Annotated in this window: 54 protein-coding genes; 25 read left to right on the plus strand and 29 right to left on the minus strand. The window is 61.2% G+C overall.

The features are described 5' to 3' along the window. The first annotated feature begins 92 nt into the window (after positions 1-92). Positions 93-1,217 carry a methyltransferase gene (locus GIW48_RS03120; RefSeq protein WP_236460083.1) on the plus strand — a complete coding sequence of 375 codons (1,125 nt, stop codon included), beginning with the start codon at positions 93-95 and terminating at the stop codon, positions 1,215-1,217. Between the two features lie 55 nt (positions 1,218-1,272). Here the strand turns inward: GIW48_RS03120 and GIW48_RS03125 are convergent, their stop codons facing one another. The 3 genes from GIW48_RS03125 to GIW48_RS03135 are packed head-to-tail and all read right to left on the minus strand — an operon-like array spanning position 1,273 to position 3,901. Next, positions 1,273-1,440: a DUF2474 domain-containing protein gene (locus tag GIW48_RS03125; RefSeq protein ID WP_010206690.1), complete on the minus strand. Its 168-nt coding sequence runs from the start codon at positions 1,438-1,440 to the stop codon at positions 1,273-1,275. A 12-nt stretch (positions 1,441-1,452) separates the two neighbouring features. After that, positions 1,453-2,460 (minus strand): cytochrome d ubiquinol oxidase subunit II, encoded by a 1,008-nt coding sequence (gene cydB / locus GIW48_RS03130; protein ID WP_138453261.1) that lies wholly within the window; start codon positions 2,458-2,460, stop codon positions 1,453-1,455. A gap of 1 nt (position 2,461) precedes the next feature. Then, a complete protein-coding gene (locus GIW48_RS03135) occupies positions 2,462-3,901 on the minus strand; it encodes a cytochrome ubiquinol oxidase subunit I (protein WP_017139317.1) in 1,440 nt (479 codons plus the stop codon). A gap of 317 nt (positions 3,902-4,218) precedes the next feature. Between GIW48_RS03135 and GIW48_RS03140 the strand changes: the two genes are divergently transcribed. After that, positions 4,219-5,457 carry an MFS transporter gene (locus tag GIW48_RS03140; RefSeq protein WP_236460084.1) on the plus strand — a complete coding sequence of 413 codons (1,239 nt, stop codon included), beginning with the start codon at positions 4,219-4,221 and terminating at the stop codon, positions 5,455-5,457. A gap of 138 nt (positions 5,458-5,595) precedes the next feature. Here GIW48_RS03140 and GIW48_RS03145 read toward each other — a convergent pair whose 3' ends face one another. From GIW48_RS03145 to GIW48_RS03160, 4 genes are all read right to left on the minus strand, one after another. Next, positions 5,596-7,779: a xanthine dehydrogenase family protein molybdopterin-binding subunit gene (locus tag GIW48_RS03145; protein WP_236460085.1), complete on the minus strand. Its 2,184-nt coding sequence runs from the start codon at positions 7,777-7,779 to the stop codon at positions 5,596-5,598. Then, positions 7,776-8,765, minus strand: a complete 990-nt coding sequence (locus GIW48_RS03150; protein ID WP_236460086.1) for an FAD binding domain-containing protein — start codon at positions 8,763-8,765, stop codon at positions 7,776-7,778. Before GIW48_RS03150 ends, GIW48_RS03145 begins: the two co-directional genes overlap by 4 nt. Continuing rightward, on the minus strand, positions 8,762-9,271 hold the full coding sequence (locus GIW48_RS03155) for a (2Fe-2S)-binding protein (protein ID WP_017139321.1): 510 nt from the start codon (positions 9,269-9,271) through the stop codon (positions 8,762-8,764). The genes GIW48_RS03150 and GIW48_RS03155 overlap by 4 nt, the downstream gene beginning before the upstream one ends. A 96-nt stretch (positions 9,272-9,367) precedes the next feature. Continuing rightward, a complete protein-coding gene (locus tag GIW48_RS03160) occupies positions 9,368-9,811 on the minus strand; it encodes a DUF4879 domain-containing protein (protein WP_017139322.1) in 444 nt (147 codons plus the stop codon). 209 nt (positions 9,812-10,020) lie between these two features. On the opposite strand from GIW48_RS03160, the gene GIW48_RS03165 reads away from it, so the two are divergent. Together GIW48_RS03165 and trmA are read left to right on the plus strand one after the other, a co-directional pair. Further along, positions 10,021-11,316: an NCS2 family permease gene (locus GIW48_RS03165; protein ID WP_017139323.1), complete on the plus strand. Its 1,296-nt coding sequence runs from the start codon at positions 10,021-10,023 to the stop codon at positions 11,314-11,316. Then, the gene (trmA, locus tag GIW48_RS03170; RefSeq protein WP_236460087.1) at positions 11,313-12,392 is read left to right on the plus strand and encodes a tRNA (uridine(54)-C5)-methyltransferase TrmA; all 1,080 of its coding nucleotides are present in this window, start codon (positions 11,313-11,315) and stop codon (positions 12,390-12,392) included. Before GIW48_RS03165 ends, trmA begins: the two co-directional genes overlap by 4 nt. A gap of 99 nt (positions 12,393-12,491) precedes the next feature. Here the strand turns inward: trmA and GIW48_RS03175 are convergent, their stop codons facing one another. After that, on the minus strand, positions 12,492-12,956 hold the full coding sequence (locus tag GIW48_RS03175) for a DUF2442 domain-containing protein (protein WP_017139325.1): 465 nt from the start codon (positions 12,954-12,956) through the stop codon (positions 12,492-12,494). Then, positions 12,953-13,381: a DUF4160 domain-containing protein gene (locus GIW48_RS03180; protein WP_236460088.1), complete on the minus strand. Its 429-nt coding sequence runs from the start codon at positions 13,379-13,381 to the stop codon at positions 12,953-12,955. Before GIW48_RS03180 ends, GIW48_RS03175 begins: the two co-directional genes overlap by 4 nt. 417 nt (positions 13,382-13,798) lie before the next feature. Between GIW48_RS03180 and aroQ the strand changes: the two genes are divergently transcribed. After that, positions 13,799-14,248, plus strand: coding sequence for a type II 3-dehydroquinate dehydratase (gene aroQ / locus GIW48_RS03185; protein ID WP_017139328.1), 450 nt, complete (start codon positions 13,799-13,801; stop codon positions 14,246-14,248). Further along, complete coding sequence (locus GIW48_RS03190) at positions 14,245-15,093, plus strand: shikimate dehydrogenase (protein WP_236460089.1); 849 nt, start codon at positions 14,245-14,247, stop codon at positions 15,091-15,093. The genes aroQ and GIW48_RS03190 overlap by 4 nt, the downstream gene beginning before the upstream one ends. 183 nt (positions 15,094-15,276) lie before the next feature. Here the strand turns inward: GIW48_RS03190 and GIW48_RS03195 are convergent, their stop codons facing one another. Both GIW48_RS03195 and quiC read right to left on the minus strand, forming a co-directional pair. After that, positions 15,277-15,942, minus strand: a complete 666-nt coding sequence (locus GIW48_RS03195; protein WP_026013861.1) for a TetR/AcrR family transcriptional regulator — start codon at positions 15,940-15,942, stop codon at positions 15,277-15,279. Between the two features lie 81 nt (positions 15,943-16,023). Beyond that, positions 16,024-17,925: a 3-dehydroshikimate dehydratase QuiC gene (gene quiC, locus GIW48_RS03200; protein ID WP_099547608.1), complete on the minus strand. Its 1,902-nt coding sequence runs from the start codon at positions 17,923-17,925 to the stop codon at positions 16,024-16,026. 210 nt (positions 17,926-18,135) lie between these two features. Here quiC and GIW48_RS03205 point away from each other — a divergent pair, with 210 nt between their 5' ends. Further along, entirely contained in the window at positions 18,136-19,470 is a 1,335-nt protein-coding gene (locus tag GIW48_RS03205) for an MFS transporter (RefSeq protein ID WP_017139332.1), read from the plus strand. 1 nt (position 19,471) lies between these two features. On the opposite strand, the gene GIW48_RS03210 is transcribed toward GIW48_RS03205, so the two are convergent. Beyond that, positions 19,472-20,350 carry a DMT family transporter gene (locus GIW48_RS03210; RefSeq protein ID WP_017139333.1) on the minus strand — a complete coding sequence of 293 codons (879 nt, stop codon included), beginning with the start codon at positions 20,348-20,350 and terminating at the stop codon, positions 19,472-19,474. A gap of 185 nt (positions 20,351-20,535) precedes the next feature. Here GIW48_RS03210 and GIW48_RS03215 point away from each other — a divergent pair, with 185 nt between their 5' ends. The 3 genes from GIW48_RS03215 (at position 20,536) to GIW48_RS03225 (ending at position 23,001) form a co-directional block, all read left to right on the plus strand. After that, positions 20,536-20,952 carry a membrane lipoprotein lipid attachment site-containing protein gene (locus GIW48_RS03215; RefSeq protein ID WP_236460090.1) on the plus strand — a complete coding sequence of 139 codons (417 nt, stop codon included), beginning with the start codon at positions 20,536-20,538 and terminating at the stop codon, positions 20,950-20,952. Between the two features lie 171 nt (positions 20,953-21,123). After that, positions 21,124-22,014, plus strand: a complete 891-nt coding sequence (ypfJ, locus tag GIW48_RS03220) for a KPN_02809 family neutral zinc metallopeptidase (protein WP_176991802.1) — start codon at positions 21,124-21,126, stop codon at positions 22,012-22,014. Further along, positions 22,015-23,001 carry an alpha/beta hydrolase gene (locus GIW48_RS03225; protein WP_236460091.1) on the plus strand — a complete coding sequence of 329 codons (987 nt, stop codon included), beginning with the start codon at positions 22,015-22,017 and terminating at the stop codon, positions 22,999-23,001. Positions 23,002-23,149: 148 nt separating this feature from the next. Here the strand turns inward: GIW48_RS03225 and GIW48_RS03230 are convergent, their stop codons facing one another. The 3 genes from GIW48_RS03230 to GIW48_RS03240 are packed head-to-tail and all read right to left on the minus strand — an operon-like array spanning position 23,150 to position 25,211. Further along, a complete protein-coding gene (locus GIW48_RS03230; RefSeq protein WP_017139337.1) occupies positions 23,150-23,737 on the minus strand; it encodes an HAD family hydrolase in 588 nt (195 codons plus the stop codon). Continuing rightward, entirely contained in the window at positions 23,734-24,603 is an 870-nt protein-coding gene (gene tesB, locus GIW48_RS03235) for an acyl-CoA thioesterase II (RefSeq protein WP_236460092.1), read from the minus strand. The genes GIW48_RS03230 and tesB overlap by 4 nt, the downstream gene beginning before the upstream one ends. Before the next feature lie 38 nt (positions 24,604-24,641). Then, the gene (locus GIW48_RS03240; protein ID WP_017139339.1) at positions 24,642-25,211 is read right to left on the minus strand and encodes a GNAT family N-acetyltransferase; all 570 of its coding nucleotides are present in this window, start codon (positions 25,209-25,211) and stop codon (positions 24,642-24,644) included. Between the two features lie 76 nt (positions 25,212-25,287). Here GIW48_RS03240 and GIW48_RS03245 point away from each other — a divergent pair, with 76 nt between their 5' ends. Then, on the plus strand, positions 25,288-26,208 hold the full coding sequence (locus GIW48_RS03245) for a histone deacetylase family protein (RefSeq protein WP_099547605.1): 921 nt from the start codon (positions 25,288-25,290) through the stop codon (positions 26,206-26,208). A 171-nt stretch (positions 26,209-26,379) separates the two neighbouring features. Next, the gene (locus GIW48_RS03250; protein ID WP_236460094.1) at positions 26,380-27,606 is read left to right on the plus strand and encodes a TIGR03862 family flavoprotein; all 1,227 of its coding nucleotides are present in this window, start codon (positions 26,380-26,382) and stop codon (positions 27,604-27,606) included. Between the two features lie 100 nt (positions 27,607-27,706). Here the strand turns inward: GIW48_RS03250 and GIW48_RS03255 are convergent, their stop codons facing one another. Together GIW48_RS03255 and yedA are read right to left on the minus strand one after the other, a co-directional pair. Further along, the gene (locus tag GIW48_RS03255; protein ID WP_138453398.1) at positions 27,707-29,044 is read right to left on the minus strand and encodes a DEAD/DEAH box helicase; all 1,338 of its coding nucleotides are present in this window, start codon (positions 29,042-29,044) and stop codon (positions 27,707-27,709) included. Positions 29,045-29,107: 63 nt separating this feature from the next. Next, a complete protein-coding gene (gene yedA, locus GIW48_RS03260; RefSeq protein ID WP_236460096.1) occupies positions 29,108-30,004 on the minus strand; it encodes a drug/metabolite exporter YedA in 897 nt (298 codons plus the stop codon). A gap of 160 nt (positions 30,005-30,164) precedes the next feature. Between yedA and GIW48_RS03265 the strand changes: the two genes are divergently transcribed. Continuing rightward, positions 30,165-30,617: an Lrp/AsnC family transcriptional regulator gene (locus GIW48_RS03265; protein ID WP_017139344.1), complete on the plus strand. Its 453-nt coding sequence runs from the start codon at positions 30,165-30,167 to the stop codon at positions 30,615-30,617. A gap of 237 nt (positions 30,618-30,854) precedes the next feature. Here GIW48_RS03265 and GIW48_RS03270 read toward each other — a convergent pair whose 3' ends face one another. Then, the gene (locus tag GIW48_RS03270) at positions 30,855-31,118 is read right to left on the minus strand and encodes a hypothetical protein (protein WP_017139345.1); all 264 of its coding nucleotides are present in this window, start codon (positions 31,116-31,118) and stop codon (positions 30,855-30,857) included. Continuing rightward, on the minus strand, positions 31,108-31,674 hold the full coding sequence (locus GIW48_RS03275) for a hypothetical protein (protein WP_236460097.1): 567 nt from the start codon (positions 31,672-31,674) through the stop codon (positions 31,108-31,110). Before GIW48_RS03275 ends, GIW48_RS03270 begins: the two co-directional genes overlap by 11 nt. 485 nt (positions 31,675-32,159) lie before the next feature. On the opposite strand from GIW48_RS03275, the gene GIW48_RS03280 reads away from it, so the two are divergent. After that, entirely contained in the window at positions 32,160-32,468 is a 309-nt protein-coding gene (locus GIW48_RS03280) for a DUF3077 domain-containing protein (protein ID WP_017139347.1), read from the plus strand. Between the two features lie 122 nt (positions 32,469-32,590). Here the strand turns inward: GIW48_RS03280 and GIW48_RS03285 are convergent, their stop codons facing one another. The 3 genes from GIW48_RS03285 to GIW48_RS03295 form a co-directional block, all read right to left on the minus strand. Next, positions 32,591-33,202, minus strand: a complete 612-nt coding sequence (locus tag GIW48_RS03285) for a 3'-5' exonuclease (RefSeq protein ID WP_099547600.1) — start codon at positions 33,200-33,202, stop codon at positions 32,591-32,593. A 42-nt stretch (positions 33,203-33,244) separates the two neighbouring features. Next, a complete protein-coding gene (locus GIW48_RS03290) occupies positions 33,245-33,721 on the minus strand; it encodes a LabA-like NYN domain-containing protein (protein WP_017139349.1) in 477 nt (158 codons plus the stop codon). Between the two features lie 118 nt (positions 33,722-33,839). Further along, entirely contained in the window at positions 33,840-34,571 is a 732-nt protein-coding gene (locus tag GIW48_RS03295) for a DUF2076 domain-containing protein (protein ID WP_236460099.1), read from the minus strand. Positions 34,572-34,751: 180 nt separating this feature from the next. Between GIW48_RS03295 and GIW48_RS03300 the strand changes: the two genes are divergently transcribed. Both GIW48_RS03300 and GIW48_RS03305 read left to right on the plus strand, forming a co-directional pair. Next, on the plus strand, positions 34,752-35,411 hold the full coding sequence (locus tag GIW48_RS03300; RefSeq protein WP_026013864.1) for a YciC family protein: 660 nt from the start codon (positions 34,752-34,754) through the stop codon (positions 35,409-35,411). 41 nt (positions 35,412-35,452) lie between these two features. Beyond that, complete coding sequence (locus GIW48_RS03305; RefSeq protein WP_017139352.1) at positions 35,453-36,541, plus strand: endonuclease/exonuclease/phosphatase family protein; 1,089 nt, start codon at positions 35,453-35,455, stop codon at positions 36,539-36,541. Positions 36,542-36,675: 134 nt separating this feature from the next. On the opposite strand, the gene hrpB is transcribed toward GIW48_RS03305, so the two are convergent. After that, a complete protein-coding gene (gene hrpB, locus GIW48_RS03310; RefSeq protein ID WP_017139353.1) occupies positions 36,676-39,183 on the minus strand; it encodes an ATP-dependent helicase HrpB in 2,508 nt (835 codons plus the stop codon). Positions 39,184-39,403: 220 nt separating this feature from the next. Here hrpB and GIW48_RS03315 point away from each other — a divergent pair, with 220 nt between their 5' ends. Both GIW48_RS03315 and GIW48_RS03320 read left to right on the plus strand, forming a co-directional pair. After that, positions 39,404-39,823 (plus strand): hypothetical protein, encoded by a 420-nt coding sequence (locus tag GIW48_RS03315; protein ID WP_017139354.1) that lies wholly within the window; start codon positions 39,404-39,406, stop codon positions 39,821-39,823. Between the two features lie 8 nt (positions 39,824-39,831). Next, positions 39,832-40,725 carry a cation diffusion facilitator family transporter gene (locus GIW48_RS03320; RefSeq protein WP_169987363.1) on the plus strand — a complete coding sequence of 298 codons (894 nt, stop codon included), beginning with the start codon at positions 39,832-39,834 and terminating at the stop codon, positions 40,723-40,725. Here the strand turns inward: GIW48_RS03320 and GIW48_RS03325 are convergent. Further along, the gene (locus GIW48_RS03325) at positions 40,722-41,780 is read right to left on the minus strand and encodes a DUF6515 family protein (RefSeq protein WP_169987365.1); all 1,059 of its coding nucleotides are present in this window, start codon (positions 41,778-41,780) and stop codon (positions 40,722-40,724) included. The genes GIW48_RS03320 and GIW48_RS03325 overlap by 4 nt on opposite strands. Positions 41,781-42,223: 443 nt before the next feature. On the opposite strand from GIW48_RS03325, the gene GIW48_RS03330 reads away from it, so the two are divergent. Then, positions 42,224-42,703, plus strand: a complete 480-nt coding sequence (locus GIW48_RS03330; protein WP_003176264.1) for an Lrp/AsnC family transcriptional regulator — start codon at positions 42,224-42,226, stop codon at positions 42,701-42,703. A gap of 202 nt (positions 42,704-42,905) precedes the next feature. Continuing rightward, positions 42,906-43,115 (plus strand): DUF2788 domain-containing protein, encoded by a 210-nt coding sequence (locus GIW48_RS03335; protein ID WP_025999909.1) that lies wholly within the window; start codon positions 42,906-42,908, stop codon positions 43,113-43,115. Here the strand turns inward: GIW48_RS03335 and GIW48_RS03340 are convergent. From GIW48_RS03340 to GIW48_RS03355, 4 genes are all read right to left on the minus strand, one after another. Next, positions 43,110-43,745 carry a pseudouridine synthase gene (locus tag GIW48_RS03340; protein WP_017139357.1) on the minus strand — a complete coding sequence of 212 codons (636 nt, stop codon included), beginning with the start codon at positions 43,743-43,745 and terminating at the stop codon, positions 43,110-43,112. The genes GIW48_RS03335 and GIW48_RS03340 overlap by 6 nt on opposite strands. Positions 43,746-43,816: 71 nt before the next feature. Next, entirely contained in the window at positions 43,817-45,289 is a 1,473-nt protein-coding gene (amn, locus tag GIW48_RS03345) for an AMP nucleosidase (RefSeq protein WP_169987367.1), read from the minus strand. A gap of 183 nt (positions 45,290-45,472) precedes the next feature. Next, positions 45,473-47,125, minus strand: a complete 1,653-nt coding sequence (locus GIW48_RS03350; protein ID WP_169987369.1) for an acyl-CoA dehydrogenase family protein — start codon at positions 47,123-47,125, stop codon at positions 45,473-45,475. 90 nt (positions 47,126-47,215) lie between these two features. After that, positions 47,216-49,594 carry a hybrid sensor histidine kinase/response regulator gene (locus GIW48_RS03355; protein WP_236460100.1) on the minus strand — a complete coding sequence of 793 codons (2,379 nt, stop codon included), beginning with the start codon at positions 49,592-49,594 and terminating at the stop codon, positions 47,216-47,218. Between the two features lie 276 nt (positions 49,595-49,870). Between GIW48_RS03355 and GIW48_RS03360 the strand changes: the two genes are divergently transcribed. The 4 genes from GIW48_RS03360 (at position 49,871) to GIW48_RS03375 (ending at position 53,403) form a co-directional block, all read left to right on the plus strand. Beyond that, the gene (locus GIW48_RS03360) at positions 49,871-50,668 is read left to right on the plus strand and encodes a hydroxymethylpyrimidine/phosphomethylpyrimidine kinase (RefSeq protein WP_056861986.1); all 798 of its coding nucleotides are present in this window, start codon (positions 49,871-49,873) and stop codon (positions 50,666-50,668) included. Between the two features lie 20 nt (positions 50,669-50,688). Further along, positions 50,689-51,312 carry a thiamine phosphate synthase gene (thiE, locus tag GIW48_RS03365; protein ID WP_017136070.1) on the plus strand — a complete coding sequence of 208 codons (624 nt, stop codon included), beginning with the start codon at positions 50,689-50,691 and terminating at the stop codon, positions 51,310-51,312. A 17-nt stretch (positions 51,313-51,329) separates the two neighbouring features. Beyond that, positions 51,330-52,613 (plus strand): glutamate-1-semialdehyde 2,1-aminomutase, encoded by a 1,284-nt coding sequence (hemL, locus tag GIW48_RS03370; protein WP_017136069.1) that lies wholly within the window; start codon positions 51,330-51,332, stop codon positions 52,611-52,613. A gap of 235 nt (positions 52,614-52,848) precedes the next feature. Next, positions 52,849-53,403, plus strand: a complete 555-nt coding sequence (locus GIW48_RS03375) for a tetratricopeptide repeat protein (protein WP_017136068.1) — start codon at positions 52,849-52,851, stop codon at positions 53,401-53,403. Positions 53,404-53,513: 110 nt separating this feature from the next. Here GIW48_RS03375 and GIW48_RS03380 read toward each other — a convergent pair whose 3' ends face one another. Next, positions 53,514-53,840, minus strand: coding sequence for a DUF1820 family protein (locus tag GIW48_RS03380; protein ID WP_003194436.1), 327 nt, complete (start codon positions 53,838-53,840; stop codon positions 53,514-53,516). A 131-nt stretch (positions 53,841-53,971) separates the two neighbouring features. On the opposite strand from GIW48_RS03380, the gene miaB reads away from it, so the two are divergent. Further along, positions 53,972-55,300 (plus strand): tRNA (N6-isopentenyl adenosine(37)-C2)-methylthiotransferase MiaB, encoded by a 1,329-nt coding sequence (gene miaB, locus GIW48_RS03385; protein ID WP_099547593.1) that lies wholly within the window; start codon positions 53,972-53,974, stop codon positions 55,298-55,300. The last annotated feature ends 97 nt before the right edge of the window (positions 55,301-55,397 follow it).

Genomic DNA, 55,397 nt, shown 5'->3' on the forward strand with positions numbered 1-55,397 from the left:
CCGTTTTGCCGCTCCTCCGTTATACTCTCAAATGGTCGCCCCTGTGCCCTACCCCCGCCGCCCCCCCACCGAGCCCCAAGAGCTCCCCCGCCATGCCCCTGCTTGACAGCCCCTTCGCCCAGCTCGACCTGATTCGCCAGCCTGAGCAACACAATGACCCGTTGCAGGCCTTTGATGCTGCCGATGAGTACCTGCTCAGCTATCTGGCCGAGCAGCAGCCCGGCGCTGCTACCCGCGTGCTAGTACTCAACGACAGCTTCGGCGCCTTGGCGGCCAGCCTCGAAGGCCGGGTGCACGTGACGTCCAGCGGTGACTCGTTTCTGGCAGCCCAGGGTCTGGAGAAAAACCTGGTGCGCAATGGCAAAGCTTTTGATGCCGTAGCATTCGTCCCCGCCAGCCAGGTACCGGCCGGGCCGTTCGACCGCGTGCTGATCCGCGTGCCAAAGACCCTGGCCCTTTTGGAGGAGCAGTTGATCCGCCTGCAAGGGCAACTGGCGCCAGGCGCCCAGGTGATTGCCGGCGCGATGGTCAAGCACCTGCCACGGGCGGCGGGCGAGTTGCTGGAGCGCTATATCGGCCCGATGCACGCGTCCCTTGCCCTGAAAAAAGCCCGTTTGCTGATCGCCACGGTGGACGCCCGCCCGGCCGCCGTCTCGCCCTACCCTACCCGCTACACCCTGGACGCACCGGCCATCGAGCTGTTGAACCACGCCAACGTGTTCTGCCGCGAAGGCCTGGACATCGGCACCCGTGCCTTCCTCCCGCACCTGCCAAACAATCTCGGCAGCGCCCGCGTGGCGGACCTGGGCTGCGGAAACGGCGTGTTGGCAATCGCCAGTGCCCTGCAAAACCCCGACGCGCAGTACACCCTGGTGGATGAGTCCTACATGGCCGTGCAGTCGGCGGCCGAAAACTGGCAGGCTGCCTTCGGTACGCGCGATGTAAGCGTACGCGCCGCCGATGGCCTCGCCGGCCAGGAAGCCCAGTCACTGGACGTGGTGCTGTGCAACCCGCCGTTCCACCAGCAACAGGTGGTCGGCGACTTCCTGGCCTGGCGCATGTTCCAGCAGGCGCGCGAAGCCCTGGTAGTGGGCGGTGCCCTTTATATCGTCGGCAACCGCCACCTGGGTTATCACAGCAAATTGGCGCGTTTGTTCCGTGGCGTTGAACAAGTAGCCGCCACGCCGAAGTTCGTCATTCTCAAAGCCCGCAAATAAAAAAGCCCTCGTAGCGAGGGCTGGAAAACCGGGCCGCAAAGCCCGGATCGGGATATCAGTGAGTGGTCAGGCCGGCGGCATTCATGAACATGCGCATCAGGCTGGCCACGACGAACAGGGCCAGCACGCTGCCGGTCCAGATCATCGCCAGCCACCCCAGGCGCCGCCATAACGGCTGTTTCTCGGCCTGTTCAATCTCGTGTAACGAAGGTTTGCCGGACATACAACGACCCTCCTAGTGGTAGCCGTCTTCGTGGGTGACCTTGCCGCGGAACACGTAGTAGCTCCAGAAGGTGTAGCCCAGGATAAACGGGATGATGAACAACGTGCCCACCAGCATGAAGCCCTGGCTCTGCGGTGGAGCAGCGGCGTCCCAGATCGACACGGAAGGCGGAATGATGTTCGGCCACAGGCTGATGCCCAAGCCGCTGTAGCCGAGAAAGATCAGCACCAGCGTCAGCAGGAACGGCGTGTAGTGGGCATTACGCGCCACGGCGCGGATCAACCCGTACATGGTCACCAGCACCAGAATCGGCACCGGCAGGAACCAGAACAGGTTCGGCAGGGTGAACCAGCGTGAAGCGATTTCCGGATGCGCCAGCGGCGTCCACACACTGACGATACCGATCACTGCCAGCACCACAAACGCCAATGGCCGCGCCAGGTTGTGCATCTGCTCCTGCAACTTGCCTTCGGTTTTCATGATCAGCCAGGTGCAGCCGAGCAAGGCATAGGCGACCACCAATGCAACGCCACAGAACAGGGTGAATGGCGTAAGCCAATCCAGCGAGCCGCCGGCAAACTGGCGATTCACCACCGGAATGCCATCGATAAACGCCCCCAGTGCCACCCCCTGGAAGAACGTCGCGGCGATGGAGCCACCGATAAACGCCTTGTCCCAGAGGTGACGCTTGTCGTCCTTGGCCTTAAAGCGGAACTCGAAGGCCACGCCCCGGAAGATCAGCCCGATCAGCATCAGGATCAGCGGCAGGTACAACGCCGACAACACCACCGAATAGGCCAGCGGGAACGCGCCGAACAGCGCCGCGCCGCCGAGTACCAGCCAGGTTTCGTTGCCGTCCCATACCGGCGCGACGGTGTTCATCATCACATCGCGGTCGACTTTGCCGGGGATAAACGGAAAGAGGATGCCGATGCCCAGGTCGAAACCGTCCATCACCACGTACATCATGATGCCGAAGATGATGATCACGGCCCAGATCAGCGGAAGATCAATACCCATCTCAATTCCCCTTGTGCTGGATGTGGGTGTGGTCGTCGTCGCTGCCATCATCGGCGGCGGACAACGGACGGGCCGGTGTACGTTTCTGGCCAGGGCCACCATGGGTTGGCTCGCTGCCTTCGTGAGTCTGCGGGCCTTTGCGCACCAGGCGCATCATGTAGCCCAACCCGGCGCCGAACAGCGCGAAGTACACCACCACAAACAGCACCAGCGTGATGGTCATCTGCGCCAGGCTATGCCCGGAGGAAGCATCCGCCGTGCGCATCAACCCATAGACCACCCACGGCTGTCGGCCGATTTCGGTGGTGAACCAACCGGCAAGAATCGCGATCAGGCCGGACGGGCCCATCCACAACGCCAGGTACAGGAACGGCTTGGACGTGTACATCTTGTCCCCCCGGCGCAGCCACAGGCTGAACAGACCGGTGAAGATCATCAGGAAGCCCAGGCCGACCATGACCCGGAACGACCAGAACACAATGGTCGAATTGGGGCGATCCTCAGGCGGGAACTCCTTGAGCGCCGGCACCTGCTTGTCCAGGGAGTGGGTCAGGATCAGGCTGCCGAGGTACGGAATTTCGACCGCGTATTTGGTTTTCTCGGCCTTCATGTCGGGCCAGCCGAACAGGATCAGCGGCGTCGGCTCATTGCCGATATTTTCCCAGTGGCCTTCAATCGCGGCAATTTTCGCCGGTTGGTGCTTCAAGGTGTTGAGGCCATGGAAGTCACCGATCACCGCCTGGATAGGCGCCACGATCAGGGCCATCCACATCGCCATCGACAGCATGGTGCGGATCGCCGGGTTGTCCTTGCCGCGCAGCAGGTGCCAGGCCGCCGAAGAGCCGACGAAGAACGCCGTGGCCACAAAGGCTGCCGTGGCCATGTGCATCAGGCGATAGGGGAACGAGGGGTTGAAGATCACCGCCAGCCAGTCGGTGGGAATCACACGGCCGTCGATGATTTCAAAGCCTTGTGGTGTCTGCATCCAGCTGTTGGAGGCCAGAATCCAGAAGGTCGAGATCAGCGTACCGACGGCCACCATCACCGTGGCAAAGAAGTGCAGCTTGCGCCCCACTTTGTTCCAGCCGAACAGCATCACCCCGAGGAAACCCGCCTCAAGGAAGAAGGCCGTGAGCACTTCGTAGGTCAGAAGCGGTCCGGTGACGGCGCCGGCGAAGTCCGAGAAACGGCTCCAGTTGGTACCAAACTGGTAAGCCATGACCAAGCCCGAAACCACCCCCATGCCGAAGTTGACGGCAAAGATCTTCGACCAGAAATGGTAGAGGTCACGGTAGGTGTCGTTGTGAGTCTTGAGCCACAAGCCTTCCAGCACCGCAAGATAACTGGCCAGGCCGATGGTGATCGCCGGGAACAGGATGTGAAACGAGATGGTGAACGCGAATTGAATTCGGGCGAGATCTAGCGCCTCCAAACCGAACATAAGTCTTCCTCTGTCAGGTAATACCGGCTGCTGGCGGGAGCCTGCACCCACTGCCCCCACGGATATGGAGTGTGGCGAATTTCAATTCGTTTCTTTTTTTACCCATCACGTAGGGATCCTGGCCTTGCGGCCGCCAGATCAATCCCGGGGCCGGTTTTGATCTGGATCAAGCATTGCTCAAAGAGTAGTCCCATTTTCGGACGAAAGCCGTGTGGTTCATTGACGCGTGACAGGTTGTCTCAGCTCAGTTCTTGCAACTATTTGTTACAGCTTGATGCTAATCTGCCTGCACCCTCTGCTCCAGACCTGACTTCCCGATGCCCAGTGAACCCGCATTGCTGTTGCGCCACCACCGCCCTTTCATCGCGTTCTGGCTGGCCCGGATCTTTACCGCCAGCGGTTTCCAGATGCTTACCGTGGCCATCGGCTGGAACCTCTATCAACTGACTGGCAACGTTCTGGACCTGGGTTTGGTTGGCCTCGTGGAGTTCGTACCACGGGTGCTGTTCATGTTGCACACCGGGCATGTGGCCGATCGCTATGAGCGGCGCAAAGTCGCCGCCATCTGCCAGACCGTGCAGGCATTGATTGCCTTGTCCCTGGCCATCGGCGGCCTGACCGGCAACGTGACCCGCGAGATGATCTTTATCCTCGCGTTCCTGCTCGGCGCCGCACGCTCGTTTGAGATGCCCACCACCCAGGCGCTACTGCCGAGCATCGTGCCGAGCGCGCTGTTCCCGCGTGCCGTGGCCTCGTCGCAATCGGCGCAGCAACTGGCCACCATCGTCGCGCCAGCGTTGGGCGGCTTGCTCTATGCGTTTGGCAGCGTGTGGGTGTATGGCCCAACCGTGGTGCTGTACCTGATAGCCTGCGGGCTGACCCTCAACCTGCCCGCGCGCCAGACACCGCTCAATAAAGCCAAGGCCACGATGGATTCGCTGCTGGCCGGGATCCGCTTTATTCGCAGCCGCCCGGACATTCTCGGCGCCATTTCGCTGGACCTGTTTGCCGTACTGCTGGGCGGCGCCACAGCGTTGCTGCCGGTGTTCGCCAAGGACATCCTGCTGACCGGCGCCTGGGGCCTGGGTCTGTTGCGTTCGGCGCCAGCGGTGGGCGCGTTGTTGATGTCGCTGTGGCTGGCGAGGTTCTCGGTAGACCGGCATGTCGGGCGCGTGATGTTTACCGCCGTCGGTGTGTTTGGCGTGGCAACCATTGCGTTCGGCCTGTCGACGTCGTTCTGGTTCTCTCTGGCGGTGCTGGTGGTGCTGGGCGCGGCGGACATGATCAGCATGGTGATCCGCGCTTCGTTCGTGCAGTTGGAGACCCCGGATGAAATGCGCGGGCGGGTCAGTGCGGTCAACGGCCTGTTTATCGGCGCATCCAATCAACTGGGCGAATTTGAATCGGGGATTACCGCCCACTGGTTCGGCACCGTGCCCGCCGTGGTCATGGGCGGGATTGGTACGCTGTTGGTGACGGGGGTGTGGATAAAGCTGTTTCCGACCCTGGCCAACCGCGATCGGATGCATGTGCCGGTGGAGGAAGCCAAGCTATAAGCCGGTTGAAAAACAGGCAATGTGGGAGCTGGCTTGCCTGCGATGGCGGTGTCTCAGCCAACATATGATTGGCTGACAGATAGCTATCGCAGGCAAGCCAGCTCCCACATTTTGATCTTCTGTGGTTCGAAGACCGGGTTACAGCACCTTATCCAACGTGACAGGAAACTCCCGCACCCGCTTGCCAGTGGCATGGTAGATCGCATTCGCCACCGCCGCCGCCACCCCGACAATACCGATTTCGCCCACACCCTTGGAGCCCAGGGCGTTGACGATTTCGTCGTGTTCGTCGACAAAAATCACCTCTATGTCGCCGATGTCGGCATTCACCGGGATGTGGTACTCGGCCAGGCTGTGGTTCATGTAGCGCCCCAGTTGATGGTCGACCTGGGTTTCTTCATGCAGGGCCATGCCAATGCCCCAGACCACGCCGCCGAGGATCTGGCTGCGGGCCATCTTCGGGTTGACCACCCGCCCGGCCGCAATAGCGCTGACCACCCGACGCACCTTGATGGTGCCCAGGTCTTCATCTACCTGAACCTCGACAAACACTGCCGAATGGGTCGCCGTCGCATAGCCTTCACGCTTTTTGTCCGGTTGGCTGTCAACCTGAACAGCGAGCACTTCTTCGCCACTGTCCTTGACCAGTTGTGCCAAGGACACACTCACATCACCGGTGTGCAACTGGCCGTCTTCAAAGCGCACCGATTCAGCCTCTTTGAACACCGGGTAAGTCTGCCGGGCAACCGCCAGCAGCTTGGCGTTCAGCGCTTCGCAGGCCTGCTGCACGGCAGTGCCGACAGACGACACGGTAAACGAGCCGCCCTGCAACGGTGCCGTGGGTAACGACGAATCGCCGAGCAGAAAACGCACATCGGCCATCGCCACACCGCTGGTTTGCGCGGCAATCTGCGTCATTACCGTATACGTGCCCGTGCCGATATCGGTGGTGGCGCTGCTGACGGTCAATTGGCCTTGGGCATCCAACTGCGCCTTGGCGCTGGCCTTCATCTGCAGGGCCTCCCATACACCACCGGCCATACCCCAGCCGATCAACTGGTTGCCATCACGCATGCTGCGCGGCTCGGGGTTGCGCTGGCTCCAGCCGAAGCGCTCGGCACCTTCGCGGTAACACTCGCGCAGGGCTTTGCTCGACCAGGTTTTGTCTTCGTTCTGGTTGCGCTCGGCGTAGTTGATCAGCCGCAGTTGCACAGGGTCCATCCCCAGGGCGCAGGCCAGTTCATCCATCGCACATTCCAGGCCGATCACGCCCAGCGCGGCGCCCGGCGCGCGCATGTCCATCGGCGTGGACACGTCCAGGGGAACCAGTTTGTAGGTCAATTGCACGTTGTCGCAGTGGTAGAGCATGCCGCTCCACTCCACCACATGTTCGCTGAAATCCTCGAAACGCGAGGTCTGGCCAATCGCTGTATGGCCCAACGCCAACAGGCGGCCATTGGCAGCAGCGCCCAGTTGCAAACGCTGCAGGGTGCGCGGGCGGTAACCAAACGTGAACATCTGTTGACGGGTCAGGGTGACGCGCACCGAACGCTTGAGCGCCAGCGCTGCCATCACCGACAGAGGCAGTTGATACTGCGGGCGCAGGCCCGAGCCAAAGGCACCGCCGACGAACGCAGCGAAGATCCTTACCTGGCTTTTATCCAGGCCGAAGACTTTTTGCACATACGCCTGGCAGTTCTGCGGGCCTTGGGTCTTGTCGTGGATATGCAGGGTGCCGTCCGGCTGATACAGCACGGTGCTGGCGTGGGGTTCCATCGGGTTGTGGTGCTCGATGGGCGTGCTGTAGTGCATATCCAGGCTGACAGCGGCAGCAGCCCACTCGGCCTGGAAGTTACCGCGTGGCTTGGGCGGCGTTTGCGGCGATGGGTGCGCCTGTTCCTGCAGGGCCGCGAGGTCGGTGGCAAAAGCCTCGCTCGCGTATTCGATCTCGACCAGCGAGGCAGCGTGTCGCGCCAGTTCAAGGTTGTCGGCGATTACCAGAGCCAGGGGTTGGCCGTTATAAAGCACGCGGTCGTTATACAGCGGGCGAAACGGCGAGCCGTCGGCTGCATCGGCATCGGCGAAAGCCTCATCGTAGCTGGCGAGTTTGGGCCGGTTCAGATGATCAAGCACCCTGACCACGCCCGGCAGCGCCAGGGCTTTGGACGCGTCGATCCGGATTACCCGGCCCTTGGCAATCGTGCTTGAGACGACACTGCCATGCAGCAGGTCGTTGCCTGGAAACTCACCGGCATAACGCGCCTGGCCGGTGACCTTGAGCAGACCGTCAACACGGTCCAGGGGTTTGCCGACGGCGGTCATGGGCGTTCTCCTGCGACAGCGGCGTCGCTCAGGGCACGGATGATTGCGCGGCGTGCCAGCTTGATTTTGAAGCTGTTGTGTTCCAAGGGTTCAGCGTCTTGCAGCAAGGCGTCAGCGGCCTGGCTGAAGGTTTCGCGGCTGACCGCTTGCCCGATCAGCGCGGCTTCCACCGCGCGATCGCGCCAAGGTTTGTGGGCCACACCGCCAAGGGCCAGGCGCGCATCGACGATGGTGTCGCCCGCAAGCTCCAGCGCGGCGGCAACGGAGACCAGCGCGAAGGCGTAGGACGCACGGTCACGAATCTTCAGGTAGTGGCTATGGCTGGCGAGATGATCAGGCGGCAGTTCGATGGCGGTGATCAGCTCATCGTCGGCCAGCAGGTTGTCGCGCTCAGGCGTATCGCCGGGCAATCGATGAAAGTCGGCAAACTCAATCACCCGCGCGCCGCCACGCCCTTCTACATGCACCCGCGCCTGCAGCGCTGCGAGGGCGACGCACATATCCGAGGGATGGGTAGCCACACAATGTTCGCTGGCACCGAGGATCGCATGAATGCGGTTCAACCCGGTGCGCGCCGGGCAGCCGCTGCCAGGTTCACGCTTGTTGCATGGCACGCTGGCATCGTAGAAATAGTAGCAACGGGTACGTTGCAACAGGTTACCGCCGGTACTGGCCATGTTGCGCAGTTGCGGCGAGGCGCCTGCCAGGATGGCCTGGGACAGCAATGGGTAGCGCGCCTCGATCAGCGGGTGCCAGGCCAGGTCGGCATTGCTGACCAACGCGCCGATCATCACCCCGCCGTCGGCAGTCGCTTCTACGCCATGCAGCGCCAAGCCAGTAATGTCGATCAGGTGTTCGGGGCGGCTGATGTTTTCTTTCATCAGGTCCAACAGGTTGGTGCCGCCGGCGATAAACCGCGACGTCGCGCTGCTCAGGTGCACGGCTTCCTGCACATCGGCCGGCTTGCTGTACTGGAAGGGGTTCATTGGTCACCTCCCAGCACAACGTCTTCAATGGCATCGCGAATATTGCTGTAGGCCCCGCAGCGGCACAGGTTGCCGCTCATCAGTTCCTGAATTTGCGCGGTGTTGTGGGCGCGGCCTTCATTGGCCAGGCCGACGGCGGAGCAAATCTGCCCCGGCGTGCAGTAGCCGCACTGGAACGCGTCACGCTGGATAAAAGCCTGCTGCATCGGGTGCAACTGGTCGCCGTCGGCCAGGCCTTCGATGGTGGTCACCTCGGCACCGTCGCACATCACCGCCAGGGTCAGGCAGGCGTTGATGCGTTTGCCATCGCGCAACACCGTGCAGGCGCCGCACTGGCCGTGGTCGCAGCCTTTTTTGCTACCCACCAGATCCAGCTGTTCGCGCAGCAGGTCCAGCAAGGTGGTCCAGGGCAACACCTGCAGCTGGCGGTCTTGGCCATTCAGGGTCAGGCGTATCGGGTGGCTGACGAACGGTTTGGTCGTCGCGCCATTGGGGGTCGCGCTCATAAACACCTCACGGGTTGGTGCACATCCGCGGCGTTCAGGAAAGTCGCCGTCTAAGGGCTACGACTTCCCGAGGTAGTGAGCGTTCAAGGGGATTGATCAGAGGATGTTGAACAAGAGCTTCAACGTGTTTTGCGGGCCATTGATCGAGATATTGCTGAATTCAAACCAGCCTTGGGCCTGGACATTCAAGTCAAATACATAGATGTAGCCCATCACAGTGCCTGCGCCGTTACAGACTTCGCTGATGTTGCCCACCTGACAGACCGGCGTGCGTTGCCCATTCAATTCGGCGCCATTGAAGCGCCCCATCGGGCTTTTGCCCAGGCCGACCTCCATCACCGAGACCTTGGTCGGCCCACGATGAGTACACATCTGGGTGGTCGTCACATCTGTGGGGATGGTTTCCGTGCAACGCGCCGACTCGACCTTGAACACCCGCACCTCGCTCAACGGCGGTGCAGCCGCGCCCCACACCGGTGCCACAAGCCCCAGGCCGATTGCGGCGAACAGAGCTAGACTGCTGGCGTTGGCTTTTTTCATGCTGAGAACGACCCTGTATTTAACGTCGGCGCAGTATGCCTCAAGGCCAGATTCGAGAATACGCAGCCTATCCGCCACATCGCGTCGGCTGCTGGTATCATGCGCCGCTTTTTCCGATCCTCTCTGAAACCACAGGCGCTTGGCGCAGTTTGTGCTTTGACTTAGAGGTCAACAAATAACGACGCAAAATAGCGTCACAGGGAGCCGGCATGCTGGAAAAGCTGTTTCAACTCAAAGCACACAACACCAACGTGCGCACCGAGATTCTCGCGGGTATCACGACCTTTCTGGCCATGGCCTACATTCTGTTCGTGAACCCGAGCATCCTCGGCGAGACCGGCATGGACAAGGGCGCGGTGTTTGTCGCCACCTGCCTGGCCGCCGCCATCGGTTCGACCGTGATGGGCCTGATCGCCAACTACCCGATCGCGCTGGCACCGGGCATGGGCCTCAACGCCTTCTTCACCTACACCGTGGTCCTGCACATGGGCCACACCTGGCAAGTCGCGTTGGGCGCGGTATTCATTTCGGCGGTGTTGTTCTTCCTGCTGTCGATCTTCCGCATCCGTGAGTGGATCATCAACAGCATCCCGCTGCCGCTGCGCTCGGCGATTGCCGCCGGTATCGGCCTGTTCCTGGCACTGATCGCCCTGCACAACGCCGGCATCGTGGTCAGCAACCCGGCCACCATGGTCGGCCTGGGCGACCTGAAACAACCGGCGCCGATCCTCGCTACCTTGGGTTTCGCGCTGATCGTGGCGCTGGAAGCCCTGGCGGTGCGCGGTGCGGTGCTGATCGGCATCCTGGCGGTGACCATCGTGTCTATCGCGATGGGGTTCACCCCGTTCGGCGGCGTAACCTCGATGCCACCGTCCCTGGCCCCGACCTTCCTGCAACTGGATATCAAGGGTGCGCTGGATATCGGCCTGGTCAGCGTGATCTTCGCCTTCCTGTTCGTTGACCTGTTCGACAACTCCGGCACCCTGATCGGCGTGGCCAAGCGCGCCGGCCTGATGGGCAAGGACGGCCACATGCCGAAAATGGGCCGTGCACTGATCGCCGACAGTACCGCCGCCATGGCCGGTTCGCTGCTGGGTACGTCAACCACCACCAGCTACATCGAGTCGGCTGCGGGTGTGAGTGCCGGGGGCCGTACCGGTTTGACCGCCATCGTGGTCGCCATCCTGTTCCTGCTGGCGCTGTTCTTCTCGCCACTGGCCGCCAGTGTTCCAGCGTTTGCCACCGCGCCGGCGCTGCTGTTCGTGGCCGTGCTGATGACCCAGGGCCTGGCCGAAATCGACTGGGATGACATTACCGTTGCAGCGCCCGTGGTGGTCACCGCCCTGGCGATGCCTTTCACTTACTCCATTGCCAACGGCATCGCCTTCGGTTTCATCGCCTGGACCGCCATCAAGCTGCTTTCGGGCCGCTACCGTGAGCTGAACCCGGCACTGGTGATCCTGTCGATTCTGTTTGTGATCAAGCTGGGCTGGTTCAACGCATGACTTTTGACGCCGCAAGCTACACCGTTCAACTGCAAGACAAGGTCACGCGCCTGCGTGACCTGTTGGCACCGTTCGACGCCCCCGAACCGCAGGTCTTCGATTCGCCGCTGCAGAACTTCCGCCTGCGCGCGGAGTTCCGCCTGTGGCGCGAGGGCGGTGAGCGCCACTACGCAATGTTCTCCCAGGACGACAAGCGCACGCCGATTCTGATCGAAGAGTTCCCCATCGCAAGCCAGCGCATCAACCAGCTGATGCCGCAACTCAAAGCCGCCTGGCAAGCCAGCGCGGCCCTCAGCCACAAGCTGTTCCAGGTGGAGTTCCTGACCACACTGGCCGGCGACGCGATGATTACCCTGTGCTATCACCGCCCGCTGGACGAGCATTGGCACACGGCTGCGAACAAGCTGGCGGCGGATTTGAATGTCAGCATCATCGGCCGTTCCAAGGGCAAGCGCGATGTGATCGGCCACGACTACGTGGTGGAAAAACTCGACGTCGGCGGGCGCACCTTCAGCTACCGTCAACCCGAGGGCGCGTTCACCCAGCCCAACGGCACCGTGAACCAGAAGATGCTCAACTGGGCCTATGAAGCCCTGGGCGATCGCCCGGATGATTTACTGGAGTTGTACTGCGGCAACGGCAACTTCACCCTGCCACTGGCGACCCGCGTGCGTAAGGTACTGGCCACCGAAATCAGCAAGACCTCGGTGAATGCTGCCTTAAGCAACCTCGATGAAAACGCAGTGGATAATGTCACGCTGGTGCGCCTGTCTGCCGAAGAGCTCACCGAGGCGCTCAACGAGGTTCGACCGTTTCGCCGTCTGCACGGCATCGACCTGAAGAGCTACGAATTCGGTAGCGTCTTCGTCGACCCACCGCGTGCCGGCATGGACCCGGACACCTGCGAACTGACCCGTCGCTTCGACAACATCCTGTACATCTCCTGCAACCCGGAGACGTTGGCGGCGAACATTGCGCAACTGCATGACACGCACCGGATTACCCAGTGTGCAATGTTTGACCAGTTCCCATGGACGCACCATATGGAATCCGGGGTGTTATTGACCCGGCGGTAAACTGTGGGAGCTGGCTTGCCTGCGATGGCGGTAGGCCTGCCCTGCATCGGTCAACTGATACACCGCTATCGCAGGCAAGCCAGCTCCCACACTGGGTTTTCATGCATCTGTTGAATCACCGTTATCCAACGGCTCCTTGCGTGGCCGACCGCCCTTCTTGCCATTGGCTCGGGCGGCGGCGGTTTTGGCGGCGCTGCTCTTGCGACCGTTGCGCGACGCTACCAGGCTTGTCGCCAGGTCCATCAAGGGCTGGCTGGTGGCGATGAGCCCGGTGATCGAAACGTCCAGATCCTGCGCCTCACAGCACAGCGCCTTGCCGCCAAAGCCGACCTCCAGTTGCTGAAAGTCCTCCAGGGAAAACCCTTCGAACTCCGGCAACCCGGCTACAGGCAACATGACGCGGCTGCCGTCGCTGAAACCGATGGAAATGCACTCGTGTTCATAGCGCACATTGCTGGCATTGGCGTACAGACGTTTGAGCTTGCGCCCACGGGCGATGGCCTTGTCGACATCGGCGTCAGTGAGCGGCTTATAGGGTACGACTTTGGCTTTTACGATTTTCATAAATTAATCCCCACGCAATCTGGCGCTCTGACCAGATTCAAAATTGTTCTTTGCTCTACGACATCGTGCCGGGCGCTTGCGATGACATAGACACCACGTCGAATAACCAACCCTTGAACCAATTCACCAGCGTCCCAATCCCAGGAATGGTTCTCCAGGCAAACCGTTTGCAGTTTCTCCCACCAGATCCGGCGTGCACGCGCCAGGTAGTGCCGCTGCATGATCGCCTCGCGTAATTCCTTCAGGAGCGCAGTAGGCGGCCGCCTGCGATCCGGCTCTACATCCCACAACTCCACATCCCCATCCAGGGAGCTGAAACGAAAACGCGCATCCCATGCCTTGCCCCTGACATGAACGTGGGGCGGGCAGTGTTCATCCCGCAGAAGCACTGAAATCACATATCCCTTGTAAGCACCTACTTTCATCGTAACCCATCCGTTAGGTTATTTTCCGTCAGGTAACAATTTTCCGTGGCACCCGACAACCGGCTCCATCCTTGCGAAGCTGTTTCACAGATTAGTAACGACGAACAACCCCGCGAATGCGGGGTTGTAACCACTCATGCCGAGGGTTGGGACTACCCTGCCAACGCACGCAAGTCCTGCTCGCTCAGCAACCCCGCGTAATACTTCAACTGAATCCGCGCCAGCAAATACGCATGCCGTGCGCTCGCCCAGTCCGGCATCGAGGTTGATTTTCAATTGATATCTAATCTGATGCTGTGCCGGTATGCCTCAGAATAAGCGTTCGATAATCGAACACATCAGCCGCCTTCAATTGACCAAATTAACCATCCAGTACATTTTATCCGCACAACCAATAATAAGTGTGGAGAGACCTTTATGCCGCCCATCGTGCTGGTGCTCAACGGCCCCAACCTCAACCTGCTCGGCACCCGCGAGCCTGCTACCTACGGGCATGAAACCCTGGCCGACATCGCCGCACTGTGCGGTCGCAGCGCGGAAAACCTGGGGTTGAAAATCGAATTTCGCCAGACCAACCACGAAGGTGAACTGCTCGACTGGATCCACGGCGCCCGCGCCCGTTGCGCCGGTATCGTGATCAACCCGGCGGCCTGGACCCATACCTCCGTAGCGATTCGCGACGCACTGGTGGCCAGTGAAGTGCCAGTGATCGAAGTGCATTTATCCAACGTGCATGCGCGCGAGGCGTTCAGGCATCACTCGTTTGTGTCGCCCATTGCCAAGGCGGTGCTCGCAGGCTTCGGCAGCCATGGTTATCACCTGGCGCTGGAACACTTCAGCCACACCCTCAAAGGATCCGCCCGATGAAACCGCGCATCCTCGCCGGCCTGATCGGCGCCGGCATCCAAGCCTCCCGCACGCCCGCCCTGCATGAACAGGAAGGCGACGCCCAAGGCTTGCGCTACCTGTATCAGTTGATCGATCTGGACGCGCTGCAACTGAACATCAACGCCTTGCCCGAACTGCTGGACGCCGCTGAATTAATGCGTTTTACCGGCTTGAACATTACCTACCCATGCAAGCAGGCAGTGCTGGCGTTGCTCGATGAATTGTCTGACGAGGCGCGAGGCATTGGCGCCGTCAACACCGTGGTGTTCAAGGACGGCAAGCGCATTGGCCACAACACGGATTGCCTGGGGTTTGCCGAAGGTTTCCGGCGCAACTTGCATGACGTCGCGCGCGAGCGAGTCGTACAGATGGGCGCCGGCGGTGCAGGCGCGGCGGTGGCCCATGCATTGCTGGCAGAAGGCGTGCAGCACTTGAGTATTTTTGACGTGGACATGGCCCGCGCCCGCGACCTGGTGGATAACCTTGCGCAGCGTTTTGGTGCCGGTCGTGCCCAGGTCGGCACCCACCTGGAAAACGCCATGGCCGAAGCGAATGGCTTGGTGAACACCACGCCCATGGGCATGGCCAAGCTGCCCGGCACGCCGGTACCGCCTGCGCTGTTGCGAGCCCAATTGTGGGTCGCGGAAATCGTGTATTTCCCGCTGGAAACCGAACTGCTGCGCAACGCCCGCGCCCTGGGTTGCCGAACGCTGGACGGCGGCAATATGGCGGTGTTTCAGGCGGTGAAGGCGTTTGAGTTGTTCAGTGGCCAAACACCGGATGTGCAGCGAATGCTGGCGCACTTTCAGAGCATGAATGGCTGACTGCCGAAACCGAATCAAAAAATGTGGGAGCTGGCTTGTTGTGGCGAGCAAGCTTGCTTGCGCTGGGGTGCGAAGCGCCCCAAAAAAGCCGGAGACTGCTGCGCAGTCAGCGGGAGCAAGCTCCCTCGCCACAACAAACCAGCTCCCACACTGGTTGCATTCCAGATTGGGAATCGGGTGAATTCAAGCCTGCAAGTACCGCATCACCGACTCACAAATCATCTCCCGATGCCGCTGTTTAATCGCTTCATCGGACAGCTCGATCTGAAAAATCTCACTGAACGTATGGCGGTTGGACACCCGGTAAAAGCTGAATGAGTTGATCAGCAGGTGCACATCCAGCGGCTCCAGCCCTTCGCGAAACACCCCCATCTCGGCACCCCGCCGCAATGTGGCGCCCAGCGCTTCGAGGATGTTGCTGTTCATCGCCTTGATCGAATCCGAGCGCTTCACGTATTCCGCGTTGTGGATATTTTCGATGCTGACGATGCGCACGAAATCCACGTTCTGGTCGTGGTGATCAAAGGTGAATTCCACCAGCCGACGGATCGCCTCACGCGGTTCCAGGGCCGTGAGGTTCATGCGAGTTTCGGTGTTGCGGATATCGCCGTAGAGTTTTTCCAGCACCTCGACGTACAACTGTTCCTTGCTGCCGAAGTAGTAATAGATCATGCGTTTGGAGGTGTGGATACGCTCGGCGATCGCATCCACGCGCGCGCCGGACAGGCCCTGCTGAACAAACTCGACGATGGCTTCCTGCAGGATGTTTTCGCGGGTCTTTTCCGGGTTGTTCTTGCGACTCTTGCGCGGTGTGTCTGGCACGGCGGAGAGGTCGGGGGTCAGGGTCATGGTGCGCTCACGGCCATTTTTGTTGTGCAGGCGGCGATTATGGGCCGAGGCGCTTCCCGAAGGAAGCACCTGGCCCGGCCGTTATAAACGCGCCTGACGTGCCGCACCGCTGCGCGATTTGGCCATCGCCGCCAGGCGCACCGCCACGTTGGCCGCGCCATACCCGGCGTAACCGTTCTTGCGCTGGATAATCTCGAAGAAAAACCGCCCCTCAAAAGCCTCGGTGTACACATGAAACAACTCACCGCCCTGGGCGTCACGGTCGTACAAGACGTTGTAGTACGCCAGTTCGCTGAGGAACTCATCGTCGAAATCAAACCGTGCGGCCAGGTCGTCGTAGTAATTGAGCGGAATATCCAGTAACGGCACGCCGGCTGCTTTGGCGCGGCTGACCTCGGCGAAAATATCCGCGCAGTCAAAAGCAATGTGGTGCACGCCCGAACCACGATAGCTCGACAGCGCGTGGGAAATTGCCGTGTTGCGGTTCTCGGAAATATTCAGCGGCAAGCGGATCGAGCTGCAACGGCTGCGCAACGCTCGGCTTTTCACCAGGCCATAAGGGTCGGGCAGCACCACTTCGTCATCGGCTTCGAAATCCAGCAGGCTCTTGTAGAACAGCACCCAACTGTCGAGGCTGTCGGCCGGCAAGGCCATGGCCATATGGTCGATGCGCAGCAAACCGCCGCTGGACGCCGTTGCCGCCTGCAAGTTGAAGTCGGTGTCGTACAGCGCACCCTCGGCAGGGTCGACCAGATAAATCAGGCTGCCATCTGGCGCACGTACCGCCGCCAGCTCCAGCTCGTTAGGCCCGACCAGCCCGCGATACGGCTGGCCTTTGTAGGCCACGGCCCGCTCCAGCGCCTTGGCGCTGTCCTTGACCCGAATCGCCGTGGCGCACAACGACGGGCCGTGGGCTTCAAAAAAGTTGTGGGCAAAGGAATAGGGCTCACAGTTGAGGATCAGGTTGATATCACCCTGGCGCAGCAGGCTCACGCTCTTGGAACGGTGCTGGCCCGCCTTGACGAACCCCAGGCGCTCCAGCCAGTGGGTCAGCTTGGCACCGAGGCTTTCATCCACGGCAAACTCGAGGAATTCGATGCCGTTGTATTCGCTGGCCGCCGGGGTATCAAACAGAATCTCGACGGGCTGGGCCGGCGCCTCTTGCTTGAGGCGTTCGCGGGTTTTCTCCTCCAGGTACAGCAGCGAACGCAAGCCATCCGCCGCATTCGCGCGGGTGGGTGCGGCGCGGAAACCGTCGTTGAAAATCTCCAGGGACAACGGCCCGGTGTAGCCACTTTTGATGATCGGCGCGAGAAAACCTGCCAGGTCAAATTCGCCCTGCCCCGGAAAACAGCGGAAATGCCGGCTCCACTCCAGCACATCCATGGCCAGGACCGGCGCGTCGGCCATTTGCACAAAGAAGATCTTGTCGCCGGGAATGTCGGCGATGCCGCTAGGATCGCCCTTGAGCGACAGCGTGTGGAAGCTGTCGAGCAACACGCCCAGGTTTGGATGATCGACCTGGCGCACCAGGTTCCACACCTGCTGCCAGGTGTTCACATGTTTGCCCCAGGCCAGCGCTTCATAGCCGATACGCAAACCACGGCGACCGGCGTGCTCGGCCAGCAAGCTGAGGTCATCGAGCAAAATGCGCTCATCGCCCACGCAATCCGCCGAAGCATTGCTGCACACCAGCACCAGGTCGGTGCCCAGCTCCTGCATCAAATCGAATTTGCGTTCGGCGCGCTCCAGGTTGCGCGCCAGCCGGTCGCGGCGGCATCCTTCAAAGTCGCGAAACGGCTGGAACAAGGTGATGGCAATGCCCAGGTCGGCGCACATCTGCCTAACTTCCCGCGGGCTGCCGTCGTAATACAACAGGTCGTTCTCGAAGATCTCCACCCCGTCGAACCCGGCAGCGGCGATGGCTTCGAGCTTCTCCGGCAAGGTGCCGCTCAAGGAAACAGTGGCAATGGAACGTTGCATGGGCGACTCCCGGCAGTTTTTATTTGCAGCAAATTATTGGCCCCTAGCCTACACCCAGCAATTAAAATGTACGAACCGGTTAGTTTTTCGTGCGATTACCGAACACTATGCCCTGTTGGCGAATTGACGACTTTTTAACCACTGCGCACCATCGAACCTGCACCAAGACCCAGAACACACCATAAAAATTTCAAAAACGGGTACGACCTCATGCCTTCGCAAAACTCCGCTCTGGCCGCGCGCCCGGGCAACCCGCACGCCGGCATCGGCGACAAGATCCGTGGCGCCATGGCCGTGGGTAAAACGCGCTGGGGCATGCTGGCCCTGGTGTTCTTCGCCACCACCCTGAACTACATCGACCGCGCCGCCCTGGGCGTGATGCAACCGATCCTGGCCAAAGAGATGAGCTGGACGGCGATGGACTACGCCAACATCAACTTCTGGTTCCAGGTCGGTTATGCCATCGGTTTTGTGCTGCAAGGCCGGCTGATTGACCGTGTGGGCGTGAAGCGCGTGTTCTTCTGCGCCGTGCTGCTGTGGAGCCTGGCCACCGGCGCCCACGGCCTGGCCACCTCGGCGGTGGGCTTTATGGTCTGCCGCTTTATCCTCGGCCTGACCGAAGCCGCCAACTACCCGGCGTGCGTCAAGACTACGCGTTTGTGGTTCCCGGCCGGTGAGCGCGCAGTGGCCACCGGCATCTTCAACGCCGGCACCAACGTCGGCGCGATGATGACCCCAATGCTGCTGCCGCTGATCCTGCACGTGTGGGGCTGGCAGGCGGCGTTCCTGTGCATGTCGGCACTCGGCGCGATCTGGCTGGTGTTCTGGGGGTTGAAGTACTACAACCCGGAAGACCATCCGACCGCCAAACAATCCGAATTGGACTACGTGCAACAGGAAGCCGAACCCGAGCAACCGAGCGTGCCGTTCAGCCGCATCCTGCGCATGCGCGGCACCTGGGCCTTCGCCCTCGCCTACGCCATGACCGCGCCGGTGTTCTGGTTCTACCTGTATTGGCTGCCGCCGTTCCTGAACCAGCAATACAACCTGGGCATCAACGTGACCCAGATGGGCATCCCGCTGATCATCATTTACCTCACCGCCGACTTCGGCAGTGTGGGCGGCGGGATCCTGTCGTCATTCCTGATCGGCCGCGGGATGAATGCGATCAAGGCGCGGCTGTTGTCGATGCTGCTGTTTGCCTGCTGCATCGTTGGCGTGATCATGGCTGCCGGCTCCAGCCAGCTGTGGGTTGCAGTGTTCGCCATTTCCCTGGCGATCGGCGCGCACCAGGCCTGGACTGCCAATATCTGGAGCCTGGTGATGGACTACACGCCCAAGCACATGATGAGCACGGTGTTCGGTTTCGGCGGCATGTGCGCGGCCATCGGCGGCATGTTCATGACCCAGGTCGTCGGGCACATCCTTACCGTGACCAACAACAACTACACCGTGTTGTTCACCCTGATCCCGGCGATGTATTTCATTGCGCTGACCTGGATGTACTTCATGGCGCCGCGCAAGATTCCCACAGTCGACGTGTAACTCACCGCCGCCGCTGCTGCCAGGCAGCGGCCAGCCCGCTCATGCAGATCACCCCGATGCCGACCACCGTGGTCACGTCGGGGGTATGGCTGAACACCAACCAACCCAACAATCCCGCAAACACGATCTGGCAATAGCCAAACGGTGCCAGCAAGGCTGGCGCCGCGAAGCGGAACGCCTGGGTCAGCATCAAGTGCGCGGTCATGCCGCAAGTGCCCAGCGCCAGCATCAAACAGGCATGCCACAACGTCGGGACCTGCCAGAAGAACGGCACCAGCGCGCTCATCACCAAGGTATTGCACAGCCCGGCGAAGAAGTTGCTGGTGGTCGGTGTGTCGTATTGGCTGAGGATGCGCGTGAGCAATTGGTAGAAACAGAAGAACATCGCCGAACACAGCGGCAGCAACACCGCAGGCGTGAACAACTCGCCACCGGGGTGGATGATGATCAGCACACCGACAAACCCGCAGATCACCGCCAGCCATTGGCCACGCGTGACGTGCTCGCCGAGCAAGGGCACCGACAGCGCCGTCACCAGGATCGGCGCCAGGAAGTTCACCGCCGTGGCTTCCGCCAACGGGATATAATGCAGCGCCGCGGTAAAAAACAGACTCGTGCCCAGCAGGCACAACGCCCTCACCACCTGCATGCCCGGCCGCTTGCTGCGCAGCACCCGCAAGCCGGATTGCGGCAGGAATATCCCGGCCATCAGCAAGGTATGCACCAGGTAACGCGCCCACACCACCATCACAATCGGGTAGAACCCGGCCAGGTATTTGGACAAGGCGTCGTGGCTGGAGAACAGAAACGTCGCCAGCACAATCAGCAGGATGCCTTTGAAAGGATGGTTGACGCCGGAAAGCGGTGTGCTGACAGTCATTGAATTCTCTTGCATGGCGGGCTGAACGCATTTGCACTTAACCCGGTAATCTAGCAGCCGGGCTTGCGTCTGCCCCAAGAGCATAACCAAACACCGTGCGAACAGCGCACTAAATCACGGGTTTCGAGTCCAACGCTGCACGTTCACCGTCGTGTTGCACATTTTTCAACCAAGGCCATGTCGCTATGAAAAAAACACTCTTTGTTCTTTCTGCCCTTGCCCTGCTCACCGCGTGCAACAAGGAACCCAAGGAAGCCCCAAAACCCGCCCCCGCTTCCGTGCAAGCCACGCTGGTGCCGGCAACCCCACCGACCGATAAATGGGTCGGCAAATGGATCGGCGTCGAAGGCCTGAACCTGACCATCGCCAAGGACGACAGCATCGGCCGTGGGCACTACCTGCTGACCATGAAATACGGCCTTGATGCCGACGACGCCGGCACCTTCAAAGGCGAAGCCAATGAAGACGGCATCAGTTTCACCCGCCCGGACGGCCCGCAACAGCTGAGCGCCGGCGACGGTGAAGCCACGGGCCTTAAATGGCTGGCGGATAAAAAGGACTGCCTGATCGTCGACACCGGTGAAGGCTACTGCCGCGACTGAGGCGGCAAACCTGACATAACTTTCATCTGGCGCCCCTGCCGACACGGCCTGACAGCAGCGATACTAGGCAGCTCTCGTTGCTTGTCAGACAGCCGGGCTGGCGCCATGCCCCTGCACCAACAACACTGCTCTTAAAATAAAGAGCGCAGGCTTAACGAGAGGACTGCACCCATGCTATGGAAAAAAGGCCGACGCAGCGACAACGTGGTGGACGCCCGCGATGACAGTGGTGGCGGCGGCGGTGGCGGCATGCGCTTTGGCGGCGGCAAAGGCCTGAGCCTCACGGCGATTGTGCTGATCGTCGGCATCGGCTGGCTGACCGGCCAGGACCCGATGCAGATCCTCGGCCAGCTAAGCGGCCAAATGGAGCAAGCGCCCCCGGCGAGTACGCAGGCGCGCCAGGCGCCGCCGGCCAATGATCAACAGGCCGATTTCGTGCGCGCCGTGCTGGGCGACACGGAAGACACCTGGGGCCAGGTGTTCAAGGAAAACGGGTTGGCCTACAAGAACCCGAAACTGATTCTGTTCCGTGGCCGGGTCAACTCCGCCTGCGGTGGCGCCACCTCGGCCAGCGGCCCGTTCTATTGCCCGGCTGACCAGCAAGTGTATCTGGACCTGGATTTCTTCCGGGAGATGTCGCAACGCTTCAAGGCTTCGGGCGAGTTCGCCCAGGCGTATGTGATCGCCCACGAAGTCGGGCACCACGTGCAAACGCTGCTGGGCATCTCGGCCAAGATCCAGGCCGCACGCCAGCAAGGCCGGCAGATGCAAGGTGACGGCGGTTTACTGGTACGCCAGGAACTGCAAGCCGACTGTTTCGCCGGCGTGTGGGCCAACCGCGCGCAAAAACGCCTGAACTGGCTGGAGCCCGGCGATATTGAAGCCGCACTGAATGCGGCCAACGCCATCGGCGATGACCGTTTGCAGCAACAGGGTCAAGGGCGCGTAGTGCCGGACTCGTTTACCCACGGCACCTCGGCACAGCGGGTTCGCTGGTTCAAGACCGGCTTCGCAGAGGGCCAGATCTCTCAATGCGACACCTTTACAGCCAAGAGTCTTTAAATGAATAAACGATTGGGATTGCTGCTTAGCGCATTAGCGATGTGTTCCACCACCACCTGGGCCGCCGAGAAAGAACATGGCGTCAAGGTGGTCAGCCCCGATCGTTTCCAACTGGAGGCCGGCGCCTTGAGCCTGGGCTTGAGCCAGGACTGGCGCCAGCCGCTGCCCAACGTCACTCGCGCATTGATCATCGTGCACGGTCGCCTGCGCAATGCGCAGACCTACCTGCAAAGCGGCGAAGATGCCGCCCAACACGCAGGCCTTGCCGCCAATACCCTGGTGATCGCGCCGCAGTTTTTGAATGAGTTGGATACCCAGCGCAACCACCTCGACAATCAGGTGCTGCGCTGGAACCACAACGGCTGGATGGCCGGCGACCCGTCGACCGGCCCAGGCCAGGTCAGCTCCTACGGCGCCCTCGACCAGATCATCAAGCACCTGGGCAACCGCAAGCTGTTCCCGGCCTTGAAAGAAATCGTGGTAGCCGGCCATTCCGGCGGCGGCCAGGTGGTACAGCGTTTCGCCCTCACCGGCCACGACCACCCGATGTTGCAAACCGAAGGCATCAGCCTGCGTTATGTGGTGGCTAACCCGTCGTCCTACGCCTACTTCAGCCCGCAACGCCCGGTGAAGTTTGATGTGGCCAGTTGCCCAGGCTTCAACGACTGGAAGTACGGCATGCAAAATCTGCCGGATTACGCCAAGGGCCAGAGCGCGCAGCAGTTGGAGCAGGTTTACGTGTCACGCAACATCACCTACCTGCTGGGCCAGCAAGACACCGACCCCAACCACCCGGCGCTGGATAAAAGCTGCGAAGCCGAGACCCAGGGCGCGTATCGCCTGATTCGCGGGCACAACTATTTCGACTACCTCAAGCAGCGCCATCCGCAACTGACGCAGAAGCTGGTGGAAGTGCCTGGGGTTGGGCACGACGGCGATAAGATGTTTACGTCGCCTGAGGGTGAGCAGGTGCTGTTCGGTAAGTAACTGACAAAACCGGATCAAACATGTGGGAGCTGGCTTGCCTGCGATGCAGACACCTCGGTCTAACAGGCATAGCGAGGTGATGCTATCGCAGGCAAGCCAGCTCCCACACAAGCTCAACTGCCACACAAGCCCGACCAAGGTGCCTGGGTTAGAGCATTCGGCGCAACGCCGCGCAATCCTCAGCATGCCAATCCGCCAGTTCCGGCCACGGGTTCTCGGGCAGATTAACCAATACCGTCCTGGTCCCCGCCGCCCGGCCACAAACCAGATCAAAGCGGTAATCCCCAACCATCACCATCGCGCTCGGCGCTACCTTCCAGGCAGTCGCCAGTTTCAGCAACCCACCCGGATCCGGCTTGGGCGGCGCATCATCACGCCCCAGCACATCCTCGACGGCAAAGCAGTCCGCCAGGCCAATCGCTTCAAGGGTGATATGCGCCAACTCGCGCGCATTGCGCGTCAGGATGCCCAGGCGATAGCCCCGCCCGGCCAGCTCGCGCACCAGCTGCACCGCGCCAACAGCAGCAACCGACCCCACGGCCAGCTCGCGCTCGTGCTCAAGCAACCAGGCATGCTTGGCCGCCGCCACATCCGCAGGCAATGCCGCCAGGTGCGTGAGAATGTCGTCTTCAGGTGGAATATCGAGCGCCACGCGAATCGCCACAAAATCATGCACGGCCACCGTGAGGGTGCCGTCCATGTCAAAAACCCAGTGCTTAACGTCCGACAGGCTCATGCCCAATCCTTGCGATGGCGAATCAGCCCTTCCTGGGTCACCGAAGCCACCAGTTGCCCGGCGCGGTTGTACACGCTGCCACGGGAGAAACCCCGTGAGTTACCGGCCCACGGGCTGTCCATCGCATACAAAAGCCAGTCATCGGCGCGCAGGTCGGCGTGGAACCACAGCGCATGGTCAAGGCTGGCGACCTGCATGTCTTTCTGCCAAACCGTCTTGCCGTGGGGCAGCAGCGAGGTCGTCAGCAAGCCGAAATCCGAAGCATAGGCCAGCAGGTATTTATGCAGCGCCGGCGAATCGGCCAATGCGCCGTCAGCACGAAACCACACGTACTTGACCGGGTCGGACGGCTGCGGGTTGAACGGGTCTTTTTCGGTGACCGGGCGCACTTCGATCGGCTTGGGGCACAGCAGCTTGTCGCGCATGTGCTCGGGAATCAGGTGCGCGCGTTGCTTGGTCAGTTCCAGCTCCGATGGCAGGTTTTCCGGGCCGACGACCACGGGCATGGTGGTCTGGTGCTCGAAGCCTTGTTCGTCATACTGGAACGAGGTGGTGCAGGTGAAAATCGGGTTGCCCTTCTGGATCGCCGTGACGCGGCGCGTGCTGAAACTGCCGCCATCGCGCACGCGGTCCACCGAATACACCACGGGCAGTGCAGCATCGCCAGGGCGCAGGAAATAGCCATGCAGGGAATGCACGTGCCGCGCTTCCTCTACGGTCTGGCTGGCGGCCGACAGCGACTGGCCCAGCACTTGGCCGCCGAACAGTTGGCGAAAGCCCAGGTCCTGGCTGCGGCCGCGAAAGAGGTTTTCCTCGATCGGTTCCAGGGTCAGCAAGTCCACCAGATCTTCCAATACTTGGCTCATAGAGCAACTCCTACAATCAATAGGGCATTCCGGGCTGCTTATCCGTGCAGCGTGTCCAACCATTGGGCGCGGGTGATGCGGTACAACACATGATGGCGCAGCGGGTCATCGGCTGCGACCTTGGGGTGTTCAAAATCTGCCTGCGGATCGTAATGCATACCGATGGCCTGCATGACTTTTTGTGATGGCAGATTGGATTCGGTGGTAAAGGCAAGGATTTCGTCCAGCTGCAGCCGGTCGAAACCACAGCGCAGCGCGGTCCACGCCGCTTCACTGGCATAACCCAGGCCCCAATGCTCGTGGGCCAGGCGCCAGCCAATTTCTACCGCTGGGGTAAAGTTGGCCTCGAAGTTGACGTTTAGCAGCCCGGTCAGGCCGATAAATTCGCCGGTATCCTTACGCTGCAAGGCCCAAAGGCCAAAGCCATATTCGGCAAAATGCCCGCGAATACGGCCGATCAGCGCGGCGCTTTCCAGGTGGCTCAGCTTGGCCGGGAAATAGCGCATCACCTGCGGGTCGGCGCACATGCGTGCGAATTCCGTCAGGTCGCTGTCACGCCATTGGCGCAGCACCAGCCGTGCGCTTTCCAATTCCAGTATCGGCTCCATGGGTCCCCCTCCCTTGCCATGTGCGTGAGTGTACAGCGCTGGTAAGATCCGTCGCAGGTTCCCGTCAGAAAATCCCATGCCTTTGCCATTGATCTACCACGATGACTACAGCCCTGAGTTCCCGGCGGACCACCGGTTCCCCATGGACAAGTTCCGCCTGTTGCGTGACCACCTGGTGAGCAGCGGCCTGACCCAGGACAGCCACTTGCTGCGACCCGAGGTCTGCCCCGCCGAGATTCTGGCCCTGGCCCATGAACCTGGGTATATCGAGCGCTACATGAGCGGTGAGCTGTCCCGCGAAGACCAACGCCGCCTCGGCCTGCCCTGGAACGAAGCCCTGGCGCGGCGCACCGTGCGTGCAGTTGGCGGCTCAATTCTCGCAGCAGAAAAAGCCCTGGAACACGGCCTGGCCTGCCACCTGGCGGGCGGCACGCACCACGCCCATTACGACTACCCGGCGGGCTTTTGCATCTTCAATGACCTGGCGGTGATCAGCCATTACCTGCTGGCCAGCGGGCGGGTCAACCGCGTGCTGATCTTCGACTGCGACGTGCATCAGGGCGACGGCACTGCGCGCATCCTCCATGACACACCGGACGCCATCACCGTGTCGCTGCACTGCGAAAAGAACTTCCCGGCGCGCAAGGCCCAGAGCGACTGGGACATCCCGCTGCCCATGGGCATGGGCGATGCCGACTACCTCAAGGTGGTCGACGACGCGCTCAACTACCTGTTGCCGCTGTACCAGCCCGACCTGGTGCTGTACGACGCCGGGGTGGATGTACACAAGGACGACGCCCTCGGTTACCTCAAACTGACAGACGCAGGCGTGGCCGCACGCGATGAAAGCGTGATGCGCCACTGCCTGGGCCGCGACATTCCAGTGATGGGCGTGATCGGCGGCGGCTACAGCAAAGACCGCCCGGCCCTGGCCCGCCGCCACGGCATCCTGCACCACAGCGCACAACGGGTGTGGGCGTCATCAGGTTGTCATTGAGTTGTGGGCGTTACCCACAATGCCTGTGGAACGGCCTGTGGATAACTTGAGCGTAAGGGTCTGAAAGCCAGCAGCCGTATGGCGTGTAGGAAAGTGTACGTTTTTTGATCAGGCAGCTACGCCGTCGTCGGGTAGAATGCTCGGCCTATTCAAGCGACCGTAGCCCTGCCCATGCCCCAGACCCCTTCCCAACACGTCACTATTATCGGCGGCGGCCCTGCCGGGTTGATGGCCGCGGAAGTCTTGAGCCAGGCGGGCGTGCGGGTAGACGTGTACGACGGCATGCCTTCAGTGGGGCGCAAGTTCCTGCTGGCCGGCGTGGGCGGCATGAACATCACCCACTCCGAGGCGTACCCGGCGTTCCTGTCGCGTTACGCCGAACGCGCGCCGCACATGGCGCCGTTGTTGCGCGCGTTTGGCGCAGAGGCTTTGTGCGAGTGGATTCATGGCCTGGGTATCGAGACCTTTGTCGGCACCTCCGGCCGTGTATTCCCCACCGACATGAAAGCCGCCCCACTGCTGCGCGCCTGGCTCAAGCGCCTGCGCGACCAGGGCGTGGTTATCCACACCCGGCATCGCTGGCTGGGCTGGACCGACGACGGCGGTTTACTTATCCACAGCCCGGACGGCGATAAAACTGTCCACAGCGACGCGGTGTTGCTGGCCTTGGGTGGCGGCAGCTGGTCGCGTTTGGGCTCCGACGGTGCCTGGCTCAAGTTGCTGGAAGATAAAGGCGTGCCCTACGCCGCGCTACAACCGAGCAATTGCGGCTTCGAAGTGTCGGGCTGGAGCGAGTTGATGGTCAGCAAATTCGCGGGCGCGCCGCTGAAGAACGTCGCCATCGGCCTTGGGGAGGACAAGCCTCGACTGGGCGAATGCGTCGTCACCGCCATGGGCATCGAGGGCAGTTTGATCTACGCGCTGTCGGCGCCGATTCGCGAAGCGATCAACCGTGACGGCTCAGCCACTGTGCATATTGATCTGTTGCCGAGCAAGCCGCTGGACAAGGTGCAAGCCGCCTTGGCCAAGCCCCGTGGCTCGCGGTCGATGAGCAAGCATTTGCACAGTCAGTTGGGTTTGGATGGGGTCAAAGCGGCGCTGTTGCGTGAACTGGCACCAGTTGAGCACTTCCATGATCCGGCGCAATTGGCGGTGGATATCAAGGCGTTGCCACTGACACTGGTAAAGACACGGCCGATGGATGAGGCGATCAGCACGGCGGGCGGCGTGCCGTTTGAAGCGCTGGATGAGCGGCTGATGCTCAAGCAATTGCCAGGCGTGTTCTGTGCGGGGGAGATGCTGGATTGGGAAGCGCCGACCGGCGGGTATTTGCTGACGGGGTGTTTTGCCAGTGGGCGAGCGGCTGGGCGTGGTGTGCTGGAGTGGCTTAAGCGCTGAGTTCAAGTCCGCTATCGCAGGCAAGCCAGCTCCCACATTTTGAGCGGTGAACACCGTCAAATGTGGGAGCTGGCTTGCCTGCGATGAGGCCCTGACAGGCTTACTTCTTCTTACGCGGCCCCGTATTAAACACCGGCACCTTACGCACCGGCTTGATCGAAGGCTCAGCCGGCGCCACATCACCACTGTCCACCCACTTACCCAAATTGCGCTTGCCGCCACCGCCGCCCGAAGTCTTAGGTTTCTTCGGCTTTTTCGGCTTCTTCACCACCTGCCCGCTGGCATCGGTGTCCGGCACACGGTGCTCCGGTTCGAAATCCGGCTCCATCTTGCGGGTCAGGGTCTGACGCGTGAGCATCTCGATGGCCGACAGCATGTTCACTTCATCGGCACACACCAGCGAAATCGCCTCACCGGTGTTGCCCGCCCGGCCAGTACGGCCGATACGGTGGATGTAGTCTTCAGCCACGATCGGCAGGTCAAAGTTGACCACCAGCGGCAGGTCTTCAATGTCCAGACCACGGGCCGCTACGTCGGTGGCTACCAGAATTTGCACATCGCTGGACTTGAACCGGTCCAGCGCGCGTTGGCGGGTGGCTTGGGGTTTGTCGCCATGGATACCGTCGGCATTGATGCCCAGGCCCTGCAACTTGTCCACCAGCGCATCCACGCCGTTACGAGTCTTGGCAAACACCAGCACCTGCTTCCAACGGCCTTTGCGCATCAGGTGCACAAACAGCTCCGGCTTGCGCTTCTTGTCCACCGGCACCACCCACTGCTTCACGGTGCTGGCGGCGACGTTGCGCGGGCTCACTTCGATGCTCAGCGGGTCGTTGAGCATCTGCCCGGCCAGTTGGCGGATTTCATCGGAGAAGGTCGCGGAGAACAGCAAGGTCTGGCGCTTTTTTGGCAACATGCGGTAGATGTTCGCCAGCTCTTCGGAAAAGCCCAGGTCGAGCATGCGGTCGGCTTCATCCAATACCAGGGTTTGCAGCTGGTTGAGCTTCAGCGCGTTCTGGCGGAACAGGTCGATCAGGCGGCCAGGCGTGGCGACCAGGATGTCGACGCCCTTGCGCAGTTTCATCATCTGCGGGTTGATGCTCACGCCGCCGTACACCGCGTAAGTGGTCAGCGGCAGGTGCTGCGCGTACTCGGCGACGCTGGCGTGAACCTGCTCGGCCAGCTCACGGGTCGGGCACAGGATCAGCGCACGCGCCGAGTTGGCGGCGACTTTCGGCCCTTCCATGGTCAGCAATTGCAGGAGCGGCAGGGCGAAACCTGCGGTCTTGCCGGTGCCGGTCTGGGCCGCGGCCATCAGGTCGCGACCGGCCAACACCGCCGGAATGGCTTGCGCCTGCACCGGCGTCGGGGTCTGGTAGCCAAGCGTCTCAAGGGCGCGCAGCAAGGGTTCGATCAGGCCAAGTGTGGCGAAAGTCATGTGTTTACCGTAGGGAAAGTTCAGCGCCATAAGCGGGTAAAAAAAGCCGTAATGCGCCGCAGTTTACCTTATTTCCGGCTTGGGCTTGCGCCACTGGGGCAGGCTGATCAATAGCACCGCGCTGATGATCACCAGCATCGCCAGGGCTTCTTCCATGCCGATGGTCTCACCGACGAACACAATGCCCAACAACACCGCGACTGCCGGGTTCACATAGGCATAGCTGGTCGCCGCCGCCGGGCGCACGTGCTTGAGCAGGTACATATAGGCATTGAAGGCGATGATCGAGCCGAACACGGCCAAGTACGCCAACGCCAGCCAGCCTTCAATCGGCGGCACAGCCTGCAGCCGTTCGCCGCAGAGCGCACTGCCCACCAACAGCAAGGCACCGGCGACGATCATTTCCGCCGCACTGGCCATCGCGCCGGCAGGTAACGGCAAGTGCCTGCTCCACACCGAGCCAAAAGCCCAGGAGGCAGCGGCGAACAGCAACAACATCGCCCCGGTCGGGCTCGACTGCAGGTTGGAACCCATATTGAGCATGGCAATGCCGATAATCCCCAGCACCACCCCGGCCCATTCCAGGCGGGTATTACGCGCGCCCCAGAAATAGCCGCACAGCAACGTGAACAATGGCACCGTCGCCACCGCCAATGCAGCCACACCTGAAGTAACCCCCGTGTGCTCAGCCACCGACACCGCGCCATTGCCGAAGGTCAGCAGCAAAATGCCGATCTTGGCCGCAGCCTTCCACTGCACCCACGTCGGCGCAGGTGCCCCGCGCCAGCGCAAAAAACCATACATCACCAAACCCGCCACCAAAAAGCGAATCCCGCCGAGCATCAGCGGCGGCCAGTATTCAACGCCGATTCGAATCACCAGGTAGGTGGAACCCCAAATCACATACAGCGCAAAAAAAGCGGCGATCAGCGGTAACGGAAAGCGACGTGGGCCAGGCATTGGGCGGCTCTATGGCAGGAGAGGGGAGGCTTATTCTAAAAAGGCAGCACGCTAAACATAAGTTACAAAACCTGTTTAAAGCGCCGATACACTTTTCAAAGCATGGTTATGAGGGCTATAAACCGTGCTTTCGAAAGCTACGCGTTACTGGAGCCTTATCATGGACAAATACGACCGCATGCTCCTCAGCGCCCTGCTCGAAGACGGCCGCGCGTCTTACGCGCAATTGGCCCGCACAGTTAACCTCTCCGCGCCCGCCGTGGCCGAGCGCGTGGCCAAACTTGAGGCCAGCGGCGTGATCACCGGGTATCAGGCCAAGGTGGATCTATCCAAAATCGGCCTGCCGATCCAATGCACGATCGAATTGCGCTTGACCAACAACGGCAGCCAGAAGGTGTACGACGCGCTGGCTGAAATTCCCGAGCTAACTGAATGCCACCGGGTAACGGGCGACCCGTGCGTGATCATGCAGGCGGCGGTGGGGTCGATGCCGGAGTTGGAGAATTTGATTAACCGAGTGGCGAAGTTCGGGTTCAGCAAGACCTCGATTATTTTGTCGAGTGCGATAGAACGGCGGGTGCCGTTGGGGCAGCTGGAGGGAAAAACCACCTGACACCGATCGTTCCCACGCTCTGCGTGGGAATGCAGCCCAGGACGCTCTGCGTCCGCTCTTGAAGTCGTGACGCAGAGCGTCACCGGAGGCATTCCCACGCGGAGCGTGGGAACGAGCAAAAAGTGGTGGCTGATATACCGCCATCGCAGGCAAGCCAGCTCCCACATTTGACCGAGTCGCCAGGGCTGGATGCGATCTACTGTGGGAGCTGGCTTGCCTGCGATGGCGTCAGTTGCTTCACCGAAGGCTTGAGCGCTGAACAATCAAATCGACAATCTGCTTAATGGTCGTGATGTGATCCCAGTCTTCCTGAGTCGCTTGCAGGTTGAACTGCCACTTAATCTGCATAACGAAGCAGGTCAGGTCGTCATCAATGATCTTGAAGTCATGGATGAAATCCGTTTGCTCGGTCACCTGGCTTCGGTCGATAAAGCCGATGATATCGACGAACAGCTGAATCACTTTTTCGCTGATCTCGGTTCGGGTCAGACTACCTTCCATTTCTCGCCTCATAGGCACACTTACCAATACTGATCAGGTCAAAATTAGCCAACCCTGCAGCAACGAAGGGAATGCCCCGCCCAATAATGCCAAATACTCGAACGGTGCCGAACGTTGCTTTTGCCATCTTGGCCGCTGTCGGTTGCCGGATCAATGTTCGAGGGAAAAAGCGCATTCCAATGAGGCTAGCCAAATTTGTCGTTTTGCTTGAGCCGACGTGGACCCAAGTCCCCACGGCGATTTTGCTGATCGGTATGCCTGCCGCGCCAGTGAGAACCGTTGCCGCCGTCAGGCCGTAGTGTTGCTGCGTGCATTTCCACAGGTCGTCAACAGTGGTGTCAGGCGCCGTTGATTCCGCCTGAATGGGCCGGAGCAACGTGTAACTGGCACCATGAGTCCATCCTGGCGAGTTAGGTAAAACCATGACTGCCGGGCAGCTTGTCATCATGTTTCCCAAATGAAACGTCATGCTGGACGTCGAGCCGAAATCGACGCCATTGCACTGGAGTTCAGACTGGCTTCGCATGATTGCTGTGTAGAGGTCGCTTTCCTGCATGACGTAGTCCCTTTACGTAAATAGCAGGCGAGATGTTAAGTCGCAAACCGGAGCGATTGGCGGGCGAAGGGAAAAACCAGAAAGGTCCGACGACGCAATAGGGCTTCCCCTACTTACCATTCAGAAAGAATGAAGAAAGCCCTAAAAACAGCTGATGTTTTGGTGGCCAGCAGGACCGATCCCTTTCATTTGCGGGACGTTTCCTAGAGAATTCCACGGCCTTGTTTCCGTCGGTTCAGGTAGCTAGTCTCGCTCTGTCATCGAATGTTCGGTGACTGGACGTGCAAGTCCGACGACGGTAATACGCATCAGCCTTAACTCTCAACGTCTGTATTTCAGGCATTGATTCGTTATGGCAGTTGTACGCGGGAGATCTTCGGATCTACCGGACTCCGTCACGGTCTTGCACACCCGCGTACTGCTGCCACCCTAATTCGTGTGCGAGCGAACGGTTGCAGCTTCTTAACTGACGGAGAAGCTACATCATGGTCAAAGTAACCCCCGATCCACCCAGCTCCAAGCCAGACTTCCTCAGCGAAGACGCCCTCCTCAACCGCCGAGCCATCGACTACTACCTCAAAGCATCCGCCCCGGACGCGCCCAACTTTGTACTCAATGACAACCTGAGCTTCGAAGACGCCCTCGCCCATGCGGCCGACTTGCTGCATTGCGCGGTGGAAACGGTGAATGTGTCGGGTGAAACGCTCAGCACCCAGCAGCGGGCGGTGATGCATTTGGTGGGGATGGCCAAAGGTGTGGTGGATCGGGCGTTGGAGTGTGTGCAGCCTCGATGAGCACCGCATAACCCCTGTGGGAGCTGGCTTGCCTGCGATAGCGGTGGGTCAGTCACTGAATACCTGGCTGATATACCGCTATCGCAGGCAAGCCAGCTCCCACATTTTGATCTGCGCTTGAGTTAGAACCCGCGGTGTTTCTTCAGGTGTTCGTTGATCTTCGCCGCAGGCACTTTCTGCAAGGTGCACAGCAAATCGTGGGACAGTTCGCGCAAGCCGTGGGTGCCGCGCAGTTCCTGGGCCAGGTGCGCGGTGAGGTTGGCGGCCATCTCCGCATCCGCCATCGCTCGGTGAGCCTTGCCGGTGTGGGGCAGTTGGGCGAGCGCGTTCAGCGTGCCGAGCTTGTGATTGGGTGCCGACGGCATCAGGCGGCGGGCCAGTAGCAGCGAGCAGGCGAATTTTTGCAGGCGGGTGCGGCGGATCAGGCCCAGTTCAAAGTCCCAGAACCTCTGGTCGAACGCGGCGTTGTGCGCCAGCAGTGGCGTGGTACCGACAAATTCATTCACTTCATTCATCACCCGCTCAGCCGGTGGCGCGCTGCGCAGCATGGCGTTGCTGATGCCGGTGAGTTGCTCGATAAAACCCGGCACGCGTACGCCGGCATTCATCAGGCTCTGGTAGCGATCCACGATTTGGCCGCGCTCGAGGATAACCACCGCGATTTCCGTGGCCCGGCAGTGGCTGCTCGGGGTGATGCCGGTGGTTTCAAAGTCGATGACCGCTATACGTTCCAAACCTGTTCCAACTCCGTCTAACTATTGATTAAGCCTGAGCGCTTACTTAAGCAGCAGCGCGCCTTCGATGGGCACGTAGCGGCTGGCGGCGCGTATCAGCGAGTTGGCCGTCAGCCCCGGCACGCCGTAGGCCACGGCTTCAACGCCGTGCTTTTGGATGATGCGTTCGAGCAGCATGTCGAAATCACCGTCGCCGGAAGCCAGTACCACTTCGTCAACGTGGTCGGCGGCGTCCATGATATCGAGGGTGATACCCACGTCCCAGTCGCCCTTGGCCGAGCCGTCGGCGCGCTGGATGTAGGGTTTGAGTTTTACCGTAAAGCCCAGGTTGCGCAGGATCTGCTGGAATTGCTGCTGCTTGCTGTCGCCACGGTCGATGGCATAGGCATACGCCTCGACGATCTGCCCGCGTGAACTGATATCAGCCCACAGCGCCGCATAGTTGAAGTGGCAGCCATACGCCTGGCGCACGGTGTAGTAGAGGTTTTGTACATCGGCGAACACTGCAATTTTTTTCACCGCACTTCCTCATGACAGCCAGGCGCCAAGGCCCGGAAAGGCTGCCAGTATGCCAGCCATGGGAAAGTTTCAGCGAAAAATCAGCCCGGGGCGACGAAGCGCCCCGGTTGAAGGTGGGTCAGACGAAGGAGTCGTCGTCGCCGAAGGAGGAGGAATCGTCGGAGTAGTCGCTGTCTGCGAAGCTGTCGGATGAGTTGTCATTGCCCCAGTTGCCGTTGTCGCTGGCCGGTGCCGGTTCTTCGCGGATGATTTCTTCCACCACCTGCGGCTGCTGCGAGTTGTGGCTGAACAGGCTGCTGATGCCTTCGGCCAACATCACACCACCGGCCACACCGGCGGCGGTTTTCAACGCGCCACCGAGGAAACCACTGCCGATAGGCGCGGCGGGTGCTTGCTGTGGCTGTTGATAGTTTTGCTGCGGGGCACCGTAGTTCTGTTGCGGTGCAGGCTGGCCGAACGATGGCCGCGCCGGTTCACGCCAGCCGCCGCCGGAAGAAGGCGGTGCGCTCTGTGCAGGCTGCGTGTCACGGGAGGCGCCACCGCCGAAGATACTCGACAGGAAGCCACCACTGCTCGGTGCCGGTTGCGCCGACTGCGCGCGGGCCTGTTGCAGCTCATCCTGCAATTGCTGGATCTGCTGCGCCTGTTGCTTGTTCTGCGCGTCGAGACTCTTGATCGCGTGCTCTTGCACCAGGATCGACTGGGTCATGTAGTACCCGGCGGCCGGTTGGCGAGTCATGTGCTCCTTGATCCGCGCTTCGGCCAGGGCGTCGCGGGGGGCTGAGTCCGTTTCGGCTTGTTGCAACCGTGAAAACAGTCCATCGATCAGGGTTTGCTCTTCGCTGTTCATGGCGACCTCGTTAGATTGCCGGTAGAAATCATGGGCCCGCCTGTGATCAGGTGAGCTACAGCGTAGTTATGGGGGTGTTACCAGACGTTTCAATGGTCTTTACGCAAGGTTTACGTTTGCTTACCTCTCGTCATGATCGGTTAAAGTGTTGGCCTTGCTTTTAGGGCTGTGATGAACCTGATGAATCCGTTAGACGTATTGCGCGACTCCCTCCGTTTCACCCAACGCAACCTGGGCGCCATCGTCCAGCTGTGCCTGCCGTTGGTGATCCTCGAAGCCCTGCTGCAACAGGTGCTCGACCACACACTGGGCCCGGATGCGTTCCCCGGTTACAGCGTGGTCGTCGGGTTGTTGGTGTACCCGCTGTACACCGGCGCCTTGATCCTGTTTCTGGATGCGCGCACCCGTGGTGAGTCGCCCAGCACTAAAGATGTGTGGGCCATGGCCCTGGCCATGTGGCCGCGTTTCGCCCTGCTGACGGCGGTCAGTACCTTGTTGATTCTGCTGGGGCTGTCGCTGTACTTCCTGCCGGGCCTGTGGCTGATGGTGGTGCTGGCGTTTGCCGAGTACCTGCTGGTGTTGCGCGGCATGTCGGCGCTGGAGGCGATGAAGGAAAGTTTCCGCCTGACCCGTGGGCATTTCTGGCGAATCCTGGTGTGCCTGCTGTGCGTAATGACGCCGTTGTGGCTGCTAAAGGGCGCGAGCGTGGCGGTGTACCCCAACCCCGCGCCGCTGCTGGGCTTGTTGATCGACAGCGCCCACAGCTTCCTGCAACTGTTTACCAGCGTGGTACTTTTCCGTTTGTTTATGCTGATCGGTGGCGATGCCGACGCGCGGTGATATGCTCCGTGCCACCTCTGATAACGCTATAAGCCGAGCCAATGACCCGTTTATTGCGCATCACCCTGTTGAGCCTGTTGATCATCGCGGGCCTGCTCGCGGCCCTGATCTATAGCCTGACCTGGCGCCCCGTCGACAAGCAGACCCTGCCCGTCAGCTGCGTGGCGCCACGTGCGCCGACCCTGCTGCCGGGGCAGGCGCTCAAGGTCATGACCTGGAACGTGCAATACCTGGCCGGCAAGAACTATGTGTTCTGGTACGACAGCCCCGACGGCAAAGGCCCGGACGATCGACCCACTGTGGAAGACATGGCCTTCAGCCTGGACGAAGTGGCTCGCGTGATTCGCGACGAACAGCCCGACATCCTGTTGCTGCAGGAACTCGATGAAGGCGCCAAGTCCTCTCACTATCAGGACCAGGTGGCGTTGCTCCAGGAGCGCCTGGTCGACCTTTACCCCTGCAGCGCCCAGGCGTTCGACTGGAAAGCCGACTTTGTGCCCAACCTGCACATCTTCGGCAGCGTCGGCCGCAAGCTCGTCACGCTGAGCCGCTACCAGATCGAACACGCCGAACGCCTGCAATTGCCGGTGTCCCCGGCCAACTTCATCAGCCGCCAGTTCCAGCCTAAACCGGCGTTGCTGCTCACCTACCTGCCGCTGAGCGATGGTGGCCAACTGGCCGTGCTGAATACGCGCTTGGATGGCGATAAGCCTGGGCGTTCCGCCGTGCAGGAGCAGGTAAAAGCCACGGTAAAACTGCTGGACAAGTTCGAAGGCCGTGGCACGCCATGGTTGATTGGCGGGGATTTCAACCTGCTGCCGCTGGGGCAATTCCTGCGCCTGGATGCGGGCAAGCGCGGGCAGTATTCGCCGGACAGTGAGCTGCATTTGTTGTGGGATAAGTACCCGATGATCCCGAGTAACAGCGAATCCAGTGGGATTGACCGGGCGAAGTGGCTGACGCACTTCCCCAATGACCCGAGTGTGGATGGGCCGGATAGGACCTTGGATTATTTGTTCTACAGCCCAAGGATCAAGCGGGTGGAGGCCAAGGTGCGCCAAGACGACACACTGCGCATCTCCAACCACCTGCCAGTGATCGCCCGGTTCCTGCTGCCGGCCGCGCAATAACCCACAATTCCCCTGCGGGAGCTGGTTTTTGTGGGAGCTGGCTTGCCTGCGATAGCATCGCCTCGGTGAAAAGGGACAGACCGAGTCGTCTGTATCGCAGGCAAGCCAGCTCCCACATTGGATCTTCACATCACCTACTTTCGGGGTTTGATCCGGGCAGTGGGTTCGGCCACCAAGGGATCATCCGGCCAATAGTGCTTGGGGTATCTTCCCTTCAAATCCTTCTTCACCTCCGCATACGTACTGCGCCAGAAGTTCGCCAGGTCCTGCGTCACCTGCACCGGCCGGCGTGCCGGGGACAGCAGGTGCAGCTTGACCACCTGGCGCCCACCGGCAATGCGCGGTGTGTCCGCTAGCCCGAACAATTCCTGCAGGCGCACCGCCAGAATCGGCGGCTGTTCGCTGTAGTCCAAGCGCACCGACGAACCCGATGGCACTTTCACATGCTGTGGCGCCAGCTCGTCCAGGCGTTGGGGCAGCGGCCAGGGCAGCAGGTTGTGCAGGAAGCTGGAAATATCCAAATTAGAAAAATGGCTCAGGCGCGAGACTTTGCCCAGGTAAGGCATCAGCCAATGTTCCAAATCGGCCAGCAAGGCTTTGTCGCTGATATCCGGCCATTCGCTGGTTTTACCCGCATCCAGCTGGCGCAGCAGCATGACGCGCGCCTGCCACTGGCGCAGTTCGGGCGTCCACGGCAGCAGCTCCAGGCCTTTGCGGCGCACCAGGTTGACCAGTGCCTGGCTGCGCGCGGACTCATCCAGGCCGGTCAGCGGTTCACGGCTTAGTACCAGCTCACCGACTTTGCGCTGGCGTTCGGCCCGCAATACGCCTTCGCGTTCATCCCAGTCCAGTTGGTCGACGTTGCGCACTTGCTCGGCCAGCACGCTGTCGAACAGCGCCGGGTCAAAATCCGCCGCGAGGTAGATGCGCTCTTCGCGCTGGCCCTGGCGGCTGCCAAGGTCGGCGATCACCAGCCAAGGTTGTTTCATCAGGCTGTCGGCCTCGGCGAACAGCGCGGCGCGGCCATTGGCCAGGCGATATTCGGCGCCACCGGGGCGGCGTTGCTGAGCGACGCGGTCCGGATAAGCCAACGCCAACAAGGCGCCGAGCCAACGCGGGTGGTCAGGGTCGGCCACAGCTTGAGTCGGCTGGCCGCGCAAATAGCCCCGGTACTGACGGGCCAGTTGCTTGGCCCGCTGCACGCCGCCCTGGGTGCCACGCGCGCGTTCTTCGCCCGACATCAATGCCAGGCGGCTGTGCAAATCCGCGCCGCCGCCGCGCAAGATATCGCGCTCCCCCAATAAGGCCGCCACATCACAAGCGGTCGCGGCCAGCCCCAGGTCCTGGCCGCGCAGCAACAAGTGGGCGATACGCGGGTGCGCGGGCAACTCCGCCATTTTCTGGCCATGGGCAGTGAGTGTGTCGTCGTTTAACGCGCCGAGGCGCACCAGCAAATCCTGGGCCTGGGCATATGCGGCGGTCGGCGGCACATCCAGCCACACCAGTTGCGTGGGCGTCACGCCCCAGCGCGCCAGTTGCAAGGCGAGGCCCGCCAGGTCGGCGGCGAGAATTTCCGCGCTGCCATAGGCGGCCAAACCTTCGTGCTGGTCTTCGGACCACAGGCGATAACACACGCCCGGCTCCAGGCGCCCTGCCCGGCCGGCACGCTGGGTGGCACTGGCGCGGGAGATGCGTTGGGTGTCGAGGCGGGTCATGCCGCTGCCGGGGTCGAAACGCGGCACCCGCGCCAGCCCGGCGTCGATCACCACGCGCACGCCATTGATGGTCAGGCTGGTCTCGGCAATGTTGGTGGCCAGCACCACTTTGCGCTTGCCGACCGGCGCCGGGTCGATGGCGGCGCGCTGGGCGTTGAGGTCGAGTTCGCCATGCAGCGGGCACAGCAGCACATCAGGGCGATCACCCAAGGCGTCGGCCAGCTGTTGATTGACCCGGCGAATCTCGGCCTGCCCCGGCAGAAACACCAGAATGCTGCCCGTTTGGTCCTGCACCGCGTCGAGGACGGTCTGCACCACGCGCGGCTCGATAAATTCACCGGCCTGGTACGGCCGCCCCCAGCGCATCTGCACCGGGAACATGCGCCCTTCGCTGCGCAGGATCGGCGCATCGTTCAGCAAGCCGGCCAGGCGCTCGCCTTCGAGGGTGGCGGACATCAGCAGGATTTTCAGCGGTTGCTCGTCGCGAAACAGCTCGCGGCCGTTGAGGCTCAGGGCCAGTGCCAGGTCGGCGTCGAGGCTGCGTTCGTGGAACTCGTCAAAAATCAGCAAACCCACGCCGTCCAGTGCCGGGTCGTCCTGCAGCCGGCGCGTGAGAATGCCTTCGGTGACCACTTCGATGCGGGTGTTGGGGCCGACTTTGCTGTCCAGGCGGATGCGGTAGCCGACGGTTTCACCGACTTTTTCACCCAGCTCACTGGCCAGGCGTTCGGCTGCCGCACGCGCAGCAAGCCGCCGAGGTTCGAGCATCAGGATGGTTTGCCCGGCCAGCCAAGGCTCATTCAATAAAGCCAACGGCACGCGGGTGGTTTTACCGGCACCGGGCGGCGCTTCCAGCACGGCCTCATGGCGATTCGCCAAGGCGTCACGCAGGGCGGGTAAAACATCATCAATCGGCAACGAATTCATACTGGCTCCAAAGCAGAGCGGCGAGTATAACGGCGAACGTTCGTCCTTAATTGGAATGCAGGCAAATGTGGGAGCTGGCTTGCCTGCGATAGCGGTGGGTCAGCCCGCCAATGTGGCACTGATACACCGCTATCGCAGGCAAGCCAGCTCCCACATTAGAGCGGCGTGGCTCGACAGAATTGTCATATAGTTTCGTATCAACCGTGTTCAGGAGCATTTTATGCGTATCGCTTCCCGTGTTATCGGCGGTGTCCTCGCCGTCACCCTGCTGAGCCAACTGACGGCCTGCGGCTCGATTTTCTACCCGGACCGGCGTGGCCAGATCGACGGCAAGATCGACCCGGCCATTGCCGTGCTCGACGCCGTAGGCCTGCTGTTTTATGTAATCCCAGGCCTGATCGCCTTTGGCGTGGACTTCGCCACCGGCGCCATCTACTTCGAACCGGGCAAGACCGCCCAAGTCGCACCCGAGAAGCTGCATGAAGCCATTGGCGCCGACGGCAAAGTCGACAACGCCAAGCTGCAATCCATCATCGAGAAAGAAACCGGCCGCAAGCTGCCGCTGGACGATCCGCGCATGATCCAGTTCAAGGGCAGCGTGCAACAGCTCGCGTCCCTGGGCCTGCAACCCGCCGCTTAAGGATTCGTATGACCAGCAGCCCCGAACACGCCAGGCTCCTGCGCCTGGCCACCCGCGCCTCGGTGGGCGTGGCCTGTGCGCTGATTATCACCAAGGCCATCGCCTGGTGGTTCAGCGGCTCGGTGAGCATGCTCGCCGGGTTGACCGACTCGCTGCTCGATGGCATTACGTCGCTGCTGAACTTGCTGGCGGTGCATTACGCACTGCGCCCGGCCGATGACGATCACCGTTATGGGCATGGCAAGGCCGAATCGCTGTCGGGCATGGCCCAGGCGTTGTTTATCGCCGGCAGTGCAGTGTTGATTGCATTCCAGGCGTACCAGCGCTTGCTGCACCCGGAGCCGGTCGGTGCGCCGTGGCTGAGCATTGGCGTCATCGTTTTTTCGCTGCTGATGACCGTGGCGCTGCTGATGCTGCAACACCGGGTGATCCGCGAAACCGGCTCCAATGCCGTGCGCGCCGACTCACTGCACTATCGCTCCGACTTGATGCTCAACGGCAGCATTCTGGTGGCACTGGTGTTGGCAGGGTTCGGCTTTCATCAGGTGGATGCGTGGTTCGGCCTCGGCATTGCCGCGTATATCCTGTGGAGCGCGATCCAGATCGCCCGCGAGAGCTTTGCCGTGTTGATGGATGAAGAACTGCCGCCGGATGTCAGCCAGCACATGCTGGAATTGGCGCGCAGTGTGCCGGGCGTGCTGGGCGCGCATGATTTGCGCACGCGCATTTCCGGCAGCCACTGGTTTGTGCAGTTGCACCTGGAGTTGCCGGGGGAATTGACCCTGTCAGTGGCCCACGGCATCAGCGACCAGGCCGCCGATGCCATTCACAAGGCTTACCCGCGTGCTGAAGTGCTGGTGCACGCCGACCCGCGGGAAGTGGTGACGGGTAACAAGGCCTAGTACTGCACCTGATAGCCGCGACTGGTCAGGCAGTTGCCCTGGGCCTGGCGGTAGGTTTGCACCACCGTCGGGTCCGGGGCATAAGTGACGGTGCGTGGGTCGAAACCGCTTTGCTGAACTGCCCAGCGATAACAGTCGTAGCCGTCCTGCTGTACCTGGGCCGGTGACTGGCCGTTGGCCGGGTAGGCCACTACGTCATAACCGTTGCCCTGCGGCGCGGGTTGCGGCGCCGGTACTTCGGTAGGCGGCTGCACCACGACGTATTGCTGGGTAGCGTTTTCATAGGTGTAGTAGGAACCCGCCGCGAGGAAGAACAGCGCGCTGCCCACCCACACTTCACGGGCGTAGTCCGGCAGGTATTGCACACGGATCCCGTAGGGCGGCGTCACCACCACATAGCGCGGGCCTTGCGGGCGATACCAGTAGCCGCCGGAGAAGAAGTAATCCTGGCCACGGTAAGGCACACGGTAATTGCGGTCCGGGAAGCGGTCGACGGTGTAACCGGGACGATATTGCGGGCCTGGCCCCCAGCCGTTGCCATGCCCATTGGGGCGACCCGGCCAGCGGTTGTCGTTCGGGTGACCATTATTGAAGCCGCCGCCCGGACGCGGGCCTGGGCCATTGCCGGTCTGCCAGTGCTGGTTGCCATCGTTACGGCGCGGGATGTCCTGATAGTAGCCCTGGCGGGGTTCCTGGGTTTGGCGCACGGTGTCCGGGCGGCCCTGGATCGGCAGGTTGTTCGCAGGCTGCGGTGCCGGCCGCGGTTGCTCGGCATTTTGCGGGCGGCCTTGCCACTGCCCACCGCCGTGCTGCTGTTGCTCGGCGCGATCAACATGCGGGTTCTGTGGGCGCGGCTGGTTGTTTTCCGGACGCGGTTGAGTGTTCTGTGGGCGCGGTTGATTATTTTGCGGTCGCGCCTGTTCATTGCCGCGCCCGCCTTCCGGGCCTCTTTCATGCTGACCACCGCCTTCATAGCGCGGGTCATCGGCCATTACTTGTGTGCCGACGCTCACCATCAGCAAACCTACACCTGCCATACGCCAGATGCGCTTCATGCTATTCCTCACTGCGGATTAGGGCCTGGAATGTCCGGCCTTACTGCATGAGACTGGAAAAGCCTCACCCGGTTCTGAGACAGGTTATCAGTCACGAGAAGTATTTTTTGAGCTAAAAGCGCAGACAAAGAAAAAGGGGCGACCCGTCGGCCGCCCCTTGAGAATTTCGTCCTGGCTCAACGTTTTTGACGTTGGCTCACCTCACGCCGTCTTGTGGACAGTGTGCAGCCTGGAGGCCGGCTCAACCCTGCTGGGGCGGCGGCCGCAGCAGGCCTGATTGGGCCAACTGCAGTGGACTGTTGTCCAGGCGGTGATTCTGTTGATAAAGATACAGGCCAACGTCCGACAGATGATTGCGAAGATTGCGTCAATAAACAGTGCTTGCGCAATTTTTAACCCTTCATAGATAATTCACCGCAATAGTTACGACAAAGGCCAACCCAATGAGCAAGCTTGACCGATACGACCTGAGTATTTTGGCTGAATTGCAGCGCGACGCGAGGATCTCCAACCAGGAGTTGGCCGAACGCATCGGCCTGTCGCCGTCGCCGTGCTCACGCCGGGTCAAGCAGTTGGAAGACGACGGCTACATCTCACGCCAGGTTGCACTGCTCGACCGCAAGATGCTGGGCCTGAGCCTTACAGCCTATGTGCTGATCGGCATGGACCGTCACACGCCGGAGCGTTTCGAGAATTTCGAAGCAGCGATCCGCACCCTGCCGCAAGTGCTGGAATGCAGTTTAGTCACCGGGATGGATGCGGACTATCAGTTGAAAGTGGTGGTGCCGGACATGGACCACTACCAGAAATTGCTGCTGGGGCATTTGACCCGGATTGAAGGCGTAACCAGCGTAAGGTCGAGCTTTGTGCTCAACCAGGTGCTCAACAGCACCGAGCTGCCGTTGACGCACCTGCGTACCTGACCTCAAGCACACTGGTGATCCCCTGTGGGAGCTGGCTTGCCTGCGATAGCGGTGGATCAGTGGCATATCCTTAGCTGACACACCGCTATCGCAGGCAAGCCAGCTCCCACATTGACCGCGTTACGACGCAGGTCAATGTTGTGCCTGAAGCCCTGCTTTATACTTCCCGCCTGCCCTGTCGGAAAAAATCCCCATGAACAACATCGACCCCGCCCTCTTTGAAGAATGGATGATGACCGGCCTGGTCACCATCCTGATCATCTTCATGGGCTTTATCGTCTGGGACCTGGCGAAAAAATCCAAGGCCGGACGCTTTGGGTCGTTCATCCTGTTTTTTGTGCTGGGCCTGGGCGTGGCCGCGTTCATCATCAAGAGCGTGGTGATCGGCCTGATCGAGTCCGGCGCTTTATAAACGCGCCGGCACTGCCTTCCATTGGCCCTGGTCCAGGCCATCAATCGACCAGTCACCAATACGCACGCGCACCAGGCGCAAGGTGGGCAAGCCCACCGCAGCGGTCATGCGCCGCACCTGGCGGTTACGCCCCTCACGAATGACCAGCTCCAGCCAGTGCGTCGGCACGCTTTTGCGAAAGCGCACCGGCGGATTGCGCGGCCACAGTTCGGGCTCGTCCAACTGCCGCGCTTCGGCGGGCAAGGTCATGCCGTCATTAAGCTCTACACCGTCACGCAGGCGTTGCAACTGCTCTTCGGTGGGCTCGCCTTCAACTTGCACCCAGTAGGTTTTCGCCAGCTTGTGCTTGGGGTCGGCAATGCGCGCCTGTAACTGGCCATCGTTGGTCAGCAGCAACAGCCCCTCACTGTCACGGTCCAGGCGACCGGCCGGGTAGATGCCGGGGATATCGATAAAATCCTTGAGGGTCGCGCGCCCGCCTTCGTCGCTGAACTGGGTCAGCACATCGAAGGGCTTGTTGAACAGGATCAACTTCGGCTCGGCCGGTGGCGCCTTGGCGACACGCCGCGTTGCGGAGTACGGGGGTTTCACGCCAGGGCGGCGCGAATCGGGGCGGGCAGGACGGGACATGGCAAAGGAACATCTAACGGTCAGGACCGACAATGCTAGTGGCCTGACCGCTAAATGACCATCCCAACCGCTTAGCGGAACGGCGGCTCGTCGAAACTGCGCAGTTTGCGCGAGTGCAGCGAGTTGAGTTCGGTGCGCAACAAATCCACCGCCTCGATGCCGATTTTCAAGTGCTGGCTGACCGCACGCTCATAAAACGCGTTGGCCGAGCCCGGCAGCTTGATCTCGCTGTGCAGCGGTTTGTCCGACACGCACAGCAAAGTGCCGTACGGAACCCGCAAACGGTAGCCTTGGGCCGCGATGGTGCCGCTTTCCATGTCCACCGCCACAGCGCGGGACAGGTTGATCAGTGGCCGCTCTTGCGCCCAGCGCAGTTCCCAGTTGCGGTCGTCGTAGGTCAGCACGGTGCCGGTGCGCAGGCGTTTTTTCAGCTCTTCGCCTTTTTCGCCGGTGACGTTGGCAGCGGCTTGCTGCAAGGCCATCTGCACTTCGGCCAGGGCCGGGATCGGGATGTTTGGCGGGACTACGCGGTCGAGAATCCCGTCGCGGCGCATATAGGCGTGAGCCAATACGTAGTCGCCGATGGTCTGGGATTGGCGCAGGCCGCCGCAGTGGCCGATCATCAGCCAGCAATGCGGGCGCAGCACGGCCAGGTGGTCGGTGATGTTTTTGGCGTTGGACGGGCCAACGCCGATGTTCACCAGCGTCACACCGTGGCCGTCGGCGGCCTGCAAGTGATAGGCCGGCATCTGGTAGCGATGCCAGACCACGCCTGCGGCAATGGCCGACGCTTCACCGTGGTCCATGCTCTTGTCGATGATCACGTTACCCGGCAGCACCATGCGAATAAACCGCGGGTCGCTGCGCAGTTGCTCCAGGCCATGCAGGATGAACTGGTCAACATAGCGGTGGTAGTTGGTCAGCAGGATCCACGGCTGCACATGGCGCCAGTCGCTGCCGGTGTAGTGCACCAGCCGGCGCAGGGAAAAGTCCACGCGCGCCGCATCGAACAGCGCCAGCGGCAGCGGGTCGGTGTTTTCCCAGTCGTAGAGGCCATCGGCAATGCCGTCGGTGGCGGCAGACAAGTCAGTGCTGGGGAACACACGGGCGAGGGTCGCGGCGGTGACACCGGAGCCAGCCAGTTCATCACCCTGCTCCACCACATACGGGTAGGGAATATTCTGCTGGCTGACGCCGACTTCCACCGTCACGGTGAAGTCGTGCATCAACGGCACCAGTTGCTCCAGCAGGTACTTACGGAACGCCGCCGGATGGGTGACGGTGACGCTGTAGGTTCCCGGCAATTGCACCTTGGCGTATGCGCGGGTGGTCTGTGGGACTTCGCCGTGGCAGTGGTAGGTCAGACGCAGTTCCGGGTAGCGGAACTGCGCACGTTGTTCGGCGTCAGGCTCGACGCGGTCCTTGAGGTATTGCTTGAGGGCTTGGTTAAGCGCGCCAGTGGCACGCTCATGCAGAGCCGCCAGCCGGTCCACGGCTTCTTCAGCGGTTTGAACGACAACAAAAGCTTCGGTCACGGTAAGCATCCTGTGTTCTGACTTGCAGGCCTTTATCTTGCCTGTATCCCGGCCTCACTGAAACACCGGGTTTGGAATGCTTTGAAAGGTGGGAGCTGGCTTGCCTGCGATGGCGGTGTGTCAGTCACTGAATACTTGGCTGGGACACCGCCATCGCAGGCAAGCCAGCTCCCACATTTTGACCGTGTTCAATCAGAGGGATTGTGGAGTTGAACGGGTAACGATCGCCGCCACATCCATCCCGCGCGGCAAAGTGCCATACACGCGGCCGGACGATGCCCCCAGGCGGCTGGCGATAAACCCGTCACTGACCAGCGCATTCCCGGCCTCCAGCAACAGCTTGGCCTGCAACGCCACGGCAATGTCCTCGGTCAACTGCCGCGCGCGGTACTGGATGTCCTGAGTGTCCATAAACGCCGACTTCAATTGCTCGATATGCCGCGCCAGCTGCTTGTCACCATGCCCATCGCCCAGTTCGACAAACAATGCCTCCAGCACGCCCGGTTCTTTGGACAATGCCCGCAGCACGTCCAAGCACTGCACATTGCCGGAACCTTCCCACGTCGAATTCACCGGCGCCTCACGGTAAAGACGCGGCAGGATGCTGTCCTCCACGTACCCGGCGCCGCCCATGCATTCGGCGGCCTCATTGATCATGGCCGGTGCGCGCTTGCAGATCCAATACTTGCCCACCGCCGTCACCAGCCGGGCAAATTTGGCTTCCTGTTCGTTATCCAGATGGTCCAGCGCCCGCCCCATGCGCATGCTCAAGGCCAGGGAGGCTTCGCTCTCCAGCGCCAGGTCGGCCAGCACGTTTTGCATCAACGGTTGTTCACTGAGCACGCGGCCGCCGACTGAGCGATGGGCGCAATGGTGGCTGGCCTGGGTCAACGCCTGGCGCATCAAGGCGCTGGAGCCGACCATGCAGTCGAAACGGGTCATGGCGACCATTTCGATTATGGTCGGCACGCCCCGGCCTTCTTCGCCAACCATCCAGGCCAGGGCGCCACGAAACTCCACTTCGCTGGAGGCGTTGGAGCAATTGCCGAGTTTGTTTTTCAGGCGCTGGATGTAGAACTGGTTGCGTGTGTCATCCGGGCGATGCCTTGGCAGCAGGAAACACGTCAGGCCTTTGTCAGTCTGCGCCAGGGTGAGGAACGCATCGCACATCGGTGCCGAGCAGAACCACTTGTGCCCTACCAGCTCATAGGCTTGGCCGGGGCCGCCGGCGCCCACGGGATAGGCACGGGTGGTGTTGGCGCGCACGTCGGTGCCGCCTTGCTTTTCGGTCATGGCCATGCCGATGGTGGCGCCGGCTTTGTGGGCGATGCCGACGTTGCGTGGGTCGTATTCGGTGTTGAGGATTTTCGGCAACCAGGTCTTCGCCAGGTCCGGTTGCAGGCGCAGGGCCGGGACGCAGGCGAAGGTCATGGTCAACGGGCAACCGCTGCCGGCTTCGGCCTGGCTGTGCAGGTAGGTCATGGCGGCGCGGGCCACATGGGCACCGGGCTGCGGATGCGCCCACGGCAGCGATGGCAGGCCATGCTCGACGGCGGTGCGCATCAGTTCATGATAGGCCGGATGAAATTCCACCAGGTCGATGCGATGGCCGTAGCGGTCATGGCTGTTGAACACCGGCTTGTTCTGATTCGCCAGGAACCCGGCCGCCATCAACGGCCCACCGGCCAGCGCGCCGTACGCATCAATACGCGCCTGCGCCCAGCCGGCGCCAAAGCGGCGCGACCATTCTTGCAGGGGCAGGTCGATACGATAAAGGTTGGTGCCGTCCAGGGACGGCGGCTGGTTGGTGACGTCGTGGGTTTCGGCAAATTGATGCAGGTTCATGACGGGCCTCCTGGAAAATAGGCCACGTGCAGTTGAGGCCTGAATTTCAGTTAAGCACCGTCATCGGGCTTAAAAAAGTGGCATACCCGCCTATTGTTCGGCGCTTTCGCCCTCTAACGGGCACAACAGGTGCCGCTCCAGCACCGTTTGCAACGCCTCGAAACGTACGGGTTTGCTGAGGCGTTCGGTGATGCCGACCCCATGGCAACGCTCTCGATCCGGGGCGTGCAGCGAGGTGCTCAGGGCAATTACCGGCAGCTCGCCGCAGCCGGGTAGCGCACGAATCTGACAGCACAACGAGAAGCCGCCCTCGGGTATATCCAGCAGCACCGCATCAAAGGTTTGGTCCTGAAAAAGCGCCAAGGCGGCCGGGCCGTTATCCACGGTTTTCACCCGATAACCCAGCTTGAGCAACATGCCGCGTACCGCCAATTGGCCGACACTGTTGTCGTCCACCAACAGCACCGTACATTCCTGGGGCGCTCGTTGCGCGTGGGGTTTGTGCGTTGCCGGCTTTGGCTCGGGCGGCACCGGGTTGACGCTCATGTCCAACTGGAAGCGGCTGCCCTTGCGGGGCTCGGAATGATGGGTCAGGCGCCCGCCGAGCAGTTCGATCAACTGCCGACAAATCGCCAGGCCGATGCCCAGGCCGCCGTATTCGCGCGTCATCGAACCGTCGACCTGGAAGAAGCGCTGATACAGCGTGGCCTCATCGAGGAAAGCGAAGCCGATGCCGCTGTCGATCACGATGAAGCTCAGGCGCAGTTCGCCGTCACTGTGCGGCACACCCACCACGCGCAAGCGCACCGCACCTTCGTGGGTGAACTTGAAGGCATTGTCGAGCAGGCAATCCAGGCATTGGGTGAGTTTGCCGGCATCGCCAATCACCCGGTCCGGCAGTTCATCGGCCACGTCGATAGAAAACTCCAGGCCTTTGCTGTGCGCGCTGGCGGTGAATTGCTGGCGCAAGGTGTCGAGCGTGCCGCGCAGGCTGAAGACCTGGGGATGGGCGGTGAGGCGCCCGGCCTGCAATTCGGTAAGGGTGAGAATGCCGTTGACCATGCGCATCATGTCCCGCGCAGAACCGGCGGCGGTTTGCTGGTACTGGGCAAGGTCGTCATCCAGCGGCACGGTCTGCATCAGCTCCAACGAGCCGATCACGCCATTCATTGGGGTACGCAGTTCGTGGGTGAGCGTGGCGAGGAACTCATCTTTGAGGCGGTTACTGCGCGCCAATTGCTGGTTGAGCACTTCAAGCTTCTGGCTGGCGTCGAACAGGATCTGCGCCTGCTGCTCACGCATGCCGTTGATGCGGTCCGCCAGGGCCAGGGACAACAGCGCCACTTCGATGGCCGAGCCGAGCTGGCTGGCGTACATGGTGAGGAACATATTGGGCAGGTAGCCCAGCACCATCAGGGTGTTGACCACCCCGCCCAGCAGGAACGCCGACCAAGCGATGATGAAGTAACGCGCCATGCGCTGGCCGCAATACCAGGCCTTGATGGCGGCCACAAAGATGGTCACGGTAAACACCAGCGCCAAACCTGTGGCCAAACGCAGGGCCACGGCGTAGCTGGTCAGCAGCGCCAGCACCATGACCAACGCGCCAGCCGCTGCCAATGCCAGCAAAACCCGGTCAAGCCAGCGGCTGTGCTGCGCGGTGTGCAGGAAACTGCGCGCGAACAAGCTACCGAACAACGCCGCCGAACCGATCAGGAAAGGTACCGCCGCATTCGCCCACCACGGATTGTTCGGCCAGAAATATTCCACCGCCACGCCGTTGACCGAGAGCTGGTAGAGGCCGAACGAAGCGATATAGAGGATGTAAAAGAGGTAGCTGGTGTCGCGCACGCTCAAGTAGATGAACAGGTTGTAGACCAGCATCCCCAGTAACACGCCGTAGATCGCCCCCAATACATACAGGCGCAGCGGCTGTTGCTCCAGGTAGGCGGTGGCAGACCATAGCGTCAGCGGTGCCTGGATCGAGCCTTGGCTTTGCAGGCGCAGGTACACGGTTTGCTGCTGGTCAGGCACGAAATTGAGCTTGAACAAGTAGTTGGCCTGGCGCACTTCACGGCTGGAAAACGCCAGGGTGCTGCCCGTGCGGGTAGTCAGGCGGTAATTGCCGGTGCTGTCGCGCTGGTACAGGTCCAGTTGGTTAAGCGGCGGGTACGCCAACTCCAGAAACCAGGTGCGCGGGGCGCGAGGGTCAGTGGCGGTGTAATGCAGGTCGACCTTGAGCCAGAACACCGAGCGTGAATAGCCGGCGTTGAGGGTGGCTTTGTCATGGGGTTTGAACTGGGCGGCGAAGGCGGGAGTGCTGACATCGGCGATGGTGAGGGCGTCGGTTGGGTCTTCGAACACTTGCATGACGCGGCCCAGCGGCAGGCTTCGAGTATCCGGGTTGAACTCGATGGCGCTGGCGAGCATCGGCAGCCCGCACAATAAAAAGATCAGCAAATAGCGCATAGAGCCCCAGCGTGGCCTGTCCGGTTATGTCAAAAGTCCCCCATTCCTTTTGAGTAGACGTATACCGGCGATACATTAAGTTGTTTGGATCCACTCTAGCATAGCCGCTAGAGGCCATTGGACACCATTGAAATAATTTTTTGAAAGGCTCTAGAACGGGCATCTCAAGCGCTTTCCGAATAAAAAACCAGCCAAGCCAAACCATAAACATAAGCGGGGAATTCGCCTCTCGCCCAACAGCCACGCCAAAAGCGTTTGGTGGTAAGCTCGCGCACCATGAATATCTACAGCTCTCGCCCCGTTGTCCTCTGTCTCTCCGGCCACGACCCCAGTGGTGGCGCCGGCTTGCAGGCAGATATCGAAGCCCTGCTTGCACAAGGCTGTCATGCGGCCCCGGCCGTCACCGCCTTGACCGTGCAGAACACTGTCAATGTCAGCGATTTTCGCGTGCTCGACCGCGAGTGGGTACTGGCCCAGGCCAATGCCGTGCTGAGCGACTCCGAAGTGGCGGCGGTGAAGCTCGGTATGCTCGGTTCCACCGCGATGGTCGACACCGTGGTCGAACTGCTGCAGGCGCACCCGCACCTGCCGGTGGTCTGCGACCCGGTGCTGCGCGCCGGTGGCGGCGGCAGCCTGGGCAAGGACGAAGTCGGTTATGCCATGCGTGAGCGGCTGTTGCCACTGTCGCTGATCGCTACGCCGAACTTGCCGGAAGCGCGCATCCTCGCCGAATTGCCCGAGGGCACGGCGGACGAATGCGCCGAGAAGCTGCTGCCGTTTGTAAAGCATCTGCTGATCACCGGCGGCCACGGCGACGAGCATGAAGTGCACAACCGCCTGTACAGCCGCGACGGCACGCGCCAGACCTTTACCTGCCAGCGCCTGCCCGGCAGCTATCACGGCTCGGGTTGCACGCTTGCCAGCGCCTTGGCCGGCCGGATCGCCCAGGGCGAAGGCTTGGCCAGCGCGGTGCAATCGGCGCTCAACTACACTTGGCGCACCCTGCGTGACGCCGAACAACTCGGCCAGGGCCAGTTCGTGCCGCGCCGTCTGCCGCTGGATTTCTGCTCTTAACCGCACAAGAGGCCTGCTCGATGAAACTACGTGGCCTTTACGCCATTACCGACAGCCAACTGTTGGCCGGCAAATTCCTCGCCTACGTCGAAGCAGCACTGGACGGTGGCGTAACCCTGTTGCAGTACCGCGACAAAAGCAGCGACGAAGCCCGGCGCCTGCGTGAGGCCGAGAAACTGCGCGAGCTGTGCTCACGCTACAAGACCCAGTTGATCATCAACGATGACGCCGAATTGGCCGCGCGCCTGGGCGTCGGTGTACACCTGGGCCAAACCGACGGCCCACTGACCCCGGCCCGTGCACTGCTCGGCTCCAAAGCCATCATCGGCGCCACCTGCCACAGCCAGATCGAACTGGCCGAGCAGGCCGCCAAGGAAGGCGCGAGCTACGTCGCCTTCGGCCGCTTTTTCAATTCCAACACCAAGCCCGGCGCGCCGGCCGCAACGCTCGACATGCTGGCCCAGGCCCGCACGCGTCTGCAGTTGCCGATCTGCGTGATCGGTGGCGTCACCTTGGAGAACGCCGCCCCCCTGGTGGCCCACGGTGCCGACCTGCTCGCCGTGGTACACGGCCTGTTCGGTGCCGACAGCACCCAGGAAGTCACGCGCCGCGCCCGCGCCTTCAACGACCTTCTTAAAGTTTAAGTGTAGAGAGCCCGATCATGTCCCGTTCCGAAACCCTGTTTGCCAATGCCCAGAAACACATCCCCGGCGGTGTGAACTCCCCCGTGCGTGCGTTCAAGAGCGTCGGCGGCACACCGTTGTTCTTCAAGCATGCCGAAGGCGCCTACGTCACCGACGAAGATGACAAGCGCTACGTTGACTACGTAGGTTCCTGGGGGCCGATGATCCTCGGCCACAGCCACCCGGACGTGCTCGACGCGGTGCGTCAGCAGTTGCAACACGGCCTGTCCTATGGCGCGCCGACCGCCATGGAAACCGAGATGGCGGACCTGGTGTGCTCAATCGTGCCATCGATGGAAATGGTGCGCATGGTCAGCTCCGGCACCGAAGCCACCATGAGCGCAATCCGCCTGGCCCGTGGTTTCACCGGCCGCGACAGCATCATCAAGTTCGAAGGCTGCTACCACGGCCACTCCGACAGCCTGCTGGTAAAAGCCGGCTCCGGCCTGCTGACCCAAGGCGTGCCAAGCTCGGCGGGTGTGCCGGCCGCGTTTGCCAAACACACCCTGACCCTGCCGTTCAACGACATCGCTGCCGTTGAGCAGATGCTCAGCGAAGTCGGCCAGGACGTGGCGTGCATCATCGTCGAGCCGGTAGCCGGCAACATGAACTGCGTGCCACCGGCACCGGGTTTTCTGGAAGGTTTGCGCGAGCAGTGCGACAAGCACGGCGTGGTGCTGATTTTCGACGAAGTGATGACCGGCTTCCGCGTAGCCCTCGGCGGCGCCCAGGCTTACTACGGCGTCACGCCGGACCTGAGCACCTTCGGCAAGATCATCGGTGGCGGCATGCCCGTGGGCTGCTTCGGCGGCAAGCGCGAAATCATGCAGCACATCGCGCCGCTTGGCCCGGTGTATCAGGCGGGCACCTTGTCAGGTAACCCATTGGCCATGGCGGCCGGCCTGACCACCCTGCGCCTGATCAGCCGCCCGGGTTTCCACGCCGAGCTGACCGACTACACCACACGCCTGCTCGATGGCCTGCAACAGCGCGCCGATGCGGCGGGTATCCCGTTCGTGACCACACAAGCAGGTGGCATGTTCGGCCTGTATTTCAGCGGCGCCGACGATATCGTTACCTTTGATGACGTGATGGGCAGCGATGCCGACCTGTTCAAGCGCTTCTTCCACTTGATGCTCGAAGGCGGCGTTTACCTGGCACCGAGCGCTTTCGAAGCCGGGTTCACCTCGATCGCCCATGGCGAAGCGGAGTTGAAACTGACCCTGGATGCTGCCGAGCGCGCTTTCGCAGCCCTGAAGTAAGCCCTGATTAAGGGACACACACATCTGACGTTGCCCCTCGCAGCGTCAGATTTGCTACTTTGCTTACAGAGATTTCCTGCATTTTTCGAGAAATCACCTGCAATCCGGCAGATAACTTGCCTACGCAGCAGAAAAACGAGTAAAGACTTTGTAAGCAGGGGCCTGCTTATTTCATAATGCGCGCTTATTGGACCCCCGAGGGTCCGCGTGCCCCGTCAGAGGTAAGTCGATTCCCATGAAACGCACCGGCCGCACCCTGGTTCTGGGCTGCCTGTTGCTCCTTCAGCCGCTGCTGGCACATGCCCAGGCAGGCGGCAACTCGTTGTTAATCCCAGCGATGGGTCGTTGCACCCTCAATACCCAGCCAGACAGCCAGGCCGAAGCCCTGAGCGCGTGCCAGAAACAGGCCGACGGTGGGGATGCGCAGGCGCAATACGAGTTGGGCGAGTACTTCCACGACGACAAAAACCCGGCCCGCGACCTCAACAAAGCCCTGAGCTACTTCGAAAAGGCTTCGTTGCAGGGCCACGCCCAGGCGCAATTCCAACTGGGTAACATGTTCTTCAAAGGCGAAGGTGTGCCGGCCAATAACGTCCAGGCCTACATCGTGCTGAAAATGGCAGCGGTCAACGGTGCCGAAGACGCGCTGGACACGGCCGACGAAGTCGCCGAGCACATGCAGCGTGATGAACTGGAAGTGGCCACCCAGGTGCTGGGCCAGATCTTCCGCAATTACTTGCAGGAATTGCAGAGTGCCGACGGGCGTTCGCCCTTTTCGCCCCTGCCCTGATTTCAGCTAAGCCCCCCTACCGCTATCGCAGGCAAGCCAGCTCCCACAAGGAAATGCATTCCAAATGTGGGAGCTGGCTTGCCTGCGATAGCTTGACTCGGTCTAACGCCTTACTTCTCAGGCATCGGCATCGGAAACGGCATCACATTGCTGGTGCCACGCGCTTCGCTGATCTTCGGCGTGCCCAGGCGCTCGACTTCATCGATGCGCACAATCGAATGCATCGGCACAAAGCTGCGCACCACGCCTTCAAACTGCGCCTTGAGTTTTTCTTCGCCCGGGTCGACGACCAATTGGGTGCGCTCGCCAAAGACGAACTCTTCCACTTCCAGGAAGCCCCACAGATCACTTTGATAGATCTGCTTGGCGTACATTTCGAACACCTGGCCCTGGTTGAGGAAAATCACCTTGTAGATTGGAGCTTCACGTTTGGTCATGGTGGGCGAACAACACATCGGGGATATAAAAGAGGGCGCGAACTATAGCATGGCACCCGATGCACAGCGCTAGGAACCAATGGGCATGCCCCCTATAATGCGCGGTTCTTTACCACCAGTTGACGATTCCCATGGCCAAGAAGCTTTACATCGAAACCCACGGTTGCCAGATGAACGAGTACGACAGCTCGCGCATGGTCGATCTGCTGGGCGAACACCAGGCCCTGGAAGTCACCGCCCGCGCCGAAGATGCCGACGTCATCCTGCTCAATACCTGCTCGATCCGCGAGCGTGCCCAGGACCGTGTGTACTCCCAGCTGGGCCGCTGGCGTGAATTGAAACTGGCCAACCCGGAGATGGTGATCGCCGTCGGCGGCTGCGTGGCCAGCCAGGAAGGCGCCGCGATCCGCGACCGCGCCCCCTATGTCGACGTGGTTTTCGGCCCGCAAACCCTGCACCGCCTGCCGGAAATGATCGACGCCGCACGCATCACCAAGCTGCCGCAGGTGGACGTGTCGTTCCCCGAAATCGAAAAATTCGACCATTTGCCCGAACCGCGCATCGACGGGCCGAGTGCCTATGTGTCGGTCATGGAAGGCTGCAGCAAGTACTGCACCTTCTGCGTGGTGCCCTACACCCGTGGCGAAGAAGTCAGCCGGCCGTTTGACGACGTGCTGTCGGAAATTATCCACTTGGCCGAAAACGGCGTGCGCGAAGTGACCTTGCTGGGCCAGAACGTCAACGGCTATCGCGGCCAGACCCACGACGGGCGCCTGGCCGACCTCGCGGAGTTGATCCGCGTGGTGGCAGCGGTGGACGGCATCGAGCGTATTCGCTACACCACCTCGCACCCGCTGGAGTTCTCCGACAGCCTGATCCAGGCACACGCCGAGGTGCCGGAGCTGGTCAAGCACCTGCATTTGCCGGTGCAGTCGGGTTCGGACCGCATTCTGGCGGCCATGAAGCGCAACCACACCGCCCTGGAGTACAAATCCAAGCTGCGTAAATTGCGCGCCGCCGTGCCGGGCATCTGCATCAGTTCGGACTTCATCGTCGGCTTCCCTGGCGAGACCGAGAAAGATTTCGAGCAGACCATGAAGCTGATCGAAGACGTCGGCTTCGACTTCTCGTATTCGTTCGTCTACAGCCAGCGTCCAGGCACGCCGGCAGCGGACTTGGCGGATGACACGCCGGAATCGCTGAAAAAAGAGCGCTTGAACGCGCTACAACATCGCCTGAACCAGCAAGGTTTCGAGATCAGCCGACAAATGGTCGGTTCGATCCAGCGCATTCTGGTCACCGACTACTCGAAAAAAGACCCGGGCGAATTGCAAGGGCGTACCGAGAACAACCGGATCGTCAACTTCCGCTGCGACAACCCGACTCTGATCGGCCAGTTTGCCGATGTGCACATCGATGCGGCGCAACCGCACTCGCTGCGTGGGTCGCTGATCAACTGATTGCTCTGACCTGATGAAGATCAAAATGTGGGAGCTGGCTTGCCTGCGATAGCGGTGGGCCAGTTAACACAATTGGCACTGATACACCGCAATCGCA

It is taken from the genome of Pseudomonas sp. PA-6-3C, assembly GCF_021605825.1.
Classification (GTDB): Bacteria; Pseudomonadota; Gammaproteobacteria; order Pseudomonadales; family Pseudomonadaceae; genus Aquipseudomonas; species Aquipseudomonas edaphica.

Coding starts and splice junctions, on each gene's coding strand:
- GIW48_RS03120 (WP_236460083.1), top strand. CDS start 93: ATGCCCCTGCTTGACAGCCCCTTCGCCCAGCTCGACCTGATTCGCCAG.
- GIW48_RS03125 (WP_010206690.1), bottom strand. CDS start 1,440: ATGTCCGGCAAACCTTCGTTACACGAGATTGAACAGGCCGAGAAACAG.
- cydB (WP_138453261.1), bottom strand. CDS start 2,460: ATGGGTATTGATCTTCCGCTGATCTGGGCCGTGATCATCATCTTCGGC.
- GIW48_RS03135 (WP_017139317.1), bottom strand. CDS start 3,901: ATGTTCGGTTTGGAGGCGCTAGATCTCGCCCGAATTCAATTCGCGTTC.
- GIW48_RS03140 (WP_236460084.1), top strand. CDS start 4,219: ATGCCCAGTGAACCCGCATTGCTGTTGCGCCACCACCGCCCTTTCATC.
- GIW48_RS03145 (WP_236460085.1), bottom strand. CDS start 7,779: ATGACCGCCGTCGGCAAACCCCTGGACCGTGTTGACGGTCTGCTCAAG.
- GIW48_RS03150 (WP_236460086.1), bottom strand. CDS start 8,765: ATGAACCCCTTCCAGTACAGCAAGCCGGCCGATGTGCAGGAAGCCGTG.
- GIW48_RS03155 (WP_017139321.1), bottom strand. CDS start 9,271: ATGAGCGCGACCCCCAATGGCGCGACGACCAAACCGTTCGTCAGCCAC.
- GIW48_RS03160 (WP_017139322.1), bottom strand. CDS start 9,811: ATGAAAAAAGCCAACGCCAGCAGTCTAGCTCTGTTCGCCGCAATCGGC.
- GIW48_RS03165 (WP_017139323.1), top strand. CDS start 10,021: ATGCTGGAAAAGCTGTTTCAACTCAAAGCACACAACACCAACGTGCGC.
- trmA (WP_236460087.1), top strand. CDS start 11,313: ATGACTTTTGACGCCGCAAGCTACACCGTTCAACTGCAAGACAAGGTC.
- GIW48_RS03175 (WP_017139325.1), bottom strand. CDS start 12,956: ATGAAAATCGTAAAAGCCAAAGTCGTACCCTATAAGCCGCTCACTGAC.
- GIW48_RS03180 (WP_236460088.1), bottom strand. CDS start 13,381: ATGAAAGTAGGTGCTTACAAGGGATATGTGATTTCAGTGCTTCTGCGG.
- aroQ (WP_017139328.1), top strand. CDS start 13,799: ATGCCGCCCATCGTGCTGGTGCTCAACGGCCCCAACCTCAACCTGCTC.
- GIW48_RS03190 (WP_236460089.1), top strand. CDS start 14,245: ATGAAACCGCGCATCCTCGCCGGCCTGATCGGCGCCGGCATCCAAGCC.
- GIW48_RS03195 (WP_026013861.1), bottom strand. CDS start 15,942: ATGACCCTGACCCCCGACCTCTCCGCCGTGCCAGACACACCGCGCAAG.
- quiC (WP_099547608.1), bottom strand. CDS start 17,925: ATGCAACGTTCCATTGCCACTGTTTCCTTGAGCGGCACCTTGCCGGAG.
- GIW48_RS03205 (WP_017139332.1), top strand. CDS start 18,136: ATGCCTTCGCAAAACTCCGCTCTGGCCGCGCGCCCGGGCAACCCGCAC.
- GIW48_RS03210 (WP_017139333.1), bottom strand. CDS start 20,350: ATGACTGTCAGCACACCGCTTTCCGGCGTCAACCATCCTTTCAAAGGC.
- GIW48_RS03215 (WP_236460090.1), top strand. CDS start 20,536: ATGAAAAAAACACTCTTTGTTCTTTCTGCCCTTGCCCTGCTCACCGCG.
- ypfJ (WP_176991802.1), top strand. CDS start 21,124: ATGCTATGGAAAAAAGGCCGACGCAGCGACAACGTGGTGGACGCCCGC.
- GIW48_RS03225 (WP_236460091.1), top strand. CDS start 22,015: ATGAATAAACGATTGGGATTGCTGCTTAGCGCATTAGCGATGTGTTCC.
- GIW48_RS03230 (WP_017139337.1), bottom strand. CDS start 23,737: ATGAGCCTGTCGGACGTTAAGCACTGGGTTTTTGACATGGACGGCACC.
- tesB (WP_236460092.1), bottom strand. CDS start 24,603: ATGAGCCAAGTATTGGAAGATCTGGTGGACTTGCTGACCCTGGAACCG.
- GIW48_RS03240 (WP_017139339.1), bottom strand. CDS start 25,211: ATGGAGCCGATACTGGAATTGGAAAGCGCACGGCTGGTGCTGCGCCAA.
- GIW48_RS03245 (WP_099547605.1), top strand. CDS start 25,288: ATGCCTTTGCCATTGATCTACCACGATGACTACAGCCCTGAGTTCCCG.
- GIW48_RS03250 (WP_236460094.1), top strand. CDS start 26,380: ATGCCCCAGACCCCTTCCCAACACGTCACTATTATCGGCGGCGGCCCT.
- GIW48_RS03255 (WP_138453398.1), bottom strand. CDS start 29,044: ATGACTTTCGCCACACTTGGCCTGATCGAACCCTTGCTGCGCGCCCTT.
- yedA (WP_236460096.1), bottom strand. CDS start 30,004: ATGCCTGGCCCACGTCGCTTTCCGTTACCGCTGATCGCCGCTTTTTTT.
- GIW48_RS03265 (WP_017139344.1), top strand. CDS start 30,165: ATGGACAAATACGACCGCATGCTCCTCAGCGCCCTGCTCGAAGACGGC.
- GIW48_RS03270 (WP_017139345.1), bottom strand. CDS start 31,118: ATGGAAGGTAGTCTGACCCGAACCGAGATCAGCGAAAAAGTGATTCAG.
- GIW48_RS03275 (WP_236460097.1), bottom strand. CDS start 31,674: ATGCAGGAAAGCGACCTCTACACAGCAATCATGCGAAGCCAGTCTGAA.
- GIW48_RS03280 (WP_017139347.1), top strand. CDS start 32,160: ATGGTCAAAGTAACCCCCGATCCACCCAGCTCCAAGCCAGACTTCCTC.
- GIW48_RS03295 (WP_236460099.1), bottom strand. CDS start 34,571: ATGAACAGCGAAGAGCAAACCCTGATCGATGGACTGTTTTCACGGTTG.
- GIW48_RS03300 (WP_026013864.1), top strand. CDS start 34,752: ATGAATCCGTTAGACGTATTGCGCGACTCCCTCCGTTTCACCCAACGC.
- GIW48_RS03305 (WP_017139352.1), top strand. CDS start 35,453: ATGACCCGTTTATTGCGCATCACCCTGTTGAGCCTGTTGATCATCGCG.
- hrpB (WP_017139353.1), bottom strand. CDS start 39,183: ATGAATTCGTTGCCGATTGATGATGTTTTACCCGCCCTGCGTGACGCC.
- GIW48_RS03315 (WP_017139354.1), top strand. CDS start 39,404: ATGCGTATCGCTTCCCGTGTTATCGGCGGTGTCCTCGCCGTCACCCTG.
- GIW48_RS03320 (WP_169987363.1), top strand. CDS start 39,832: ATGACCAGCAGCCCCGAACACGCCAGGCTCCTGCGCCTGGCCACCCGC.
- GIW48_RS03325 (WP_169987365.1), bottom strand. CDS start 41,780: ATGAAGCGCATCTGGCGTATGGCAGGTGTAGGTTTGCTGATGGTGAGC.
- GIW48_RS03330 (WP_003176264.1), top strand. CDS start 42,224: ATGAGCAAGCTTGACCGATACGACCTGAGTATTTTGGCTGAATTGCAG.
- GIW48_RS03340 (WP_017139357.1), bottom strand. CDS start 43,745: ATGTCCCGTCCTGCCCGCCCCGATTCGCGCCGCCCTGGCGTGAAACCC.
- amn (WP_169987367.1), bottom strand. CDS start 45,289: ATGCTTACCGTGACCGAAGCTTTTGTTGTCGTTCAAACCGCTGAAGAA.
- GIW48_RS03350 (WP_169987369.1), bottom strand. CDS start 47,125: ATGAACCTGCATCAATTTGCCGAAACCCACGACGTCACCAACCAGCCG.
- GIW48_RS03355 (WP_236460100.1), bottom strand. CDS start 49,594: ATGCGCTATTTGCTGATCTTTTTATTGTGCGGGCTGCCGATGCTCGCC.
- GIW48_RS03360 (WP_056861986.1), top strand. CDS start 49,871: ATGAATATCTACAGCTCTCGCCCCGTTGTCCTCTGTCTCTCCGGCCAC.
- thiE (WP_017136070.1), top strand. CDS start 50,689: ATGAAACTACGTGGCCTTTACGCCATTACCGACAGCCAACTGTTGGCC.
- hemL (WP_017136069.1), top strand. CDS start 51,330: ATGTCCCGTTCCGAAACCCTGTTTGCCAATGCCCAGAAACACATCCCC.
- GIW48_RS03375 (WP_017136068.1), top strand. CDS start 52,849: ATGAAACGCACCGGCCGCACCCTGGTTCTGGGCTGCCTGTTGCTCCTT.
- GIW48_RS03380 (WP_003194436.1), bottom strand. CDS start 53,840: ATGACCAAACGTGAAGCTCCAATCTACAAGGTGATTTTCCTCAACCAG.
- miaB (WP_099547593.1), top strand. CDS start 53,972: ATGGCCAAGAAGCTTTACATCGAAACCCACGGTTGCCAGATGAACGAG.